Genomic DNA, 57,671 nt, shown 5'->3' with positions numbered 1-57,671 from the left:
CAGCCTGGCCGAGATCCAGGAACTCCTGGACCTCTACGACCCGGCCGACGGCCAGGTCGAGCAGATCCGCCAATTGAACATGAAGGCCGCCGACCGCATCTCCGAACTGGAGCGCCAGGCCGCCGAAATCGAGAGCATGCTGCGCGAGCTGCGGCTGGCGCGCGCCGCGATCACGGAGTTCCTGCAGGTGCGGGATGCCGGTACGCAGATCAGCTGGCGCGACTATGTCGGGCAGCGGGAGGCGGAGCGCGCCGCCTGCGCCACCGCCGGCGCGCCGCTGACGCCGAGCGGCCGTACCTGGGATCCGGACCGGCCGTTTTCCGCCTTCGACCAGGACGGCCCGGTCGCGGGCGACTGAGACATGCATCCGCCCGGGCCGGCAGTGTCGGCGGGGCGCAGGTTCAAGCTGCCCGGCGAACCGGGCGGCCGCTTTGGAGGATAGCGGTATGAAGAATGTCGTGATTGCCGGGTACAAACGGTCCCCCTTCACCCTCGCGCGCAAGGGCGCGCTGGCGAAGGTGCGGCCCGACGACATGCTGGCGCAGGTGATCGCCGCCCTGGTGAAGGACACCGGCGTGCCGGTCGAGGACCTGGAGGACGTGATCGTCGGCTGCGCCTTCCCGGAGGGCGAGCAGGGCCTGAACGTCGCCCGCATGGCGGTGTTCCTGTCGGGCCTGCCGCAGTCGGTCGCCGGCACCACCGTCAACCGCTTCTGCGGCTCCTCCATGCAGGCGATCCACCAGGCCGCCGGGGCGATCCAGATGAACGCGGGCGAGGCCTTCGTCTGCGCCGGGATCGAGAGCATGACCCGGGTGCCGATGGGCGGCTTCAACGTGATGCCGAACCCGAAGCTGGTGGAGAGCCTGCCGCAGGCCTATGTCTCCATGGGCATCACCGCGGAAAACCTCGCGAAGAAGTACAAGATCGACCGCAGGGCGCAGCAGGAGATGGCGGTGGAGAGCCACCGCAAGGCCGCCGCCGCGCAGGCCGAAGGCCGGTTCAAGGACGAGATCGTCGCCATCACCGACGGCAATCTGCGGGTGGAGGAGGATGGTTGCATCCGTGCCGATACCACGCAGGAAGGGCTGGACGGCCTGGCGCCGGCCTTCGACGCCGAGGGCAGCGTGACCGCCGGCACCTCCTCGCCGCTGACCGACGGCGCCTCCGCGGTGCTGGTCTGTTCCGAGGATTACGCCAAGGCGCATGGCATGGACGTGCTGGCGCGGATCCGTTCGGTCGCCGTGGCGGGCTGCGCGCCGGAGATCATGGGCATCGGCCCGGTGCCGGCGACCGAGAAGGCGCTGAAGCGGGCCGGCGTGGCGCTCTCCGACATCGACCTGATCGAGATCAACGAGGCCTTCGCCGCCCAGGCCATCGCCTGCCTGCAGGAAAGCGGCATGCCGAACGAGAAGATCAACCTGGACGGCGGCGCCATCGCGCTGGGCCACCCGATGGGGGCGACCGGCGCCCGCATCACCGGCAAGGCGGCCAGCCTGCTGAAGCGGGAAGGCAAGGGCCTGGCGCTCGCCACCCAGTGCATCGGCGGCGGCCAGGGCATCGCCACCGTGCTGGAGGCGGCCTGATCTCATGACCCGCAAGATCGAGAAGGTCGCCGTCATCGGCGCCGGCGTCATGGGCGCGGCGATCGCCGCCCATGTCGCCAATGCCGGCCATACCTGCCTGCTGCTGGACATCGTTCCCAAGGATGCAAATGGCGGGGACGCGGGCAACGACAGCGCATCCCGCAGCCGGCTCGCCACGCAGGCCGTCCAGCGGATGCTGAAGGACAGGCCCGCGCCGTTCATGCACCCCTCCTTCGCCAAGCGTGTGATCCCGGGCAACCTGGAGGACGATCTCGACAAGCTGGCCGATGTGGACTGGATCTGCGAGGCGATCATCGAGAACCCGAAGATCAAGCAGGACCTCTATGGCCGGCTCGACAAGGTGCGGAAGGCGGGGTCCATCGTCTCCTCCAACACCTCGACGATTCCGCTGCACCGGCTGACCGAGGGACTGCCGGACGGCTTCCGCCGCGACTTCGCCATCACCCATTTCTTCAACCCGCCGCGCTACATGCGGCTGCTGGAGGTGGTGGGCGGTGCTGACACCGACCCTGCGGCGATTGCCGCGCTGTCGGACTTCGGCGACCGCGCCCTGGGCAAGGAGGTGGTGCCGGCAAAGGACACGCCGGGCTTCATCGCCAACCGGATCGGCATCTACTGGTCCTACCTGGCGATGCAGGCGGCCTTCGACCTGGGCCTCAGCGTCGAGGAGGCGGACGCGATCTGCGGCCGGCCGATGGGCATTCCCAAGACCGGCATCTTCGGCCTGGGCGACCTGACCGGCCTGGACCTGGCGCCGCATGTGAACGAAAGCATGCTGGCCCTGCTGCCCGACAGCGACCCGTTCGTGCAGATGTACCGCGCCGACGGCCCTCTGGTGGCCACGGTCTCGAAGATGATCGAGGAGGGCTATACCGGGCGGAAGGGCAAAGGCGGCTTCTACCGCGCCCGCGGCAAGGAGGTGCGCGACCTGGCGACCGGCGAATACCGGCCGAAGCAAAGGCCCGACCTGGACTCGATCAAGGCGGCGCGGAAGGGCCTGCAGGCCCTCGTCGAGCATGACGATCGCGGCGGCCGCTATGCCTGGGAGGTGCTGGCCGGCACCCTGTCCTACGCCGCCAGCCTGGTGCCGGAGATCGCCGACGACATCGTGGCGGTCGATCGCGCCATGCGCACCGGCTATGCCTGGAAATGGGGCCCGTTCGAGCTGATCGACCGGCTGGGCAGCGGCTGGTTCGCCGAAAAGCTGGAAGCCGACGGGCGCGCGGTGCCGGCGATCCTGAAGGCCGCCGACGGCCGCCCCTTCTACAAGGAGGAGGGCGAGACCGCCTATGCCCTGACCCCGGGTGGCGATTATGCGGCCATACCGGTGGCGGACGATGCCTGGATGCTGGCCGACCTGAAGCGCGGGCGGGCGCCGATCGCGTCGAACAAGGGCGCCAGCCTCTGGGACGTGGGCGACGGGGTTGCCTGCCTGGAACTGCACACCAAGATGAACGCCATCGACGCCGACATCATGGCGATGGTGGTGCAGGCGTCGAAGCTGCATTCGAAGGGCTACAAGGCGCTGATCATCGGCCATGACGGCGACAACTTTTCCGTCGGTGCGAATGTGGGGCTGGGCCTGTTCCAGGCCAACATCGCCATGTGGCCGATGCTGGAGCAGGGCATCAGCGAGGGCCAGCGCGCCTACAAGGCGTTGAAGTACGCGCCCTTCCCGGTGGTCGCGGCGCCGGCCGGCATGGCCCTGGGCGGCGGCTGCGAGATCTGCCTGCATGCCGACGCGATCCAGGCCCATGCCGAAAGCTATATGGGCCTGGTGGAGGTCGGCGTGGGCCTGCTGCCGGCCTGGGGCGGCTGCAAGGAACTGCTGACCCGCGCCACTCTGAACAAGCGCCGGCCCGGCGGGCCGATGCCGCCGATCGCCGAGGTGTTCGAGGCGATCGCCCAGGCCAAGGTGGCGACCTCCGCCGCCGAGGCGCGGGACATGCACATCCTGCGGAAAGGCGACGGCATCACCATGAACCGCCGCCGCCTGCTGGCCGATGCCAAGGCGAAGGCGCTGAGCCTGGTGGAGGGCTATCAGCCGCCGGAGCCGGCAGTGCTGAACCTGCCGGGGCCGTCCGCCCGCGCCGCGCTGAACATGGCGGTGGAGGGCTTCGTCACCCAGGGCAAGGCGACCGCCTACGATGCCGTGGTGGCGGCGGAGGTGGCCCGCGTGCTGTCCGGCGGCGATACCGACATCACCGAGGAGGTGACCGAGGACAAGCTGTTGGCGCTGGAGCGGGAGGGCGAGATGCGGCTGTTCCGCAACGAGGCCACCCTGGCCCGCATCTCCCACATGCTGGAAACCGGCAAGCCCCTCAGGAACTGAACAGGAAGCGACGGCCGGCGGCGGGTATGGCCGCGGGCCGACGTCTCAAGGAGAACCCCGATGCCGACCTATACCGCCCCCGTGAAGGATCTCCGCTTCGTCCTGACCGACGTGCTGGCAATCCAGAACTACGACAACCTGCCCGGTTTCGCGGACGTGTCCGAGGACATCGTGAACGCGGTGCTGGAGGAAAGCGGCAAGTTCATGCAGGAGGTCGTGCAGCCGCTGAACCAGGTCGGCGATCGGGAGGGCTGCACTTGGACAGATGGCGCGGTGAAGACGCCGACCGGCTTCAAGGCGGCCTACCAGCAGTATTGCGAGGCGGGCTGGGGAAGCCTGACCGCCGACCCGGACTATGGCGGGCAGGGCCTGCCGCACGTGCTGGGCTTTGCCCTGGCGGAGATGATGAATGCGGCCAACATCGCCTTCGCGATGTATCCGGGGTTGAGCCACGGGGCCTACGAGGCCATCCACAAGCACGGCACGGACGAACAGAAGCAGCTTTATCTGCCCAAGCTGGTCAGCGGCGATTGGACGGGCACGATGAACCTGACCGAGCCGCATTGCGGCACCGACCTGGGCCTGATGCGCACCAAGGCGGAGCCGCAGGAGGATGGGACCTACCGGATCACCGGCACCAAGATCTTCATCTCCGCCGGCGAACACGACATGTCGGAGAACATCATCCACCTGGTGCTGGCGAAGATCCCCGGCGGGCCGGAGGGCATCAAGGGCGTCAGCCTGTTCATCGTGCCGAAGTTCCTGGTCAATGCCGATGGCAGCCTGGGCGAACGGAATGCCCTGGGCTGCGGCTCCATCGAGGAGAAGATGGGGATCCACGGCAACTCCACCTGCGTGATGAACTACGACGGTGCCACCGGCTACCTGATCGGGGATGCGCATCGGGGCATGCGGGCGATGTTCACGATGATGAACGCCGCCCGGCTCGGCGTCGGCATCCAGGGCCTGGGGGTGGCGGAGGCCGCCTACCAGAACGCCGTCACCTACGCCAAGGACCGGCTGCAGGGTCGCGCTCTGAAGGGCGCCGAGGCGCCGGAGAAGCCGGCCGATCCGATCATCGTGCACCCGGACGTGCGGCGCATGCTGATGAACATCCGCTGCTTCACCGAGGGCGCGCGCGCCCTGGCGTTGTGGACCGGCCTGCTGATCGACTTCGCGGCCGGCCATCCCGACCCGGAGGAGCGCCAGGCCGCGGAGGACCTGGTGGCCCTCCTGACCCCGATGATCAAGTCCTACCTGACCGATACCGGCTACGAGGCGGCGACCACCGCGCAGCAATGCTATGGCGGCCATGGCTATGTCCGCGAATGGGGCATGGAACAGTTCGTCCGCGATGCCCGGATCACCATGATCTACGAGGGCGCGAACGGCATTCAGGCGCTGGATCTGGTCGGGCGCAAGCTGCCGACCGGCATGGGACGGCTGCTGCGCCGCTTCTTCCACCCGGTCAGCCAGTTCATCGAGGACAATATGGCCGACCCGGTGATCGGCAAGACCTGCGTGATGCCGCTGGCGAAGGCCTTCGCCCGCTTCCAGGCCACCACGGCACAGGTGGCCGAGGCGGGGCTGAAGGACCCGAACGAGGCCGGCGCGGCCTCCTCCGACTATCTGCGCATGTTCGCCCTGGTGGCGATGGCCTATGTCTGGGCCCGGATGGCGAAGGTGGCGGCGGAGCGGCTGGCCGACGGCGGTGACGGGAACGGCGACGGCATCGACCGCGCCTTCCTGGAGAACAAGCTGAAGACGGCGCAGTACTTCATGGACCGGGTCCTGCCGGACACCGCGGCGCTGGGTCAGAAGATCCAGGCCGGTGCGGCAAGTATGATGGCGTTGGACGAAGCGGCGTTCTGAGAAACGCGCAGAATTCTGCCGTTTTCTTCACGCAGACCAAAGAGAGTCACACCAAATCGCCGGATCCGGGATGGCCGGATCGGCACGATCATCACCAGGAACGACCGGCAAGTACGACCGGCCAGGAGGAGGGAGCATGACCGAGAGGGAAATCTTCGCCGAGGAGCATGGCATTTTCCGCGACGCGGTGAAGAAGTTCTTCGCCAAGGAATGCGTGCCGCATGCCGAGGAATGGGACAAGGCCGGGGTCGTCAGCCGGGAGGCCTGGAAGAAGGCCGGCGCGGCAGGCCTGTTGTGCATGACGACGCCGGAAGAGTATGGCGGGGCAGGGGCGGACCGGTACTACTCCGCCATCCTGATCGAGGAACAGGCCTATGCCGGCCTGTCCGGCCCGGGCTTCTCCCTGCATTCCGACATCGTCGCGCCGTACATCTACAGCTATGGCAGCGAGGAGCAGAAGAAGAAGTGGCTGCCCCGCATGGCCAGCGGCGAAGTGATCACCGCCATTGCGATGACCGAGCCCGGCACCGGGTCCGACCTGCAGGGGGTGAAGACGACGGCGGTGCGCGACGGCAACGAGCTGGTGGTCAACGGTCAGAAGACCTTCATCACCAACGGCCAGAACGCCGACCTGGTGATCGTGGTGGCGAAGACCGATCCCAGCCAGGGCGCCAAGGGCATCTCCCTGGTGCTGGTGGAGGCGGAGCGCGAGGGCTTCACCAAGGGCCGCAACCTGGAGAAGCTGGGCCTGAAGGGCCAGGACACCTCCGAACTGTTCTTCCAGGACGTCCGCGTCCCGCCGGAGAACATCCTGGGCGAGGAGGGCAAGGGCTTCTACTACCTGATGAAGGAGCTGGCCTGGGAGCGGCTCCAGATCGCCATCACCGCGGTGGCGGCCTGCGAGAGCGCGGTGGAGCAGACGGTAGCCTATACCAAGGAGCGCAAGGCGTTCGGCAAGCCGATCCTCGACTTCCAGAACACCCGCTTCAAGCTCGCCGAGTGCAAGACCCAGACCCGCATCGCCCGGGTGTTCGTCGACGACTGCATCCGCAAGGTGGCGGCGGGCCAGCTGGACGCGGAGACCGGCGCGATGGCGAAGTACTGGTGCTCCGACCTGCAGAACCGGGTGATCGACGAGTGCCTGCAGCTGCATGGCGGCTACGGCTTCATGTGGGAATACCCGATCGCCCGCGCCTATGCCGATGCCCGCGTTCAGCGGATCTACGGCGGCACCAACGAGATCATGAAGGAGATCATCGGCCGCGCGCTCTGAGCGCGTCGACCGGTAGGGCCCGGCGCCGCAGCAGAGATGCGTGGCGGTGCCGGGCGAGCGAAAGGGAGCCAAGCCATGGCCGACGCATTCATCTATGACACGGTGCGCACGCCGCGCGGCAAGGGCCGCGCCTCCGGCAGCCTGCACGAGGTGACGCCGATCCGCCTGGCCGTCACCGCCCTGCAGGCGGTGCGCGACCGCAACGACCTGGATACCGAAGCGGTCGAGGACATCGTCCTCGGCGTCGTCTCGCCGCATGGCGAGCAGGGCTCCGACATCGCCCGGGTCGCCGCCATCGACGCCGGCTATGCGGAAACCGCCGCCGGCGTGCAGATCAACCGCTTCTGCGCCTCCGGCCTGGAGGCGACCAACATGGCCGCCGCACAGGTGATGTCCGGGCAGGCGCAGATGACCATCGGCGGCGGCGTGGAAAGCATGAGCCGGGTGCCGATGGGCTCCGACGGCGGCGCCTGGGCGATGGACCCGCAGGTCGCCTATCACAGCTATTTCGTCCCCCAGGGCATCAGCGCCGACCTGATCGCGACCAAGTACGGCTTCAGCCGCGACGATGTCGACGCCTATGCCGTGGAGAGCCAGAAGCGGGCGAAGAAAGCCTGGGATGAGGGGCGTTTCGCGAAGTCGGTGGTGCCGGTGAAGGATATCAACGGCCTGACCATCCTGGACCGCGACGAGCATCTGCGGCCCGACACCACGATGCAGAGCCTGGCCGCGCTGGACCCTTCGTTCACGTCCATAGGCGAACAGTTCGGCTTCGATTCCGTGGCGCTGCAGCGCTACCCGGAGGTGGAGCGCATCACCCATGTCCATCATGCCGGCAATTCCTCCGGTATCGTCGACGGCGCCGCCGCCGTCCTGCTGGGCAGCCGGGAAGCCGGCGAGCGGCTGGGCCTGAAGCCGCGGGCGCGGATCCGCGCCTTCGCCTCGATCGGCTCGGAGCCGACGATCATGCTGACCGGCCCGACCCCGGCGGCGGAGAAGGCGCTGAAGATCGCCGGCATGAGCCCCGGCGACATCGACCTCTACGAGCTGAACGAGGCCTTCGCCTCCGTCGTGCTGCGCTTCATGCAGGCGCTCGACATCGACCATGGCAAGATGAATGTGAACGGCGGTGCCATCGCCATGGGCCATCCGCTGGGCGCAACCGGCGCGATGATCCTGGGCACCGTGCTGGACGAGCTGGAGCGGACCGGCAAGGGCACCGCGCTGGCGACCCTCTGCGTCGGCGCCGGCATGGGCACCGCCACCATCATCGAGCGGATCTGAGGGGTAGGGCCATGATCGACTACGAGGTCGACGGCGACGGGATCGCCGTCATCACCTGGAACATGGCGAAGAAGCCGATGAACGTCCTCAACGAGGAGTCCATCGGCGCCTTCTTCGCGGCGGTGGAGAAGGCTGTCGCCGACGATGCCGTGAAGGGGGTCGTCGTGGCCTCCGCCAAGAAGGACTTCGTCGCCGGCGCGGACCTGGACAGCATCTTCGCCGTGACCGACCCGGCGGCACTGTTCCCCCGCCATATGGAGATGCAGAACCGCTTCCGCGGCATCGAGAAGGCGGGCAAGCCCTTCGTCGCCGCGATCAACGGCACGGCGCTGGGCGGCGGGCTGGAGATCGCGCTGGCCTGCCACCACCGCATCGCGGCCGACAATCCGAAGGCGCAGATCGGCCTGCCGGAGGTCACCCTGGGCCTGCTGCCCGGCGCCGGCGGCACCCAGCGCCTGCCGCGCATGATCGGCGTGCAGGCCGCCCTGCCGCTGCTGCTGGAGGGCAAGCGCCTGTCGCCGAAGGAAGCGCATGGCTTCGGCATCGTGGAGAAGCTGGTGGCGCCCGGCGACCTGCTGGCGGAGGCGAAGGCCTGGCTGAAACAGGCGAAGCCCGACGACGCGGTGAAGCCCTGGGACAGGAAGGGCTTCAAGATCCCCGGCGGCAAGCCCACCGAGGGGCGCAACCGCGACGCCTTCACCGCCGGCAACGCGATGCTGCGCGCACGCACCTACGGCAACTACCCGGCCGCGGTGAACATCATGTCCTGCGTCTACGAGGGCTGCACGATCGACATCGACGGCGGCCTGCGGGTGGAGAGCCGCTACTTCATCAACTGCCTGCAGACGGCGGAGGCGCACAACATGGTGCGCTTCTTCCATTCGATGACGAAGGCGAAGAACCTGGCCGCCCGGCCGAAGGCCGTGGACCCGTCGACCTATACCAGGGTCGGCATCCTGGGCGCCGGGATGATGGGGGCGGGCATCGCCTATGCGACCGCCATGTCCGGCATCGAGGTGGTCCTGCTCGACACCGACCAGGCCCATGCCGAAAAGGGCAAGGCCTATTCGGCGGGCCTGCTGGACAAGCGGGTCGGCCGCGGAAAGATGTCGGCGGCGGAGCGCGACGCGGTGCTCGACCGCATCACCGCGACCACGTCCTATGATGCCCTTGCCGGCTGCGAGATGGTGATCGAGGCGGTGTTCGAGGACCGCAAGATCAAGGCCGACGTGACCGCGAAGGCGGAAGCCGTGATCGGCACCGCCGCGATCTTCGCCTCCAACACCTCCACCCTGCCGATCACCGGCCTGGCGGAGGCGAGCAAGCGGCCCGAGAGCTTCATCGGCCTGCACTTCTTCTCCCCCGTCGACAAAATGCCGCTGGTGGAGATCATCATGGGCAAGGCGACCTCGCAGACCGCGCTCGCCCGGGCGATGGACTATGTGAAGGCGATCCGCAAGACGCCGATCGTGGTCAACGATTCCCGCGGCTTCTACACCTCTCGCGTGTTTGGCACCTATGTGAACGAGGGGCTCGCCCTGCTGGCCGAAGGGGTGGCGCCGGCCTTGATCGAGAATGCCGGGCGGATGGCCGGCATGCCGGTCGGCCCGCTGGCGGTCGCCGACGAGGTCTCCCTGGAGCTGGTGTCGAAGATCCGCAAGCAGACCAGGGCCGACCTGGGCGATGCCTATCGCGGCCATCCCGGCGATGCCGTGGTGGACAGGATGGTCGACGAGCTGCAGCGGCTGGGCAAGAAGGCCGGCAAAGGCTTCTACGACTACCCGGAGGGCGACAGGAAGCGGCTCTGGCCGGACCTGGCGCAGCACTTCCCGCCGGCGGCGACGCAGCCGGACGTGGAGGAGGTGAAGAAGCGCCTGATGTTCGTGCAGTCGGTGGAAACCGCCCGCTGCATGGAGGAGGAGGTCGTCACCGACCCCCGCCATGCCGATGTCGGCGCGGTATTCGGCTGGGGCTTCTCGCCCTCGCGCGGCGGCACGATCAGCCAGATCCAGTCGGTCGGGCTGCCGGCCTTCGTCAGCGAATGCGACCGCCTGGCCCAGGCCTATGGGCCGCGCTTCACGCCGCCGAAGCTGCTGCGCGACATGGCATCGTCGGGCGAGAGCTTCTACGCCGCCTGACCGGGCGGAAACCTGTACGGCGACGGGCGGCGGGGCTTGCGGCTTGCAAGTCCCGCCGTCTGCGCGTCAAACTGGCAGCAATATCCCAATCATGAACGCGGCCCCGGATCCGATGCGACCCGGTGGCGCGGATCGAAGGAGGAATGGCATGTCCCAGGCAGCCCTGGTGGAAACCCCCACCGTTCGCGAACAGGTCAGCCCCGAGGAATGGAAGATGCGGGTGGACCTCGCCGCCTGCTACCGCCTCGTCGCCTATCACGGCTGGGACGACCTGATTTTCACCCATATCTCCGCGCGGGTGCCGGGGCCGGAGCATCACTTCCTGATCAATCCCTACGGCATGATGTTCGAAGAGATCACCGCGTCTTCGCTGGTGAAGGTCGACATGGATGCCAACATCGTCATGGACACGCCCTACGGCATGAACCCGGCGGGCTTCACCATCCATTCCGCCGTGCACGGTGCCCGGCCGGAGGTGAACTGCGTCCTGCACCTGCATACCGACGACGGGGTCGCCGTCTCCTGCCAGGAAGACGGGCTGCTGCCGCTCAACCAGACCTCGCTCGCCGTCCGCCACGACATCGCCTACCACGACTATGAGGGCATCGCGCTGGACTGGGACGAGCGCGAGCGCCTGGTCGCCGACCTTGGCACCAAGAACATGATGATCCTGCGCAGCCACGGCACCCTGTCCTGCGGCGAGTCGGTGGCGGAGGCGTTCCTGCGCATCTTCTTCCTGGAGCGCGCCTGCGCCATGCAGATCAAGGCTCTGTCGGGCGGCCGCAAGCTGGTGATGCCGGAGGACACCGTGCGGGACGTGGTGACCCGGCAGTCCGCCGGCATCTGCAAGCTCGCCGACCTCAGCTGGACCGCGCTGCTGCGGATGCTGGACCGGAAGAACCCCGGCTACGCCGACTGAGGGCAGGGCCGCCCTACCAGTGCCGTCGCCCTCGGACTCGACCCGAGGGCCCATTCCGCAATCGGCAAGACGTATGAAACGCAGGCGGAATGGATCCTCGGGTCAAGCCCGAGGATGACGCCGGAGTAGGGCGACCCTACACCGACAGCGGGACCGCCATGCCTGCGCTCAGTCCGTTCTCTTGCGCTCCCGCGCCCAGGCCGTCGACCCTTCCGCCATGCCCTTGAATTTCGGGATCTCTGCCAGCGGTGCGACCAGCAGCGCCGTATCGTCGGGCAGTTGCCATTTGATCCGGTGGTAGAGTTTCGACCGGCTCAGCTCCGTCTCCACCAGGAACAGCCGCGGGTTGAGGGCGCAGATCTCGCCCTCCAGGTCCAGGCTGTCCCGGTCGACCCCGATCCAGGCAAGGAACAGGCTCATCGGCGTTCCTTTCGCTACCGCCCTACTCCGCCAGCAGGACCAGGATCACCGCGCTGAGGGTGATCACCGCCGCGAAGGTGGAGATCAGGATCGCGCTGGACGAGCGGCGGACATAGACCTCGTAGCCCTGCGCCATGATGAAGACGTTGGCGGCGATCGGCATCGCCGCCTGCATCACCGCAATCCCCATCAGGAAGGGCGGCAGGCCCAGCAGCAGCGCGATCCCCAGGGTGATCGCCGGATGCACCAGCAGCTTCAATGTGCTGACCGTGGCCACCTCCGGCTTTCCCTCCCCCAGCTTGCGTCCCGCCAGGGTGGCGCCCAGGGCGAACAGGGCGCAGGGCGCGGCGGCGTCGGCCAGCAGGTTGCCGAAGGTGGAGACCGGCACCGGCAGGGCCAGGCCGGACAGGCCGAAGGCCAGGCCGCAGAAGGTGGCGATCACCAGCGGGTTGCGGACGATGCCGCGGCCGACGTTCAGGAAGGTGCGGCCCAGGGCGGCGCGGTCGCCGCGGCCGGCCTGGATCAGGCCGCTGGTCAGCGGGATGAAGATCATCTGGTCGGCGGTCACCGCCAGCACCGCGGCCAGCAGCGCCTCGTCGCCGAAGGCGAGCGCGACCATCGGCAGGCCCATGAAGCCGACATTGCCGAAGGCGGAGCCCATGGCGAAGACCGCCGACTGGTCCAGCGCCAGCCGGAACAGCCGCAGCGCGACCAGGAAGCCGATGCCGTAGACGATGATCCCGGCGCCGGAATAGCTGGCCAGGAAGCGCCAGTCGAACGCCTCCCGGAACGGCGCCTCGGCGATCTTCATGAACAGCATCGCCGGCAGGGCGAACCAGAACACGAACTCCACAAGGCCGCGCACCGCCTCCGGCTTCAGCAGGGGGGTATGGCCGAAGCCGTAGCCGGCGAAGATCAGGCCGAAGAACGGCAGGACGATGTTCAGGAGCTCTTGCAAGCGATGCTTCCGGGCGCGGTGGCGGCGGGTGGGTGGGCGCCGCAGCGCGTACACCGCAATCGTCGCCGCTGCAACATCACCGCAACCGGCACAGCAGTTCGAAACGGTGTGCGGCGATGGTGGTGGCGATGAGGGCAAACCCGCCATAGCTGGCCAGGCTGGCTACAGCTACACCCTTGGCCCCCATCGGCGGGATCAGCGCCAGGTTGCCGAGGGCATTGGCCGACAGGGCCGCCAGCGACAGCCACAGCACCAGCCGCTGCCCCCCGGCATATTGCAGCAGCACCGCGCCCAGGCCGAAGCTGCCGATCACGAACTCCAGCACGCCGAGCAGCATCAGGATGTCGGCCGCTTCCGCATAGCCGCTGCCGAGCAGGGACAGGATCTGTGCCGGGAACAGCAGCAGGCCGGCCAGCAGCAGCCCATTGGCCGGGACCAGGACCGTGCTGGTCCAGAGGAACAGCCGGCGCCGGTCCATAGTCTCGGACGCGGTGCCGGCAATATGGCCGAGCAGCGGGGTCAGCAGGATCAGCATCGCCGCCAGCGGCAGGCCCATCGGCCGGATCACCCGCATCGCCCCGGCGAAATGACCGACCTCCGTCTCGTCCGGGGACAGGATTTCCAGCATCACAAGGTCGAGCTGGAACATGGCGCCGGCGATGATCGCGGTCACCATCATCGGCAGCGACAGGGCGATCCAGGTACGGACGTCGTACTGCCCGCGCTGCCCGACCCGGCGGCGGAAATGGCCCGGCACCAGCAGGAGATGCAGCACCAGCACCAGCAGGTAGCTCAGCGCCATGGCCAGGAAGATGTCGATCTCCGTCAGCTGCAGGTCGAGCGCATGGGCGGCGAGCAGGAACAGCAGAAGGAGTATCGGCGCGCCGATCTGCAGCGGCGCCACGGCGAACAGGTAGAGCTGGAAGCCGCGCAGCAGCCGCGCCGTGATCCGGGCGAGGGCCAGCAGCGGCACGATCCACAGCGCCACGATATAGGGATGCGAGCGCGCCTCCTCCGGCCCCAGGACCATGCCCACCACGCCGGTGTCGTGCAGCGCCTCCGCGATCAGGGCCGCGGTGATCGCCACCGCCAGGATCAGCGGCAGGAAGAACTTCAGGTAGCCGATGGCCGAGGCCGTGTCGCCCTGGCGCAGATATTCGGGCAGGAAGCGGGTGATCGACCGCTCCGAGCCGAGGAGGGCGATGTTCACGCCAAAGGCGAGCGCGGCCATGCCGACGACCATGTCGCCATAGTCCGCCGGCGCCAGCATGTTGGCGGTACTGACGGTGAGGCCGAACTGGATGCCGGCATTGGCGATGGTGAGCGCCAGGATGCCGGCGCACTTGTGCAGCAGGGCGCGCAGCGGCGGCAGACCGCCGGCCGCGCGCGCACCCTTGCCGGCGGGCTCAGTCGATCCGGATTCCATCTGTCCGGCTGCGCACCCAGTCCGGTGGCGGCACCGCCCGGCGCGCCTTCGCGTCGATGAAGACGCCGACCACATCGGTGCGGGCGATCGGGGCGCCGGTGGCGGCGTCTTCCATCACATGAACGAAGCGCCAGGTCTTGCGCCCCTCGGCCGCGGTCATGCCGGTGAACATGACGAAGGCGTCGCCGGCGCGCATCCGCCGGTCGTAGATCACCCTGTATTCCAGGGCGGCGCTGGACAGGCCCGCCTCCAGCAGCACCTTCGGGTCCAGCTGCAGACCCGTCATCAGGGCCAGGCCAGCATCGCTGAAGGCGTTGAAGTAGCGCTTCGTGGTGGCGGTGCCGTGCTGGTCGCAGTCCCAGGTGTTGACCACCCCGCGCAGGCTCTCCCGCATGCCGGGGAGCCGCCCGGCCGGCAGCTCCACCGGCCAGGGGGCGAGCAGGTCGGCGGCGTCCCCCAGGCTGTCCGCTGCGGCAAGGCCCGACAGGTCCTCCGGCCAGTCGCGCAGCGCCAGGGTTCCGGCATCGTGCAGGGCCATCTCCATCACGCAGTCGGTCGCCGGCGCGCCGCTGATCGCCTCCCGCATGCGGGCCAGCACCGTCGGTCCCCCGGTTCTGGCGGTCGTCGCAGCATCGGTCACCGCCACCTCGCCCAGGCGGAATTCCTTGCGGTACCAGACCCGCTGCCGGCGCGGGAACGGCGTGGCCGACATCTCTGCCAGGCGCGACGGCCCCAGGCCGCAGCGATGCAGCGCGTGGGCCGCCGCCTCGGCGAACCAGAGGGCGTAGTTCTGGACGTTCAGATGGCCCCACTGATCGCAATGCCAGGGATAGACATTGCCGGTCTGAGCGCGCTGGAGGGGCGCGGCCGGCGGATGGATCTGCATCGCCCCGGCGATCATGCGGCCGCCTCCGCCACCAGGTAGGGCTGCGCCAGGGCGACCACGTCGTCCGGCAGGTCCGTCGACCGGCGGGCGGCCAGGTCCATGCAGATGCACAGCACGCGGGCCTCGAACGCCAGCTCGCCGCTCTCGCCGTTCAGCAGGCGATGGTGCAGGCGAAGCTTCTTGCCGCCGATCCCGGCGATGCCGCTCTGCACGACGATCAGGGCGCCGGCCCGCAGCTCGCGGCGGAAATCATTCTCCTGGTGGACGGCCACCAGCCCCAGGTTGCGGCGCTCGATGGCCGGGCCGGCCATGTCGATCAGCCCCATCAGGGTGCCGAAGGCGTCCGAAATCCGGCCGATATAGAACTGCACGTTGAGGTGGCCGTAATGGTCGCACTCCCAGCCATGCACGCAGCCGCGGTAGGTCTCCACGTACCCTGTCACGTAGCCGTCCTGTCCTGATGATGTCACGTCGGAGGGAGGCGGATTGTTGCAGAGCGGGTGCGCCCAGTCGACCGCCCAGTCGACCGCACTGGCGACCGCACTGGCGACCGCAATGGCGACGGCCGCGGCGGCGCCACCGAACCGCTTTCACGGCCCGGCTCAATGGACTAACGTGCCGGCCATTCCATGCCGGCCCGCCAGGGGCCGCGGCCATTCGGGGAGACAGGACCGATGACACTCGACGAGATCACCGAGAAGATGCGCGAGCGCGTGGGCGCCGATTCCGGCCTGGGCGCGACGGTGAAATTCGATTTCGGCGAGGATGGGGTGATCTATGTCGACGGTGCCTCGACACCGAACACGGTGACCAACGAGGACAAGGATGCCGAGTGCACGATCAGGATCTCGAAGGAGAACTTTCTGAAACTGACCCAGGGCGAACTCGACCCGACCACCGCCTTCATGATGGGCAAGCTGAAGGTCGAGGGAAACATGGGCATCGCCATGAAGCTCCAGAGCGTCTTCAGCTGAGCGTCTTCAGCTGAGCGTCCTGGGCTGGGCCTCTCCGCCTGGGCCGCTTTGACAGCGGCGGGTCCTCAGGCGGCGGTGGCGACCCGGTCGCGGCCGCCTTCCTTCGCACGGTAGAGCGCCTGGTCGGCGGCCTCGATCAGTGCCGTCGGCGTGCCGTTCGGGGTCGGCCGCACCGTGGCGCAGCCCAGGCTGATGCTGACCGTGGCGCCTTCCTGCGGCGCGCAATGCGGGATCGCCAGCGCCTTCACCGCCTGGCGGACCCGCTCCGCCATGCCGAAGGCGCCGTCGGCGGGCGTGTTCGGCAGGACGATGGCGAACTCTTCGCCGCCATAGCGTGCCGCGAGGTCGGTGGCGCGGCCGCAGGACGCCTTCAGCACCTTCGCGATCTCCCGCAGCACGTTGTCGCCCGCGACATGGCCATAGCGGTCGTTGTAGCGCTTGAAGAAGTCGACATCGAGCATCAGCAGCGAGAGGTCCTGGTGGTTGCGATGCGCGCGCCGCCATTCGATCTCCAGGTACTCGTCGAAATGGCGCCGGTTGGCCAGCCCGGTCAGGCCGTCCGACTTCATCATCCGCTCCAGTTCCAGGTTGGCGGCCAGCAGCTGCCGCTGGCTGTCGCGCAGCGCGCGGAACGCCTCGTCGCGCTGCTGCAGCGCGACGTAGGAGCGGGAGTGATAGCGGATCCGGGCGACCAGCTCGATCGCGTCGGGGATCTTCACCAGGTAATCGTTGGCGCCGGCCTCGAACGCGGCGCTCTTCACCTTGGGATCCTCCTTCGTCGACAGGACCAGGATCGGCACGTCGCGCAGCACCGGGCTGGTGCGGTATCTCGGCAGCAGGGTCAGGCCGTCGATGCCCGGCATGATCAGGTCCTGCAGCAGGACCGTCGGCTTCAGTTCTTCCGCGACGTCCAGCGCCCGGCCGGCGTCGGTGCAGTAGTGCAAGCAGATATCGGGCTCTGCTGCCAGCGCACGCCGGATCGCCTCGCAGATCATCACCTGGTCGTCGATCAGGAGCACCATCGCCGACTTGTCGGCCGGCTCCACGATGCGATCGGTCCCGTCGGTGAGTTCCATCCTGTTCCTCGCGCAGCCGGTGTCTCGCCAGGCAGACTGAAGGCCGGTCCCAGGATCAGGCCAGCGCCTCGATCAGGCGCGGGGCGATCCCGGACAGCGGCAGAATCTCGAGCGCCGCACCCAGTTCGGCGGCCGCCTTCGGCATACCATAGACCGCACTGGTGGCCCGATCCTGCGCAATGGTCAAGGCGCCCCAGTCGCGGAGTTTCTTCAGTCCGCGGGCGCCATCCTGCCCCATGCCGGTTAACAGAACGCCAATGGCATCGCCGGGCCAGTTGGCGACGATGGCGTCGAAGAACACGTCGATCGACGGCTTATAGAAATGCTCCGCCGGCTCCGCGACGTAGGCCAGGCGCCCCGCCACGTCCATGGCCAGATGGTCGCTGGTGCCGGCCAGCAGGACGGTGCCCGGCAGCGGCACCTCCCCGGTCCGCGCCAGGCGGACCGGAATGGCGGAGGTCAGCGACAGCCAGTCGGCCATGTCGGCGGCGAAGACGGGATCCACGTGCTGCACCAGGACGATGCCCGCGGGAAAATCGGCGGGCAGGGACCGCAGGATGCGCTCCAGGCTGACCGGCCCGCCTGCCGACGCGCCGATCGCGACCAGATGCTGCCGGCCATGCCGCCGGGGCGGGACCGGGGACGGGGCCGCCCGCTTCGGCCGGCCGTTGCCGGTCAGCCAGGAGATGTTGTCGATCTTGCGCAGCAGGGCGGCGGCATCGGCGGCATGGCGGCTGCCCATGGTCGGGGTCATCACCACGTCGACGGCCCCGTGCCCCATCGCCCTGAACACCAGGCTCATGTTGCGGTCGACATCGGAGGTGACGATCAGGATCGGGCAGGGGGTCGCGGCCATGATCCGTCGGACCGCCTCCACGCCGTCGACCTCCGGCATCAGGAGGTCCATGAGGATGAGGTCGGGCAGCTCCTGCCGGCAGAGCGCGACCGCCTCGGCACCGTTCGTCGCGGTCCAGACGACGCTGTGCGCTCCATTCTGCGCCAGGGCCCTGCGGATCGCCTGGACGGCAAGGGGCATGTCATTGGCGATGCCGATTTTCATCGACGGCCCCGTGTCGCCGCCCGGGCGCCGGTCATTCGCGCGCCGCGCCGATCAAGCTCTGCACCGCATCGAGGAGTGTTTCGTCATGGAAGCCTGCCTTGGCGAGGTAGCGGTCGGCGCCGGCCTCGAGGCCGCGGCGGCGATCTTCCTCCCGATCCTTGTACGATACCACCATGACGGGCATCGATTGAAGCCGGTTATTGGCCCGCAGGCGGGTCACCAGCTCGATCCCGTCCATCCGCGGCATGTCGATGTCGGTGACCAGCAGGTCGAAGGGTTCGGACTGAAGCATGTTCCAGCCGTCCACGCCATCCACCGCCACCGACACGTCGTAGCCGCGACCGGCCAGAAGCTTGCGCTCCAATTCCCGGACCGTGAGGGAGTCATCTACAACCAGGACGCGCTTTCGGGCCGCCTCCGCCGGCAGGCCGCTGCCGAGCCGCACCAGGCTGCCGCCGGCGAGCACCTTGCCGATGCTGCCCAGCAGGTCGTCGACATCCAGGATCAGGACCGGGCGGCCGTCATCCAGCATGGCGCCGGCCGCCACGTCGCGGATCTTGCCCAGACGCGGATCGATCGGGACCACGACCAGGCTGCGCTCGCCCAGGAAACGGTCGACCGCGATGCCATGCAGGCCGTCGCCCTCGCCCAGCAGCACCACCGGCAGGCCGGCCGGGTCGACCTCGCCTGCAGGGCGCTGCAGCAGCTGGCCGGCGGACAGCAGCCCGACCTGCCGGTCGCCCTGCCAGAACTGCTGCCGGCCTTCCAGATACACGATCTCCGCCGGCTGCAGCCGGAGCATGCGTTCGATCCGCGACAGCGGGAAGGCATAGGCCTCGCCGGCGACCTCCACCACCAGGCTGCGGATCACGGACAGGGTCAGCGGCACCTGCAGGTGGAACCTGCAGCCGGCGCCCCGGGTCTGCGCGATCCGCAGGCTGCCGCGCAGCTGGCGCAGGTCGTGTTGCGCCGCGTCCAGGCCCACCCCGCGCCCGGACACGGCCGTCACCTCGCCGCGCAGGCTGAAGCCGGGCAGCGACAGGAAGGCCAGCAGTTCCTCCTCCGACATCTGCGCCGCCGCTTCCTCCGGCGCAAAGCCATGGGCTGTTACCGCGCCCCGCAGCCGGTCGAGGTCGATGCCGGCGCCATCGTCGCTGATCTCCACCACCAGGTCGCCGGCATGATGGCGCGCCTCCACCCGGATCAGGCCGGCTGCGGGCTTGCCGCGCGCCGTACGCAGCTCCGGCGCCTCGATGCCATGGTCGACCGCGTTGCGCAGCAGGTGGACGATGGGGGCGTCGAGGCGTTCCAGGACATCGCGGTCGACCGGGGTGGCGGCGCCCAGCAGTTCCAGCCGCACCTGCTTGCCCAGGTCCCGGGCGATGTCGCGCAGCATCCGTTCCCAGCCGGTCGATATGTCGGCGAAGGGACGCATGCGGGAGGCCAGCGCCGCGTCGTAGATCTCGCGGCTGCGCCGGCCGCCGGTCCAGGAGAAGTCCTCGAACGCCTCCAGATGCCCCTGCAGGATCTCCCGGCTTTCCGCCATCGCATCCCGCGTCTCCGCCAGCAGGGCCAGGGCGTCCTGCGTCCGCGCCGCCGCGGGCAGGGCCTCGCGCACGGCATCGAGCAGCCGCACGGCGCCGGCCTGGCTCTGCTTCAGGCGGTCCAGGGTGGCGCGCAGGCTGCCGACCTTCTGGAACTCCACCAGCGACTTGGCGGAAATGTCGAGCATGGCGTCCAGATGCGCGGCGGAGACCCGAAGCGCGCGGGCTGGCACCGGTCCCGCCTGGACTGCCTCAGGCTGCGCTTCGGCCGCCGGCGCCGGGTCGGGCGCGGGGGTCTCGGTCGGTGCGGTCGGCGATGCCGTGACTTCCGTGCCCGGGTCTGCGGTGCTCCCTGCCGGCAGCGTTTCCAGGCGCTGGACCAGGGCGTCGATCGCGTCGCCGCCGCCGCTGCCGGCATCGGCGATGTGCAGCAGGGCGTCGGTCCCCTGCAGCAGCGCGTCGATATGCGCCGCGCCCAGCAACAGCCGGCCCTCCTGTGCGGCGACCATGACATCCTCCATCGCATGGGCCAGCCGCACACCGGCTGCCAGATCGACGATGCGGGCCGCCCCCTTCAGGGAATGCGCGGCGCGCATGCAGGCCTCCAGCTGCGCCGGATCGGTCGGGCTGCGCTCCAGCGCCAGCAGGCCGGCATTGAGGACGCCGGCCTGCGCTTCGGCCTCCATGCGGAAGAGGTCCAGCATCGAGGCGTTCTGGAGGTCCTCCGGGTCGGTCATGCCAGGCTTCCTGCCAGGGCCCGCAGGAAGGCCGCATCGTCCAGCAGGGTGATGCTGCGTCCCTGCCGGCGCAGCACGCCGGCGGCGTAGCGACCGATGGGGCGGGCACCTTTGGCAGCCGGCAGGAGCGCCGCCACCGACACCGCCTGGATGCCGTCCACCTCGTCGACCGGGGCGGCGATGGCGCCGTCCTCGGCTGCCAGGATCAGGGTCCGCGGCACGATCCGCCGGTCGTCGTGCCGCAGCTCCGCCTCCGTCTCCGCAGTATCCAGGAAGCGGGCCAGGGAGATACAGGGGATCAGGGTGCCGCGCCGGTTGGCGACGCCCAGGATGGCGGCATTGCGCTGGTGCGGCAGGCTGTGGATGGCCGCTGCAGGGGCGATTTCCAGCAGGCTGCGCGGCGCCAGGCCGAGCCATTCCGCACCCACCCGAAAGACCAGCAGCCGGCGCTGCGCGCCGGGTTCCGCACCGGCGGTCCGGGTTGGGCTATCGTCCTGCGCCGCCTGTTCCGGCAGGCCGGCCGCGAAGCGGTCGAGCAGGGCGATGGCCGCCGCCGACTGGACCGGGCAGTTCCGGCAATGGATATGGTCGGCAAGCAGCGGGCAGCTCCGGTCGCCGGCGATGCCGATCCGGTTCCAGCAATCGTCGATCCTGGCCGATGCACCATCCGCCTGCATCACCCCTGCCTCCCGCGGTCGCGGCGGCCGCGATGCGCGGTCATCTGGGCGCCGGCCTCCGGATGGTCGGGCTGCAGGTAGAGCGCCTTGCGGTAGTAGCTGCGCGCCGTGTCCGCGTCATCCTGCGCGTCGTGCAGCAGGCCGAGCCAGTAGTACAGGTCGGCATCCGGTCCGCGACGGGCCAGGCTGGCGCTGCACAGCGACAGCGCCTCGCCGGTCCGGCCGGCATCGGCCAGGCTGGCGATGGCGGCAAGCTCTGCGTCCCGATCCTCCGCCGCCGACGGCGGCGCGGCCGGTCCCGCGCTCGCTGCATTGCCCGCGAAAGGTGGCGGGGCGGAGACGGGCCGCGATGCCGGCGCCGCAGGCACCGTCCTGCGGGCAGCGGGCGGGGGCGGCGTGGCCGCCGGTGCGGGGTGGCGGAAGGCGAAGCTGTTGGGCACCCCGACCGCGGCCATGCCGCAGAGGCTCAGCGACGCTGCCTCCGCCGGGCCGGCGAACAGCACGCCGTCGCGATGCAGCATGCGCCGCAGCATGCGCACCGCGCGCTGCTGGGTCGGCCGGTCGAAATAGATCAGCAGGTTGCGGCAGAACAGGAAATCGCAGGGCAGCTCACCGCCCATCAGGGTCGGGTCCAGCAGGCTGCCGCGGCGGAACCGGACCCGGTCGCGGACATGACCGGCGATCCGCCAGGCCTTGCCGTCGCGGATGAAATGCCGGCGCAGCACGGCCTGGGGCAGGTCGTCGCGGAAGGCGTTGCTGCCGTAGATGCCGGTCCCCGCGGCTGCCAGCGCCTGTGTGCTGACGTCGATCGCCTCGATCCGGAAGGCGTCCGCGAGGAGGCCGGCCTCCAGCAGCGCGATGGCCATCGAGTAGGGCTCCTCGCCGGTCGAGCAGGGCAGGCTGAGCAGGCGCAGCGGCGCCGAGCCGGGATGATCGTCGCGCCGCTCCCGCGCCAGCCGCTGCAGCAGGGCAAAGGAATCGGGATAGCGGTAGAACCACGTCTCCGGTACGACCACGGCCTCCACCAGGGCCTGGCGTTCCACCGCCGATGCCGCCAGCAGCGGCCAGTAGGCGGCCTCGCCGGCACAGCCGCGGGCTTCGCAGCGCTGCCGGATCGCGCTGTCGATCACCGAGGGGCCGATGCTGGCCGCGTCCAGGCCGATCGCGTCCTGCAGCAGGGCTTCGATCCTGTCGCTCATGCCGCCCTCGCCGGCCCGATCATCCCGCGTCCGCGTCCGGCGGGAACAGGATGTCGCGGACATCCGCCGGCAGCAGCCCGGCCACCTCGATCCGCTGCACCATGCGCGGCGGGGCGGCGCCCGGTTCGGCGCCGACCGCGCCCAGATAGCCGGCCGGGCCGGTCGTCAGGCCGGACGGGCCGAACCCGGCCTCGTCCAGCCGGCGGGTCTCGGTCGCCTGTTCCAGCACCAGCCCCAGCTGACGGCGCGGCGCACCCGGCTGCGGCTCATAGTCGACGATCGCCAGCCGGGTGCTGGCCCGGCGGGCGGCCGGCGGCCCGCCTTGCCGGACGGCCAGGTCGATCACCGGCACCGCCCGTCCGCCGCGGGTCAGCAGCCCGGCGATCCAGGGCGGCGCCTCCGGGACCCGCTTCAGCGGGCGCAGGGCGAGCACCTCCACGATTACCGAGGCCGGCAGGGCATAGCGGTCCCCGCCCAGGGTGAACAGCAGGTGCAGCCGGCCGCCAGGGCCGGTACCCCGGGTCGCAGCCGCGACCATACCCGCCTCACACCTTGAAGCGGGTGACGCCGGCACGCAGGTCGGTCGCCACCTGGTTCAGTTCCTCCATCGCGCGGCCCGCCTGGCGGATCGCCTCCGCGGTCTGGCCGCTGGCCTCGCCCAGCTGGGTCAGCGCCTCGTTGATCTGTTCCGCACCGGAGGCCTGCGCCTGCATGCCCTCGTTCACCGTCTGGATGCGCGGCGCCAGGGCTTGCACCTGCTGGATGATCTCCGACAGCTGGCCGCCGACCTGGGCCATCTCCGACAGGCCGCGGCGCACCTCCTCGGAGAACCTGTCCATGCCCATCACGCCGGCAGAGACGGCGGACTGGATCTCCCGCACCATCTGCTCGATGTCATAGCTGGCCACCGCGGTCTGGTCCGCCAGGCGCCGCACTTCCGACGCCACGACGGCGAAGCCGCGGCCGTACTCGCCGGCCTTCTCCGCCTCGATCGCGGCGTTCAGGGACAGAAGGTTGGTCTGGTCGGAGACCTTCACGATGGTGGTCACCATCTGGGTGATGTTGCCGGCCTTCTCGTTGAGGACGGCCAGCTTGCCGTTGACGGTCTCGGCCGCGGTGGTGACCTGGCGCATCACCTCCTCCATTCGCGCCAGGCCGTGCTGGCCGGAACCCGCCAGGACCGAGGTCTGCTCCGCGGTGCCGGACACCTCGCCCATGGTCTGCACCAGCTCGCGCGAGGTGGCGGCGATCTCGCGCGAGGTGGCGCCGATCTCCTTCGCCGTCGCCGCCGTTTCCGATGCCGTGCTCTGCTGCTGCTTGGCGGAGGCGGCGATCTCCGTCACCGAAGTCGTCATCTGGACCGCGGAGCGCTGCGCCTGCGCCACCAGGACGTTCAGCTCCTCCGCCATCTGATTGAAGCCCTGCTCGATCGCGCCGAACTCGTCCCTGCGCTGCAGGTCCAGGCGCACGGAGAGATCGCCGCCGCCCAACTGCTTCAGGGAGCGGACGATCGCGCCGATCGGCCGGGTCATCGCGCGCAGCAGCAGCAGCCCGCTGGCGATCGCCGCCAGAAGGGCCAGCACGGCCGAGACCAGAAGCGCGCCCTCGGTGTTGGTGATCGAGCGGTTGATGTCGTGGGTGGCGGCGTCGCCGACCGCCTCATTAAGCCTCAGCAGCTCGTTGAGCGTGGTGCGGCCGGTTGCCCAGCTTGGCCGCAGCCGTTCCGTGATGAAGCGCTCCGCGGCCGCCACCTGGTTTGCCCGCATCAGTGCCAGCCATTCGTCGTGCAGCGCCAGGTAGCGGTCCCGTGCGCCCTTGAATCCCTCGAGAAGGCGCCTGTCCTCGGCGGACAGGACTGTCGCCTCGTAGGCGCTGGTGGCGGCATCGAGCTGCTGCGCGAGGTTCAGGAAGATCTCCTGGTCGCTGCCGCTGCGCATCCGCTCCTCGCGATCGGCGAGGTCGACCATCAGAGACTGGGTCTCCAGCATATGGTCGACCCAGGCGGAGCGGATCGTCGCGGCCTGCAGCAGGCCCGGCAGCGAGACATTCTCGATCCGGTTCGCGTCCCGTTCGATCGCCGACAGGCCGAGATAGACGATCACGTTGGCCAGCAGCAGGATCGCCACGATGACGGCGAAGCTGGCGATGATCCTGACCCGGACGGTCACGTTCGACATGGCATTCCCCGCAGGCATGATGCGCCGCTCTGGGGGCAGAATGCGGGCTATATCCTTTGGGGACAATCCTGCGAAGGGCGGTCGGCCGGATCCGGTCGGCCGCCGCCGCGATCCGTCAGGCCACCAGAAGCGGCTCCGCCGCCGCCAGGGGCACAGGATCGCCGCCCAGCAGAAGGCTGGTGGCCTCATCCTCCCAGGCCAGGGCGGAGAGGCTGAGCGGGCGGGAGGCCTGCATGCGATGCTCCAGCACGAAGCGCGACAGCAGGAGGCGGCTTGCATCGCCCTGCGCCGCCGCCAATCGCAGCCCTTCCACTGCCAGCAGGGCGGCCGTGGTGGCGTGGTAGAGCTGCCCCGCGGCCAGGCGGCAGAACCGCTCGTTCTCCGGTGCGGCCGCTACCTCCTCGGCAAAGCGCACCGCCTCCGCGATGCCGTTGCCCAGCCGGGTGCGGAACTGCCCGGGCAGCCCCTGGGCGGCGTCCAACCGCTCCACCAGGTCGTCCCGCAGCGCCCGGTGCGCGCCGACCTTGCCGACCGCCCGCTGCACCGCATCCAGCGCGTTGATATTGCTGGTCCCTTCCCAGATCAGGCCCAGATGGGCATCCCGCACCAGGCGGGCATTGGGGAAATCCTCGATATAGCCGTTGCCGCCGCGGGCCTCCATCGCGCCGGTGGCGACGGTGACATTGTCACGGCAGGCGCGGTACTTCGCGATCGGCGTCAGCATCCGCAGAACGGCCTCGACGCCGGCATCCCCCTCCGGTTCGCCGGACAGGGCGGCGGCGTACATCAGGATCGACAGTGCCTGCTCCGTCGGCACCATCAGCTTCATCAACTGCCGGCGCTGCAGCGGATGCTCGATCACCGCGCGGCCGAAGGCATTGCGGTGGCGGCTGGCGGTCATCGCCTCGTTCAGGCAGCGGCGCATCATGCCGGCGGCACGGGTCAGGTGGGAGATGCGGCTGGAATTGACCATCACCAGCATCTGCTTCATGCCGCGGTCCAGTTCGCCCAGCTGGTAGGCGACAGCACCGTCGAACAGGATCTCGCCGCTGGGCATCGACCTGCTGCCCAGCTTGTCCTTCAGGCGCACGACGCGATAGGCGTTGCGGCTGCCGTCTTCCAGGAACTTCGGCATCAGGAAAAGGCCCAGCCCCTTGCCGCCGGGGCCGGCCCCTTCCGGCCGTGCCAGCAGCACCGCCACCTCCGCGTCGACATTGGAGCAGAACCATTTCTCGCCCCACAGCCGCCAGGCATCGCCGTCGCGGGTGGCCAGCAGCTCCGCGGCGCCGGCGTCGGAGCCGCCGACCTTCTCGGTCATGAACTGCGCCGCGCGCAGCAGCTCGTCGCGGTTCTGGGTCCACATCCCCGGCAGGTAGCGGTCGCGGATCTCCGCGCTGCCGAAACGGTCGACCAGCTCCGACGAGCTGTCGGTCAGGTTGATCGGGCAGAGCAGGCCGAACTCCGCCTGCGCGAACAGGTAGTGGAAGGCGTATTTCGCGATCGGCGGCATCGGCGCGGGCCAGTCCAGCACCCCGGCGCGGTGGCACATGGCATGGATGCCGAAGCGGCCGAAGCCGATCTCCTCCATCTCGCGATAGGCGGGATGCGCCTCGATCCATTCCTCGTCGCGGCCGAAGGCGTCGCGCGGATGCAGCACGGGGGTGTGGCGGTCGGCGATCGCCGCCAGTTCGTCCAGCCGGCCGCCGGCCAGCCCGCCCAGGTCCTGCAGGTGCGGCGCCAGATGCGTCCGCAGCGCCGGCTCCATGTACAGGTCCAGCAGTCCCTGCAGGCCGCGGTCGATGTCGTAGAAGTTCTGTCCCCGGCAGGTCGGCGCCAGATAGGCGGAGCGAGAGGCGGCGGCGCGGCGGCCCGCCAAAGTAGCTGCCTGGGCGCCCTGCTGCCCGCCGGTCAGCGCCTCGGCTGCGAATTGCTGGTTCATTGCATCTCCTCCTGCATCCGGCGCGCGCCTCTGGTGCCGCCTTTTGCCTGAGAGTAGGCTTGCATTCCAGGCCCGACAAACGACTTGTTCGGCCGCGGTATTGATCTAGACTCAAACCATGGCCTGGCGGAAGCTGCCCTCCCTTCATGGCGTTCGCGCGTTCGAGGCGGCGGCGCGCCACCTCTCCATCACCCATGCGGCCGACGAGCTGGCGGTGACCCCCGGCGCGGTCAGCCGTCATGTCCGCGGCCTGGAGGCGGAACTGGGCGAGCGGCTGTTCGTCCGCCATGCCGCGGGGCTGACCCTCACGGCTGCCGGCGCCGCGCTGGCGGAGGCGGCGCGCGACGGCCTGGATCGGATCTCGGACGCCGCCAGCGGCGTGCGCCTGCGGCGCTTCCGCCGGCTGTCGATCGGTGTCTACGGCTTCTTCGCCTCGCGCCTGCTGCTGCCGCTCTGGCCGGACCTGGCACGGCGGCATCCCGATCTGGCGGTCGACCTGCACACCAGCCTGAACCCGCTGGACCTGCTGCCCGGGCGCTACGATGCGGTGATCGCGGTGTCGGATGCCGTGCCGCGCCCCGGGCTGGTCAGCCGGCGGCTGGTGCCGATATCCGCCGTGCCTGTCTGTGCGCCCGGCTGGCTGGAGCAGGGCCCGCCGGACTTCGCGGCGGTGCCGCTGCTGCACTCCCGGGCGCGGCCGGAGGACTGGCCGCGCTGGCTGTCCCATGCCGGTTTCCGCAATGTCGACGTGCAGGGTGGCAGCAGCTTCGAAAGCATCGGCATGGCCATGGATGCCGCCGCCGCCGGCCTGGGCTTCGCCATCGCGATCGAGGCCCTGCTGGCGCCGGACCTTGCCGGCGGGCAGGTGGTGGTGGCGCATCCGGTGGCGCGTCCCACCCGGCGCCATTTCGTGCTGCAGCACGAGGCACGGCTGACCGGCGACCCGGCCCTGGCCACGTTTTCCGCCTGGCTGCAGGACCGGATCGCGGAAGGGCCGGGATCCTACCGGCTCGACCAGGCGCGGGCGGCCGGCTGACGCGGCGCCGCCAGAACATTTGCCGCCAAGTCATTTGTTGGTGCGCGCCGTCAGGGTTGCCGTCATTCTGGCCCGTCCCTCGGTATTCAGACAGGAAGCGATGCCACCACAGAAGACAACCGGACCGCAGGACAGTGAATCGCGGCCTGGGCAGTCCCCGGCCCGGACGGCCGCTCGGAAAGCGATCTGGCGGCTTGCCGGCCGGATCGGGCGGCTGGCGTCCGGTCCGCGGGACGGCGGTGGGCTCGACTATCGCCAGCTGGTCGAGCAGGCGGTGGACGGCATGTTCGTCGCCACCGCGGAAGGCCGCATCGTGGAGGTGAATCCCGCAGGCTCCGCCCTGTTGGGCATGACCCGCCAGCAGGTGCTGGCCAGCGGCTTCGCCGACCTCGTCGCGATGGCGGAACTGGAGCGCGTCGCGCCGCTGCTGACCGACCTGGCGCGCGGCCAGGTGCATCGCGCCGAATGGCAGTTCCTGCGCAAGGACGGCTCGAGCTTTGTCGGCGAGCTGGCCGGACGGCGTCTCTCCGAGGGGCAGGTCCATTTCATCCTGCGCGACATCTCCGAACGCAAGGAAATGGAGGCGGCGCTGCTGGAGGGGGAGCGGCGCTTCCGCACCCTGGCGGACAACATCTCCCAGTTCGCCTGGATGGCCGACCCGCAGGGCTGGATCTTCTGGTACAACCGGCGCTGGTACGACTATACCGGTACAACCCTGGAGGATATGGAGGGCTGGGGCTGGCGGAAGGTCCACCACCCGGACCATGTCGACCGGGTGGTCGCCCGCATCCAGCATTCCTGGGACACCGGCGAGCCGTGGGAGGACACCTTCCCGCTGCGCGGCGCAGATGGCCGCTATCGCTGGTTCCTGTCCCGTGCCCTGCCGATCCGCGACGGCGGCGGCCGCATCGTGCGCTGGTTCGGCACCAATACCGACGTCACCGAGCAGCGCGAGCGCGAGGAGCAGGTCCGCCTGCTGCTGCGCGAGGTCAACCACCGCTCAAAGAACCTGCTGGCCGTGGTGCAGGCGGTCGCACGGCAGACCGCGGCGGCCGGCGGCACCGACTTCATCCACCGCTTCGAGCAGCGCATCCAGGGCCTGTCCGCCAGCCAGGACCTGCTGGTGCGCCAGGAATGGCGCGGCGTGCTGCTGGAGGACCTCATCCGCGCCCAGCTCGCCGCCTTTGCCGACCTGATCGGTCCGCGCATCCGGCTGTCGGGGCCAGCGGTCCTGCTGACCGCGACCGCCGCGCAGGCCTTGGGCATGGCCTTGCATGAACTGGCCACCAACGCCGGCAAGTACGGCGCCCTGTCGAACCAGGCGGGGACGGTCGAGGTGGGCTGGGACCTGCTGCCGGCGACCGAAGAGGCCGAGGATCGCAGTGGGGCGGATCGCAGTGGGGCGGATCGCAGTGGAGCGGATCGCAGGGGGGCGGCCCGCGACGGGACGGACGGGGCGGGGGCTGGCCCTCGCCTGTCGGTGCGATGGCAGGAGCGGGGCGGGCCAGCCGTGACGCCACCCAGCCGGCGCGGCTTCGGCTCGATCGTCCTGGACCGCATCGCCAGGCAGATGCTGGGCGCGGATGTGGCCCTGGATTTCGCGGCCGACGGTTTCGCGTGGCGCATGACCTGCACCGACGGGCGCGCCCTCGCGGCGCATGCCGGACTGCAGGCAGATGCCGGCGGCGTCATGCCCGCCGCTGCCGCACCGCCCGGGCGCCGGGTCCTGGTGGTCGAGGACGAGGCCCTGGTCGCCTTCGAACTGGCCGGCGCGCTGGAACAGGCCGGCTTTGCCGTGGTCGGCCCGGTCGCCCGCGTCGACCAGGCGCTGGCCCTGATCGAGACACCGGGCTGCGACTGCGCGGTGCTGGACATCAACCTGGGCAGCGAGATGGCGGACCCGGTGGCGGCGCGGCTGACCGCCTGTGGCCTGCCCTTCGTCACCGTCTCCGGCTATGCGCCGTCGCAGCAGCCGGCCGCCTTCCGCGGCGCCCCGTTCCTGCCGAAGCCGGTCCAGCTGCCGGCCCTGACCGCGGAACTGGAGCGTCTTCTGGCAGGCCAGCCGGGCCGCGCCGGGGTCTGATATCCCCAGCCGCCGCCCCGCTGGTGCGCGGCGTGGATACATATAATAAAACGCTACACCTTATATTGAAATTGCCCGGCGGGGCGGCTATGACGTCGGGGAAGACGAGGGCAGGAGCGTCCGACGTGGCACAGGACACCACCGTATTGCAGACCGTCAGCCGGGCCGTGGCGGTGCTGCGCTGTTTCGAGGGCGGCGCCGTCGACCTGTCCCTGGCGGAGCTTGCCGCCCGGATGAAGCTCAACAAGGTCACCGTCCTGCGCCTGGCCCGCACCCTGGCGAAGGAAGGGCTGTTGATCCACGATTCCCGCACAGGCCTGTACCGCCTGTCGTTCGGCTGCATCGGGCTGGCCCGCAAGCTGCTGGATCGCGACGGCCTGTTCGAATGCGCGCAGCCTTTCATGGAAGAGGCGCGCAGCCGCACTCGCGAGACGGTCTGCCTGATCGTCCGCGAGGAACTGGACCGGGTGACCACCCACAGCCTGCCCTCGATGCAGCCGGTGCGCTTCGTCCTGGAGGTCGGCGACCGCCGCCCGGTCCATCTGGGCGCCGCGGGGCAGTGCCTGCTGTCCGCCCTGCCTGACGACCAGCTGGACGTGATCCTGCGGCGCATCGACGAACGGCCCGCGGCGGAGCGCGAGACGGCCGGCGGCCGCACCGTGTCCGGCGCGGAGGTCCGCGAGCGGATCGACCGGGTGCGACGGCAGGGCTGGGCGATCGGGCGCCAGGAATGGTCGTCGGAGGCGGCGGGCGCGGCCGCGCCGGTCGTGTCGCCGGATGGCTCGGTGAACGGCGCCATCAGCATCGTCATGCCGATCTCGCGCGCCACGGACGCCTACATGGAGCAATGCGCCGCCGCCGCACGGGAGGCGGCGGAGAAGACCTCTGCCGAGCTTCGGCGGCAGCACCAGTAGGGCCGTGGGTCGAGGCGGAACGGGCAGGCGGCGGATGAGCGAGCGCGACGGCGACGACGGCGAAAGGGCGGGTGCACGCCAGCCGCTGCATGGCCTGCGGATCCTCGACATTTCCACGATGATCGCGGCCCCCGTTGCCAGCACCCTGCTTGCCGATTTCGGTGCCGAGGTGGTCAAGGTCGAGCTGCCCGGGGTCGGCGACACGATGCGCCAGCTGCCGCCGCACAAGGACGGCGTGCCCCTGTGGTGGAAGGTGACCAACCGCAACAAGAAGGGCATCACCCTCGACCTGCGACAGGCAGAGGGCCAGGAGGTGTTCCGCCGGCTGCTGCCGCAGTTCGACGTGCTGACGGAAAATTTCCGCCCCGGCACCCTGGACCGTTACGGCTTCCCGCGCGAGGTGCTGCGGGCGCTGAACCCGAAGCTGGTGATCCTCCGCCTCACCGGCTACGGCCAGGACGGGCCGCTTGCGAGCCGGCCGGGATTCGCCCGCATCGCGGAGGCCTATTCCGGCTTCACCGCCCTGTGCGGCGACCCGGACCGGCCGCCGCTGCATCTTGGCTATCCCGTTGCCGACGGCGTGGCCGGCCTGTTCGGCGCAATCGGCATCCTGATCGCCTGCTACCGCCAGAAGGCCGATCCGCAGGCGGCGGGCGAGGAGATCGACCTGTCCCTGGTCGACGCGATGATCCGGATGCTGGAATTCTCGGTGATCGAGGTCGATCAGCTCGGCACCGCGCGGCGGCGCTCCGGCAACCGCAGCCAGTATGCCGGGCCCAGCAACATCTACCGGACCCTGGACGGGCGCTGGTTCTCGATGAGCGCCTCCGCCCAGCCGGTGTTCGAGCGGCTCGCCCGGGCCATCGGCCGGCCCGAGCTGATCGGCCATCCCGACTTCCGGGACAACCCCGCCCGGGTACGCAATGCGGAAGCGCTCGACCTGATCGTCGGCGGCTGGATCGCGGCCCGTGACGAGGCGGAGGTCCTTGCCGTCTTCGAGCGCGAGGGCGTCTCCGGCGGGCCGGTCAACGATGCCGCCGACGTCTGCCGGTCGGAGCATCTGCGGCAGCGGCAGTCCTTCGTCGAAGTGGAGGATGCCGAACTGGGCCGGGTCACGATGCAGAACGTGGTGCCGAAGATGCGCCATGCGCCCGGCCGGGTCGCCTGCACCGGGCCGGGCCTGGGACAGCATACCGACGAGGTGCTTTCCGCCATGGCCGGCCTGACCGGCGAGGAGATCGCGCGGCTCCGTCGAAAGCGGGTCATCTAGCGCGTCGAGTGCCCTCCGGCCGCGTCCCGAACCGGACTCCCCTGCCTGCCATTGCCGTCCCGCGCCACGGATCGCGTCTCGTCCCGACCTCCGTCCGGCAGTGCCGTCGGCCGGCTCCTTGACAGCCGGGAAGGTCGAATCTTAGACTTACACATAATGTATCGATTAAACATATAATGAAACGCCAATCGGGAAAGCGGCAGGCCGGCTACGGCCCGCCGGGGCGCTCCGGTCGGAAGATGCTGCTGTGGGGGAGGGGTTGCGGGTGAAGCAGGTGCTGATGCGCGTTCCGGAAGCGACGGCGGCGCTCGCCGTCTCCGGCATCGCGATCTACACCGCCGCGTTCGGCGTGCTGGACGAAGCCCTGCTGCGCGGCGGAACCATCGCCCTGGGGCTTTTCGTCGTCGTCTTCGCTTCCCTGGTCCGGGAGCCGGGGCAGCCGCGTCCGTCGCTGCCGCGGATCCTGGCCGATGTCGCCCTGCTCGCCGGCACCTGCCTGGCGATCGGCAACTTCTTCGTCCTGTACGAGGACCTTCAGACCGGGCTCTTCGTCCTGTCGGACTTCGACCTTGCCAGCGCCTGGATCGGCCTGGCCGTCATCCTGGAAGCCACCCGCCGGCTGTTCGGCCTGCCTTTGTTCCTGGTGGCGGCGGCGGCGCTCGCCTACTGCATCCTGGGAAACCACCTGCCCTGGGTGCTGCAGCATGCCGGCTTCTCGGTCGAACAGACCCTGTCAACGATCTGGTTCAGCTTCGACGGCGTGTTCGGCCGCGCCATCGCCGTCGTCACCGGCTTCATCCTGATCTTCATCGTCTTCGGCGCCGTGCTGGAGGGCATCGGCGCCGGCGAGAGCGTGCTGAAGATCGTCTTCCGCCTGACCGACAGGCTGCGCGGCGGCCCCGCCTATGCCGCCGTGGTGTCGAGCGCGGTGTTCGGCACCCTGTCCGGCAGCGTCGCCGCGAATGTCGTCGGCACCGGCACCTTCACCATCCCGATGATCAAGGCACGCGGCTTCTCCGCCCGCTTCGCCGGCGGGATCGAGGCGGCGGCCTCTTCCGGCGGACAGATCATGCCGCCGGTGATGGGCGCGGTGGCGTTCATCATGGCGGATGTCACCGGTATTCCCTACCTGACGATCTGCCTCGCCGCCCTGGTGCCGGCCCTGTTCTACTACGGCAGCCTGTTCCTCGCGGTCGGCATCCAGGCGGCGAAGCTGGGCATCGAACCGACCGGCGGTCAGGGCCGGGCGCCGATCACGCCTCTGGACTGGCGTCTGTCCGGCGCGCTGGTTCTGGCGCTGGCGGCCGTCGTCTATCTCCTCGTCGCCGGCTACAGCCCGGCCCTGGCGGGGCTGGCCGCCGTCGCCATCGCCTTCGCCGCAGGTCTTGTGCTGAACGGCACACTGCGGCGGCAGCCGATGCGCCTGCTGCACATCCTGGTCGCGGCCGGCCGCAGCTGCGCGGTGATCATCATCGCGGTGGCGGCGATCGGGATCGTGATCGGCGCCATGAACATGACCGGCCTGGGCCTGCGCTTCGCCAGCGCGATCCTCGCCGTGTCGCAGAACGACATCCTGCTGGCGCTGGTGCTGATGATGGCCGGCTGCCTGGTGCTGGGCATGGGCATGCCCACGGTGCCGGCCTATCTGATCATCGTCCTGGTGATGGGGCCGGTGATCGAGGAGATGGGCTTCTCCACCCTCACCGTGCACCTGTTCGTGGTCTATTTCGGCGTGCTTTCGTCGGTCACCCCGCCGGTGGCGATCGCCGCCTTCGCGGCGGCGCCGATCAGCGGCTCGAAGCCGATGGAGACGGCCGTGTCGGCGCTCCGCCTGGCGATGGCCGGCTTCGTCATCCCCTATTTCTTCATCTTCAACCCGTCGATCACCCTGGTCGACGGCTACAGCCTGCCGCTGTTCGCCTGGGCGGCGGCGCGCCTGGCCTTCGCGCTCTGGCTGCTCGCCACCGGCCTGCTGGGCCATGAGGGCGGCCCGCTGCCTTTGTGGCAGCGCGTACTGCGCCTGGCCGCCGCTCTCGCCCTGATCTCGCCGCTGGCGGAGTTCGCCGGTGCCGGGCTGCTGGCCGGCGCTGCCTGCATGGCGGTGCAGCGATGGCTGCGACCAGGCCGGACCCCGTCGCGGCAGACGCGGCTCGGCGACCATCCCTGACCGGGCAGGACAAGCAGACGCAAGCAGACAAACCAGGAGGAAAAACCGATGAGATACGTCCCGAGACTGAGGTCCACCGCCGCGGCGCCCGTGGCCGTCATGCTCGCCGTCGCGCTTTTCGCCGGCCTGTCGCAGGCCGCGTCGGCGAAGGAGTTCCTGCGGATGGCGACCCTGGGGCCGGGCACCACGCCCTACATGCTGTCGACGATGTTCGCCACCGAGGTGAACCGCCGGATGGACGGCAAGGAGATCCAGGTCAACGCCACGGGCAAGGGGACCCAGCACGCGATCGAGGCGGCGAAGGGCGATCTCGATATCTTCGTCACCGCGGCGATCGTGCAGCGCCTGATGTCGTCCGGCAGCGCCATGTACGCGAAGGTCGACGGCGCGCCGGAAATGGCAAAGAAGCTGCGGCTGATGTTCATGTTCCCCGCCGGCATGTACCATTTCGCCGTCTATGAGGATTCCGGCATCAAGACGATGAAGGACCTCAAGGGAAAGAAGGTGTTCGTCGGTCCGAAGGGGTCAGCCATCAACAACGTGGTGAAGGCGATCATCAAGGCGACGACCGGCTACGAGGCCGGCACCGACTACGATGCGGTGGAAGTCAGCTTCGATGCCGGCGGCGCCGCCTTCCAGGACCGCAGGGTGGACGTCTATGCCAATGTCACCAACCCGCCGAGCCCGGTGCTGTCGCAGGTGGCCCTGTCCAACGAGATCCGGCTGCTCGACCTGGGCGACATCTCCGGCAACGAGGAGATGAAGAAGCTCTATGCCAACCGCCCGGGCCGCTATATCGACAGCATCCCGGCCGGCATCTACGGCAAGAACCAGGTCAACGAGCAGGACGTGCCGACCCTGGGCGCCTATATGGGCATCGCGACCCGGGAGGGCCTCTCCGACGAGGATGTCTACCGCATGTTGCAGATCTTCTGGGATGCGGTGGAGGCATCGAAGAGCCAGGCGCCCTGGCTGGCGGAGATCACCATGGACAAGGCCTTTGCCAGCGCCAACATGCCGCTGCATCCGGGGGCCGTGCGGTTCTACCGCGAGAAGGGCCTGGAGATCCCGGCCGCGCTGCTGCCGGCGCAGTAGGCCCCGCCGGAATGACCGCGTCCGAAGCCGCCGTCTGCAGGGCAGGGTTTCCCGCCCTGCAGGGGCTGCTGTCCGGCTATGTCGCCGACGGACGGCTGGCGGGCGCGGTCGCCGCGGTGATCGATCGCACCGGCCTGCGCTGGCAGGCCGTTGCCGGTGTGCAGGACGTGGACAGTGCGGTGCCGATGGCCTGGGATTCGGTCTTCCGCATCTATTCGATGACCAAGCCGGTCACCAGCATCGCGGCGATGATCCTGTGGGAGGAGGGGCGCTTCGCCCTCGACGATCCGGTGGCCGACTGGCTGTCGGCCTTCGCCGCGCCGCAGGTGCTGCTGCCCGACGGCAGCACCCGGCCCGCTGCCGGTCCGGTCACCGTCCGGCACCTGCTCAGCCATACCGCCGGCATGACCCTGCCGGCCTTTGCCGAGGATGCCCTGGTGCCGCTCTATCTGGCCAACGGCCTGGACGGTATCCGCAGCACCCCGCCGCTCGCGGCGGCCGTCGACCGGCTGGGGCGGATGCCCCTGCTGTTCGATCCGGGCACGAGGTGGCGCTACAGCATGGCGACCGACGTGGTCGGCCACCTGGTCGAACTGTGGAGCGGCCTGCCGTTCGAGGATTTCATCGACCGTCGGATCCTGGCGCCGCTGGGGATGTCGGAGACCGGCTTCCGGGTGCCGGCCGGTGCGGCCGGCCGCCTGGTCACCACCTATGCGGTGGCGGAAGGCCGGCTGGGGCCGGCCATCGACCGGGGCGCCGACAGCGCCTTCCGCGCTCCGCCCGCCTATATCTGCCCGGCCGGCGGGCTGGTTTCCACCGCGCCCGACTATCTGCGGCTGATGGCGATGCTGCTGCATGGCGGCAGCCTGGACGGTGTGCGGATCCTGCGGCCGGAGACGGTCGCGCTGATGCACCGCAACCAGCTGCCCGGCGACATGGCGGCGATGGGGGCGGGGGATTTCAACGGCGCCAGCTGGACCGGCATCGGCTTCGGCCTGGGCTTCAGCACCGTGCTCGACCCGGTGCGGGCCGGCCTGCCGCCCGGCGCCGTCGACTATGGCTGGACCGGTGCGGCGGGCACCGCCTTCCTGGTCAATTCGGAGGCCGGCATCGCCGCCCTGCTGCTGGCGCAGTACATGCCGTCGCGCGCCTATCCGCTGCGGGCGGAGTTCCGGCAGGCGCTCTACAGCGACCTGGCGGAGGGCGCCGCCTGACCGGCCCTACCCGACCTGCCGCTCCTGGTTCGCCCAGTAGCGGGCGCGCAGCGCCTTCTTGTCGGGCTTGCCCAGCGCGGTGACCGGGATCTCGGTGGCGAACTCCACTTCCTTCGGGGCGTAGACGCCGCCCTTGCGGTCGCGGACGAAGCGGATCACCTCCTCCTCCGACAGGTCGGAGCCGGGACGGGGCACGACGATGGCCTTCACCATCTCCCCCCATTTCTCGTGCGGTACGCCGATGATCGCGGCCATCGAGACGGCGGGGTGGGTGGTCAGCACATCCTCGATCTCGCGCGGATAGACGTTGAAGCCGCCGGAGATGATCATGTCCTTGGCGCGGTCGACGATATAGAGATAGCCGTCTTCGTCGGCGCGGGCCATGTCGCCGGTATGCAGCCAGCCATGGGCCAGGGTCTTCTCGTTCTCTTCCGGCCGCTTCCAGTACTCGTCCATCACCAGGGGCCCGCGGGCGCAGATCTCGCCGACCTCGCCCTGCGGCACCTCCCGGCCCGCCTCGTCCAGGAGGGCCACCTGAACGCCGATCACCGGCATGCCGCAGGAGGCGAACAGGTGCGGCCGCGCCGGATCGTGGTCCGCCTTGCGCAGGGCGGTGATGCAGTTCGGCACCTCGGTCTGGCCGTAGAGCTGCATGAAGACCGGGCCGAACACCTTCATCGCCTCCACCAGGCGGGTCGGTGACATCGGCGCCGCGCCGTAGATCATCAGCTCCATGCTGGACAGGTCTGTGTCGGCGATCTTCGGATGGTCCAGCAGGACGTAGATCATCGTCGGCACCAGGAAGGCGACGGAGATCCGCTTCCTCTCCAGGCAGTCCAGGAAGCCCGCCGGATCGAAGCCCGGCTCGATCACGAAGGTGCCGCCCTGGTACAGGGTCGGCAGCCAGAGCACGCCGGAGGCATGGCTGATCGGGGTGGCCGCCAGGGTGCGGATCTCGGCCGGCCACTCCCATTCGGCGATCATGATCATCACCGCCGCGACGAAGGACCGGTGGCGATGCACCACCCCCTTCGGCCGGCCGGTGGTGCCGCCGGTATAGGCGATCCAGACCACATCGTCGGGTTCGCCCTCCACCGTGACCGGGCCGGCGGCGAAGCCGTCGGACGCGGGCCAGAGGGCGGTGCCGAACGGGTCCTTCGCGTCCGGGTCGGCATCATAGGTGAACAGATGCTTCAGCCCCGGCACCCGGGCGGCCAGGGCGCGGCCCTTCTCGGTGAACTTGCGCTCGTCGACGATCAGGCCGGCGACTTCGGAATCCTCGAGGATGAAGGCATGGTCGTCCTCCGACCCCAGCGGGTGCAGATAGGTGATCCGCATCCCCATGATCGCCGCGGCGGTGGTCAGGATCATCGCTTCCGGCCGGTTGGCGGTGAGCTGCGCCAGCCCGTCGCCGCGCTTCAGCCCCGCCGCCTTCAGCGCCTGGATCACCTGGCTGACCCGCTGCTCGACCTCCCGGTAGGTCCACTGCCGGTCCAGATAGTCCAGCGCGACCCGGTCCGGATAGCGCCGCAGCGCCCGCAGCGCCAGGTCGCCGAAACGGCAGTACTGATAGACCTCGGCAGGGCCCATGGTGCGAACTCCTCGATGCGGGCCCTACCGCGGGGTGGGTGGGCCTGAAACGGATGGCGGTGTTGATCGGGACACGCTCCCCGGTGCCGTCGCCCTCGGACCTGACCCTACGGCATTCACACATCTCGTCAGGGAGCCAAATCAGCCCTGCGGTCCTCCCTTTTTGCCGTCATCCTCGGCCCCCGAGCCGAGGATCGTGGCAAGGCGGCGAAGCTGCGCGGCCTCCCTGTCCCGTCAGGCCCCTCGGGTCAAGCCCGAGGGCGACGGCAGCAGGGAGGCGTGTCGAAGAGAAGAGATATGTGAATCCCGTAGGGCCTGTCCCGAGGGCCGCGACGGATCCTTGCCGTTGCTGATCGGCGTCGTGGCGCCGCCGGCGCTGGGGCCCTCGGGTCAGGCCCGAGGGCGACGGCAGATGGGGTGAAGCGGCACGTGTGAAAAGGAGGCCGGACGCCTCAGTCGCTGCCGGCGGCCTGCTTCTTGGCGGCGTCGTACTTCGCCTGCTCCTCGGCCACCAGTTCCTTCTTGGACAGCTTGCCGATCGGTGTCTTCGGCAGCTCCGGCCGGATCTCCAGCGCGGTCGGCATCTCGTGCCGGCCGAGCTTGTCCTTCAGGAAGGCCTGCAGCTCCTCCAGGGTGAAGGGGGAGGAGCCGTCGCGCAGCTTCACGAAGGCCTTGGCCGACTGGCCGCGATAATCGTCGGGGATGCCGATAACGGTGCATTCCGCCACGTCGGGATGCTCGTAGATCGCCTCCTCGATGTTGCGCGGATAGACGTTGAAGCCGCCGGACAGGATCATGTCCTTCATCCGGTCGACGATGAAGATGTAGCCGTCCTCGTCCATGTAGCCGACATCGCCGGTGTGGAAGCGGCCGCCCTTGAACGCCTCCTCCGTCGCCTCGGGCTTGTTCCAGTAGCCCTTCATGATGTTCGGCCCGGTGATGCAGATCTCGCCGCGCTCGCCCTGCGGCAGCACCTTCAGCGGATCCTCAAGGTCGGTGATCTCGATCGTGATGCCGGGCAGCGGCAGGCCGCAGGAGCCGGCCTTGCCGGCCTTGGTCAGCGGCTGCGAGGTGCCGACCGGCGAGGTCTCGGTCATGCCCCAGCCCTCGCTGAGCACGCCGCCGGTCAGCTTCTCGAACTTGAACTTGGTCTCCACCGGCAGCGGTGCGCCGCCGGAGCCGCAGAATTTCAGGGTTGAGAGGTCGTACTTGCCGGAATCCAGCGCGCCGTTGATCGCGGCGAACATGGTCGGCACGCCGGGCAGGACGGTGATCTTCTTCTTCTCGACGTCCTTCAGCACCGCCTCCAGCTCGAAGCGGGGATGCAGCACCATCAGGGAGCCGGAGCCGAAGGCACGCAGCATCACCGCGCTGAGGCCGTAGATGTGGAACATCGGCAGAACCACCAGGGTGCGTTCTTCGCCCTCCTTCAGGAAGGGCTCGTCGCCGGCACCGGTCCACAGTTCGAGGATCTGCACCGCCACGGTGATGTTGGCATGGGTCAGCATCGCACCCTTGGGCAGGCCCGTGGTGCCGCCGGTGTATTGCAGCAGCGCCACCTCGTCGACCGGGTCGTGCACCGGGTGCGGGGTAAAGCGGCCGTCATTGTCCAGCAGGTCGGAGAACCAGATGTGATGCTCGTCCACCGGCACCTTGGCGATGTCCTTCGCCTTTGCCAGCGGAAAGAGCAGGTTCTTCGGGAAGGGCAGCACGTCCTGCATCTTGCCGACGATGATCTTGCGCAGCCGGGTCTTGCCCAGCATCGCACCCATCCGTGGATAGAGCAGCTGCAGGTGCAGGGTCACCATGATGTCGGTGCGGCTGTCCTCGATCTTGTGGATCAGCTCGCGCTCGGCATCCAGCGGCGAGTAGTTCACCACACGGCCGCCGGCCTTCAGGATGCCGAAAAAGGCGATGATGTATTGCGGGCAGTTCGGCAGGAACAGGCCGACATGGACGCCGGGGCCCACGCCGAGCTCCTGGAAGCCGCGTGCCGCCTTCGCCACCAGCTCGCCCACCTGGCGATAGCTGTAGACCTTGTCCATGAAGTCGATGCAGGGCTTGTCGCCCCAGCGCGCGACCGTCGCGTCGAAATACTCCGGCAGTCCGGTGGGATGGAACTCCTGCTCCCAGGTGACGCCTTCCGGATAGTCCTTTTCCCACAGCTTCATCGGGGCTCCTCCCATGTCCGCTCCTCCGGCGGCAGGCCGGGGGCAGGCAACGATTCGTTGCCGCCATTATGCCGCGGTTATGTGCGGAATGCCCGCAAAAGCGTCAACCGGACGCGGCGTCAATTGCCCTGCCCGGAAATCGGCACAGGGTCGGGGGAGGGGAGGATCAGGGCGCCAGCAGGTTGGCGCCGCGATGCGGCAGGGCGACGTCGCCCGCGACCTTGCCCAGGATCTGGCCGGGCCGGACCAGGCCGTCGCGCAGGCGGGAGAAGAAGCAGCCGTCGGCCAGGCTGTAGATCCGCACCCGGCTGCCGGTGGGATCGGCGGCGGTCGGATCGACGACCTCCGCCAGAAGGTCGCCGGTGCGCACCATCTCCCCCACCTCGCAATGGTAGACGACGATGCCCGGCGCCGGCGTGCGTACCAGGTCGACACCCTCCAGAGGGGTCGGGTGGCAGCCGACCGGCGGCGACGGGCCGATCTCGTCGCGCACCACACCGCGATGCACCAGGAAGCGGTAGATCGCCTCGGCATCCTCCGCCGCCACGTCGTCGTCCAGCGCCTCGCCGCCGCCGAGATTGACCGTGGCCGCACAGCAGCCGTCGGCCGGCACCGGGATCTCCGGCGCGAACTGGTCGTGCAGGTGGCGCCAGGGCAGGGACAGCGCGTCGGTGAACGGCATGCCGCCGCTATCCTCGCTCAGCAGAACAGCGCTGGCGCCGATCTCCGCCGCCAGGTCGCGCAGGCTCGGCCAGAGATGGGCGCCGATCCCCAGATGCGGCGCCTCGACCCCGTCGCCGTGCAGGTCCAGGACCAGGTCGGCGGTAACCGCCTGGCGCATCAGGACCAGCCGCAGGTTGGCGATCTCGTCGACGGCACGGTTCTCCGACAGGGTTCGCATCAGCGCGGTGCGGATCTCGGTGACGTTGTCGCCCACATCCTCGCCCAGATGCTCGCCGACAAGGTCCATCACCCGCGCGCTAAGGGCGGGGAAGCGGCGGTTGAAGTTTTCGCCCGTGCCCAGGGCATAGCGGCCGATGGTGCGGCCCAGCAGGTTCTGGCTTGTGCTGAGCGGGTTGGCCATCGGCACCACGCGCACCTCGCCCTGGATGCGGCCCTCCGCATCGGCCGCCTCGAACATGCGGATCAGGTGATGCGCCACCAGCGGTCCGGCCGTCTCGTCGCCATGCAGGCCGGCCTGGATGTAGGTCAGCGGCCGCGCGCCGTCCTCGCCGAAGCGGTGGAGCGCGACATGCCGGGCCATGCCCGGCGCCGGGGCGAGGAGGGGGATCCGCTGAAAACCGTGCGCCATGCCATTCGGAATGGCAGCCGCCGGCTGGCCGGTCAAGCGGAACTTGGCGCCGGACTTCGCCCACCGACCGGTCGCTGAACCGAAGCGGTGCCGCAGGTGGTGAAGCGCCGCCGCCGAGCCGCTATCCTGCGCGCCCTGAACCGCCCGCGGGAGGCATGCATGGCGTACGAGACGATCGAGTTCACGGTGGCCGATGGGGTCGCGCATCTGCGGCTGAACCGGCCGGATGCGCTCAACACCCTGGTGATGGCGTTCTGGCAGGAGATGGTCGATATCTTCGCCGAGATCGAGGGCCGCGGCGATGTCCGCGCCGTGGTGATCTCCTCCACCGGCCGCCACTTCACCGCCGGGCTGGACCTGAACGCCTTCGCCGGCATCGCCGAGACGATGACCGGCGACGACGCCGCCCGCCTGGGCGAGCGGCTGCGCCGTACCGTGCTGGAGATGCAGGAGAGCTTCAACGTCATCGAGCGCTGCCGCCACCCGGTCCTGGCGGCGGTGCAGGGCGGCTGCATCGGCGGCGGGGTCGACATGATCTCCGCCTGCGACATGCGCTATGCCAGCGCGGACGCCTTCTTCACCATCCAGGAGATCAACATCGGCATGACCGCCGATGTCGGCACCCTGCAGCGCCTGCCCTACCTGATGCCGGAAGGGCTGGTGCGGGAACTGGCCTATACCGGCCGCCGCATGCCGGCGGAGGAGGCGCAGGCCTGCGGCCTGGTGAACGCGGTGTTCGCCGACCATGACGCGATGCTGGAGAAGGTGATGGAGATCGCGGCGGTGATCGCGTCGAAATCGCCGCTGGCGATCGCCGGCACGAAGGAGATGCTGAATTATACCCGCGACCACGACGTCGCGGATTCGCTGAACTACATGGCGACCTGGCAGGCCGGCATGTTCGTCGGTCCGGACCTGTTCGAGGCGGCCGCCGCGAACCGGGAGAAGCGGGCCCCCCGCTTCGCCGACCTGCTGCCGCCGCAGCGCCTGGTGCGCCGGCGATAACCACCTGGAAACACCTTTCCGGCAGGCTGCTCGCGGTATCGTGACGGCCAGCCGGCCCCTGCGCCGGCGCTTCACGTCCAGTTGAAGCCCGCGCGCGGGGACAAGCGGCCGCGGGATCCCGATATACCCAGGTCATGAGAAGGATTCCGGTGTTCGGCTCGCCGCGATACCACCGCCAGCTCGCCGGCTGCCGCGTCTGCCGCCTGGTGGCAGCGACCGTTTTTCTCGCCATCGTGGCGATCGAGGTCGCGATCCTCCTCCCCTCCTATGCCAACGAACGGGCCCGCATCCTCGACGAGATGGCGCAGCAGGCGCGCGCCTTCGCCGAGGGCGCGCGCCGCGGCGTCGGCCTTGCCATGGCACAGAACGCGCTGCCGGCCGGGGTCACCGGGATCCGCCTGCTGGACCCGCAGGGCCGGCCGCTCGCGGTCCTGGGACAGGTGGCCGAACCTTCCACGGGGGTTGCCGATGCGATCGCCGCGCCGCCGCAGATGTTGCCGGACGGCTGGACGGTGGAGAGCCGGATCGACGCGGAACTGGTCGCGGCGCGGATGCAGGCCTTCATCCTGCGCATCGCCGGGCTTGTGCTGCTGATCGCGGCGGTGACCACAACCGCCGCCATGCTGGTGATATGGCATACGGTACTGGCGCCGCTGCTGCTGATCGAGCAGGCGCTGGCCTCTGCCGCCCGCGCGCCCAGCCGCACCGCCTTCGAGCCGGTGGAACTGCCGCGCTATGGCGAGTTGCGCAGCATGGGCGCGACGGTGAACCAGCTGTTCGCCGAACTGGCGCATTTCAACCGCACCGAACAGCTGCGCAACAGCCTGACCGACCCGCTGACCGGCCTCTACAACCGGCCCGGTCTGTGGTCGAAACTTGCCGATCCCGACGGCGGCGGCGCAGCGCCTTCCGGCTGGACCCTGTTCCTGCTCGACATCGACGGATTCTCGAAGCTGAACGCACGGCATGGCCATGAGGGTGGCGACCGCATCCTGCGGACCGTGGGCGAGCGGCTGTTCGCCGCCGCGGCGGAAGGCGAGGTGGTCGCCCGCACCCTGGGCGACGAATTCGTGCTGGCGACCCGGGCGCAGATGGGGCCGTCGGAGGTGGCGGCCATGGCGTCCCGCCTGCTGTCGGAGCTCTCCGCGCCGATTGCGCTGGACGCGCGCGACCTGACCCTCTCGCTCAGCTGCGCGGTCAGCCTGGCCGGCCGCGAGCCGGCGGACGAGGCGCGGCTGCAGGCGCTGCGGCTGGTGGTACGCCGGGCGAAGGCCGATGGCGGTGGCCGGGTGCGGTTCCTGGACGCGCCGCTGGACGCGCTGGCGAAGCGCCGGCGCCGGCTGGAGCGCGCCCTGCGCGGCGCCTTCGAACGCGGCGAGATCCATGTCGTCTACCAGCCCAAGGTCTGCCTGCAGACCGGCGCGCTCTGCGGCGCGGAGGCGCTGGCCCGCTGGCGCCTGCGCGGGCAGGAGGAGGTGCCGCCGGCGGAGTTCGTGCCGATCTGCGAGGATATCGGCCTGATCGACGAGCTGGGCCGCCATGTCATGCGCCGGGTGCTGGCCGACATCTCCGCCTGGCGGGCGGAGGGGCTGGCGCCGCCGAAGGTCGCGGTGAACGTCTCCGCCCGGCAGTTCCAGGATCCCGGGCTGGTGAATTTCGTCGCCGACCTGCTCGCCGAGGCGGGCACCCCGGAGAAGGCGCTGGGCGGCGAGGCACTGGAGATCGAGATCACCGAGAGCGCCTTCATCGGCGATACCCGCCATGCCGTGGAGCAGCTGCGCCGGCTGGGCGAGATCGGCGTGACGGCGGCCATCGACGATTTCGGCACCGGCTATTCCGCGCTCTCCTACCTGCGCAACCTGCCGGTGGCGACCCTGAAGATCGACCGCGCCTTCGTCAGCGGCATCGATACCGACGAGGGCGCCCGCCGCATCGCCGACACCATCGTGGCGCTGGGCTCGCGCCTGGGATTCGAGACGGTGGCGGAAGGGGTGGAGACGGAGCGCCAGGCGGCGCTGCTTGCCGCCGCCGGCTGCCAGCTGGCGCAGGGCTACCTGTTCAGCCGGCCGCTGGCTCCGGAGGTCTTCCGCGCCAAGCTGCAGGCCGCCGCCGCGGGCGAGCCGCTGGCGCTGATCAGCGCCGCCTGACAGACGCGGTCGGAGCGCTCTCTCAGCGCTCGCCGATCACCTTCCAGACGCTGTCGGCGGTGAGGATCGGCGCGCCGTCCTTCTCCAGCATGCCGCGGATGAAGATCACGGCGCGGCCCTTGCGGGTCACCTCGGCATTGCCCTCGATCCAGTCGCCGGGCCGCGCGGCGGCCAGGAAGTCGCAGTTCATGCTGAGGGTGGCGCAGGGCCGGCGGCCGCAGGCATGCCAGGCCAGGGCACCCAGCACATGGTCGGCGAAATACATCAGCATGCCGCCGTGGATCACGCCGTTCGGGTTGGCATGCCGGTCCTCGGCGCGGAAGCCGAAGCGCACGCCGCCTGCCTCCTTGCGGAACCAGACTGGCCCGACCAGTTCGGAGAAGCCCTTCGCCTCGAGGCGGCGCCAGCCGGCCGGCGCCACGGATTCAGCCTGTGCGGTGTCTGCGGTCATGCCTGTCCCTGGTCGCGCCACCCGATGAAGTCGTCATCCTCGCCCGTGAGGCGAGGATCCATTCCGCCAGCTCTGCAGGGCCGCGAGGATTGCGGAATGGGTTCCAGGGTCGAGCCCTGGAACGACGCGGCATCATCAGGCAATGGCGGGAACGGGTCTAGGTGTGCACCGCCGCCTCGCCCAGGGCAAGGGGATAGCCGCCCGCCGGCGGCACCACGTTCAGCCGCGCCCGTGCCTCGTCGATCGGCAGGTCCACGTAGGGCCAGAAGTCCCAGTTGTCCGACAGGTCGGTATTGACCCGGCCGCCGCGCTCCAGCGCCTCGAAGAAGCGTTCCGCCAGGCCGGGGATCGCCAGGGTGGAATGCACGTCCGGCTGGTCCACCGGTGTCACGTTGATGCCGGCGCCGAAGCTGAACTGCACGAACAGCAGGAGAAAGGTGGCGTTGTGCCTGCGATAGCCGGAGGTGAAGGTGCCGACCAGGATCTCGCCCGCCGGCTTCGTGCCGTAGCCGGACAGGACATGGGTGAAGTCGTGGTAGATGCCGGCCTCCGGGAAGCCGCCCTTCTCCCCCGGGAAGGCGAAGCCATTGCCCTGGTAGTGCCGCCACAAGGCATGGCCCAGGGTCTCTTCCGGCAGCTTCTCCAGCGCATGGTAGCGCGCGGCGATCTTCGGGCTTTCCAGCAGGCCGGTGATGCCGCCGACCCCCCTGACCAGGCCGCCGACCCCATAGCGCTTCACCTGGTCGACGAACATGTCGCGAATGTGGATGCGCCGCAGCATGTCCAGGCGGAACATCATCATGTGATGCTCCGCATAGTGGCGGACCATCTGCAGTTCCCAGGCCTTGACCGCCATCGCCGCGGCGAACTCGCCGACCTTGTCGTAATAGCGTTCGTCCGGCGGACCGTCGGCGATGCCCAGCACGGTCAGGCCCTGGACGAACTGCATGCGGATCTCCGGCCGCTGCATCGCCAGGGCGAGCGCTTCCGGTGCGATCGGGTCCAGGCTGTCCAGGTCGAGGTCGGTGTGCAGCAGGAAGCCCTGCGCGGCGGCGACCATCTGGCGGGCCGCCGGGCCGGGCCCGCCGACCGTGTCGAGGCAGGTCCGGATCGCGCGGAGGCCGGCCAGCGCCTCGTCCTGCGTGGGCCTGTGAAGCTGCATCGGACGCCTCCCCGCGGATGTGCCATCGGGACGCGCGGGGGTGGGCTTCCTTGACCGTCGCCGCCGCGGGCCGAAGAATGGCGCAGGCCTCAACCAGTGACGGGCAGCATGGTCTCCTACGATCTTCCGATCAAGATCAGCCAGACCCGCGGCGGTTTCTCGATCGCCGTGGCACTCAACGACCAGGTCGTGGTCTCGCGGCAGATCTCGCGGGCGGACCTGGTGCAGCTCCAGGTGGTCCTGGCGGAGATCCTGAACGACCGCCAGGGCGCGCGCGGCGCGGGCGGCGACCGCGCGCCGGCGCCGCAGGGCCGGCCGGCCGACCAGAACGACGACTTCCTGTTCGACATCGACACCTGAGCGCCGCCTCATGTCCGCCCCGCTGCGCCAGGCCCAGACCGTGCTGCAGGTGGCGACCCGCGGGCATGGCATCCACGACCTGACCGCCACGATCGACGATTGGCTGGCGGACCAGGACATCGCCACCGGCCTGGCCACCCTGTTCCTGCAGCACACCTCCGCCAGCCTGACGGTGCAGGAGAATGCCGATCCGGACGTGCTGCGCGACCTGCAGGACTGGCTGGCGGCGCTGGCGCCGGAGGATCCGCGCCGCTACCGCCATGGCGCCGAGGGGCCGGACGACATGCCGGCGCATCTGCGCAGCGTGCTGACCCAGACCAGCCTGGCGATCCCGGTGTCCGGCGGCCGCATGGCCCTGGGCACCTGGCAGGCGGTCTACCTGCTGGAGCATCGCCGGCAGCCGCATCGCCGCCGCCTGGTGGTGCATCTGGCCGGGACGTGAGGTCGCGGCAGAACCCGTTAGACCCGCCGCCCGCCGCCGGGCAGAATGCCGCCAAACATCGCTGCCGCCCGGGAGGAACCAGATGGACATCGCATTCAGCGCCGAGGAAGAGGCGTTCCGCCAGGAGGTCCGCGACTTCCTGGCCGAGAATCTCAGCGACCACCTGAAGCGCGAGGCGCTGCACGGCTTCCACATGCAGAAGGAGGACCTGCGCGCCTGGCACAAGCTGCTGCACCGCCGTGGCTGGTCGGCGCCGAACTGGCCGCAGGAATATGGCGGCACCGGCTGGGACGCGGTGAAGCAGTACATCTTCGAGGAGGAGTGCATGGCCGCCGGCGCGCCGATGCTGCTGCCGTTCGGCATCAACATGGTCGGGCCGGTGATCCAGGCCTTCGGCAGCGATGCGCAGAAGGCCCGCTACCTGCCGAAGATCGTCTCCGGCGACGAGTTCTGGTGCCAGGGCTATTCCGAGCCCGGCTCCGGCTCCGACCTCGCCTCCCTGAAGACCAGGGCGGTGCGCGATGGCGACCATTACGTCGTCAACGGCCAGAAGATCTGGACCACCCAGGCGCATATGGCCGACATGATGTTCTGCCTGGTGCGCACCGATCCGAACGTGAAGGCGCAGGAGGGGATCTCCTTCCTGCTGATCGACATGACCACGCCGGGCATCACGGTGCGGCCGATCATCAGCATCGACGAGGATCACAGCCTGAACGAGGTGTTCTTCGAGGATGTGCGTGTGCCGGCCGCCAACCTGATCGGGCAGGAGAACAAGGGCTGGACCTATGCCAAGTTCCTGCTGGGGCATGAGCGCACCTCCATCGCCGAGGTCGGCCTGTCGAAGCAGCGCATCCGCCGGCTGAAGGAGATCGCGAAGGCGGAGGCCTGCGACGGCGGCAGCCTGCTCGACGATGACGGCTTCCGGCGCAAGATCGCGGAGGTCGAGGTCACCCTGATGGGGCTGGAGATGACCAACCTCCGCGTGCTGTCGTCCCTGGCGCAGGGCAGTTCGCCGGGGGCGGAGGCCAGCATGCTGAAGATCCGCGGCAGCGAGGTGAAGCAGCGCATCGCGGAACTGACCTGCGAGGCACTGGGCTATTACGTGAACCCCTACGAGGACCTGCTGGAGGGCTCCAACGCGCCGCATCCGGGCCCCGACTACGCGGAGATGGTGGCCTCGGAGATGCTGATCGGCCGCGCCGCCTCGATCTACGGCGGCTCCAACGAGATCCAGCGCAACGTGATTGCCAAAATGGTTCTCGGGTTGTAGGGACGGATGACCGTCGCGCAAGCGGCGGTCCATCCTTTTCGGGCGGCGTCCGCCGCCCATGTCATAAAACATCCGCCATCGATGGGGCGGTCCCCGACCGGCCGGGCAGGTCGTTGGGGAAGGGCCGCGGCGGATCGGGACGCGCGCGGTTTTGGGAGGCGCCGGTATGGACTTTTCCTTGAGCGACGAACAGAAGCTGCTGACCGACAGCGTGCAGCGCTTCGTGCGGCAGCAGTACGAGTTCGAGAAGTGGCGGGCCCTGGCCAAGTCCGAGGAGGGCTTCAGCCGCGAGAACTGGGCCCAGATGGCGGAGCTCGGCTGGTTCGGCATCTCCTTCCCGGAAGAGGTCGGCGGCCTGGGCGGCAGCCCGGTGGACACCATGCTGATGCTGGAGGAGATGGGGAAGGGCAATGTCCTGGAGCCCTTCGTCTCCACCGTCGCGGTCTGCGGCACCCTGCTGGCGAAGGCCGGCAGCGACGCGCAGAAGGAAGAGGTGCTGGCCGGCATCATCGAGGGGCGGCATATCGTGGCGCTCGCCCATGCCGAGGCGCAGGCCCGCTACAACCTGGCCGACGTGACGACGGAGGCGAAGGCCGATGGCGACGGCTTTTCGATCAGCGGCAAGAAGATCGTCGTGTTCGACGCGCCGGCGGCCGACAAGCTGGTCGTGCTGGCGCGCACCGCCGGCGGCCAGCGCGACGAGGACGGGCTCAGCCTGTTCCTGATCGACCGCGACATGGACGGGGTGGAGCGGCGCGACTATCGCACCATCGACAACCGCCGCGCCTCCGAGATCACCTTCTCCGGCGCCAAGGTCGGCAAGGACGCCCTGGTCGGCCCGAAGGACGGCGCGCTGCCGTTCCTGGAGGAGGCGGTGGACCATGGCATCGCCGCGATCTGCGCCGAAGCGGTGGGCGCGATGCAGCACCTGCAGCAGCAGACCGTGGAATATGCCAAGACCCGCAAGCAGTTCGGCGTGCCGATCGGCTCCTTCCAGGTGCTGCAGCACCGCATGGTCGACATGATGATCCATGCCGAGGAGACGAAGTCGCTGGCGATGCTCGCCACCCTGAAGCTGGACGCGGATGCGCAGGAGCGTGGCCGCGCCGCCTCCGCCGCCAAGGCGCAGCTCAGCAAGGCCGGCCGCTATGTCGGCCAGCAGGCGGTGCAGATCCATGGCGGCATGGGCATGACCGACGAACTCGACATCGGCCATTACTTCAAGCACCTGATGGCGCTGGAGACCCGCTTCGGCGACGGCGACCACCACCTCAAGCGCTTCGGCGCGCTGAGCTGAGGACAGGTTCCCGCCAACCGCCAAATCCTGAAATCGTCACTCCCGGGCTTGACCCGGGAGTCCATTCCGCGAGCTCTGCGGCACCGCGCGGCTTGCGGAATGGCTCCTCGCCTCTAGGGCGAGGATGACAGACCTGAATGCCCCCTTCACCCCCGCGGGCGCAGGCCGTCGAGGGCGAAGTGCAGGAAGATCTCGGCGAGCTGTTCCGCCGACTGCCCCAGCTCCGGCCGGTACCAGCGGGGCAGCCAGTTGATCGCCCCCATCAGGAAATACTCGGTGATGCGGGGCTCGGCGCAGGCGATGCTGCCGTCGGCGATGCCGTCCTCGATGAAGCCGCGCACCAGCCCGTCGACCCGGCGCGATCGGTGGCGCACATCCTCCCGCTGCTCGGGGCGCAGCAGCGAGATGTCGCCCAGCACCCAGGCGGCGCCCTCCTTGCGGACCAGCGCGTCGAACTGCGTGCGGATATAGGTCTCCAGCTTCTGCAGCCCGCTGCCGCCGCCGGCGGCGGCGGCTTCCGCCAGCGCCTCGCCGTTTTCCACCGACTGCAGGTGGCAATGGTAGAGAAGGTCGGTCTTGTCGGCGAAGTAGTAATAGAGCGCGGCCTTCGAGACGCCGAGTTCGGCGACGATCTCGCCGATCGAGGTGGCGTGGAAGCCGGACCGGTTGAACAGGTAGGCGGCGGTCTGCACCATCGCCTGGCGGCGGCGCTGGTAATCCTCCGACCGGTCGAAGGCGGGATGCGGCTGCCTGCGGGTGCTCACGGCGGTGCGGCCCGTTCGCGCTCGCGCAGTTCGCGCCGGATCACCTTGCCGTTGCTGGTCAGCGGCAGGCTGTCGACGAAGGCGATCTGCCGCGGCACCTCGTGGCGGGCGAGCCGGCTGCCCACGAAGCTGCGGATCTCCTCCGCCAGCGCATCGGACGGTGCCGTCCCTTCCCGCAGGATGACGAAGGCCTTGATCGCCTCGCCGCGCACCGGGTCCGGCACGCCGATCGCGGCCGCCATCACCGCGGCGGGATGGGCGATGATGGCATCCTCGATCTCGCCGGGGCCGATGCGGTAGCCGGCGCTGGAGATCACGTCGTCGGCGCGGCCGTGGAAGAAGACATAGCCCTCCGCATCCATCCGCCCGAGGTCGCCGCTGATCAGCCAGTCGCCGGCGAACTTCTGCGCCGTTGCCTGCGGCTTGCGCCAGTATTCCAGCAGCATCACCGGGTCCGGCCGGCGGAAGGCGATGTTGCCCAGGGTCTCCGGCGGCAGTGGATGGCCGTCATCGTCGACGATCGCCGCCTCGTGGCCCGGCACCGCGCGACCGAGGGAGCCCGGCTTCACCGGCATGATCCGCCCGCAATTGCCCAGCACCAGGTTGCACTCGGTCTGGCCATAGCCTTCGTTGACCTGGGCGTTCAGCGCCGCTTGCGCCCAGTCCAGCAGCTCCGCGCCGACCGACTCGCCGCCGCTGAGCACGGTGCGCAACCGGGTGCCGCTGCGCGCCGGCCCGTCGGGGACCTGCCGCATCAGTTTCAGCATGGTCGGGGTCAGCAGCGCGTTGCGCACCCCGTGCCGCCCCATCAGCGCATAGGCCTGTTCCGGGTCGAACTTGCGCGCCCGGAAGGCGACCACCGGCAGGCCGAAATACCAGGCCGGCATCAGCACATCCATCAGCCCGGCCAGCCAGGACCAGTCCGCCGGCGACCAGAGGCAGTCGCCCGGATGCGGCCCCGGCATGAAGTCGTAGCCGAACTGCGCGCCGGGGACGTGGCCCAGCATCGCGCGATGGGCATGCAGGGCGCCCTTCGGCCAGCCCGTGGTGCCGGAGGTGTAGTTCAGGAAGGCGGGTTCCTCCGCCAGGGTATCCAGGGTCGCGAAGCCGTCGGAGGCCCGCTCCAGCGCCGCCGGCAGGGAAGCCGCGCCGCTGCCGTCCGTCAGGAAGACCGCCCGCAGGCCTTCGCCCCCCGCCTGTGGCACGGCCTGCGCCCGAGCTTCCTCCAGGCGCGGCATGTTCTCCCGGTCGGTGATTGCCAGCACCGCGCCTGAGTCGGCCAGCCGGTAGGCGATGGCGTCGGTGCCGAACAGGATCGAGGTGGGCAGGGAGACCAGGCCCGCCTTCCAGCAGGCGATATGGGCGATGGCGGCGTAGGGGTCCTGGCCCAGCAGGATCATCACCCGGTCGCCGCGGCGCGCGCCATGGGCGAGGAACAGGTTGGCCATCCGGTTCGCCAGGCGCTGCACCTGCCCGAAGCCGAAGCGGGTCACCCGGCCGTCGGGCTCCTCCATCACCAGCGCCGTCGCATCGCCGGCGGCATGCCGGTCGCAGACATCGGCGGCGATGTTGTAGCGCTGCGGGACCCGCCAGCGGAAGGCGGCGCGCAGCCCCTCGTAGCTGTCGGCCGCCGGCAGCAGGGTCACGGCTGCGCCGCCATCGACGGGCCGGCATCGTCGCCGGCGCGCTTCATGATCTCCCGCGCCAGGACGTGGCGATGCACTTCCGACGGGCCGTCATAGATGCGGAAGCAGCGGATGTCGCGATAGGTGCGTTCCACCACCGTGTCGCCGGTGATGCCCAGCCCGCCCATCACCTGCATCGACCGGTCGACGACCCGGCCCAGCGCCTCGGAACAGAACACCTTGGCGCGGCTGGTCTCGCTGCGGGCCTTGTCGCCGCGGTCCAGCTTCCAGGCGCAGTGCAGGATCGCCAGCCGGCTCATATGCAGGTCGATCTCGTTGTCGGCCAGCTGGAAGCCGACCCCCTGATGCTCGCCGATCGGGCGGCCGAAGGCCTGCCGCCGGCCGGCATAGGCGGTGGCGATGTCGTGGCAGCGCCGTGCCTGGCCCAGCCAGCGCATGCAATGGGTCAGCCGTGCCGGCGCCAGCCGCACCTGGGCATTGCGGAAGCCGCGGCCGACCTCCCCCAGCACGTCCTCGGCGCCGACCTCCAGGTCCTCCAGCACCACCACGGCATGGCCGCCGGGGGAGTTGCTGTCGATGGTGTCCAGCAGCCGCTCCTGGCGGATGCCGGGCGCGCCGGTCGGCGCCAGGAACATGGTGGCGCCGAGGTCGGTACCGTCCTCGTCCAGGGTGCGGGCCAGGATGATGCTCAGGCCGGAGCCGGGATAGCCGGTGATCAGCCACTTCCGGCCGTTGATCACGAAGCGGTCGCCCTTCTTCTGCGCCACCGTCGCCAGCAGCGAGGGGTCGGAGCCGGCGCCGCCGTCGGGCTCGGTCATCATGAAGACGGTGCGCAGCTCGCCGGCGACGAGGGGTTTCAGCCAGCGCGTCTTCTGGGCCGGCGTGGCCACCACGTTCAGCAGGTTGGTATTGCCCTCGTCCGGTGCCTGGATGTTCAGCGCCAGCGCGCCCAGCGGCGAATAGCCGGCGCGGTCGAAGGCCACCGCCATGCCGACATGGTCCAGCCCCAGCCCGCCCCATTCCGCCGGCCCGTGCGGCGACAGCAGGCCCGCCTGGCGCGCCCGGTCGACCAGTTCCAGGCGCAGCACCTCCTCCGGGCCGTGCGGGCCCTGGCGCGGGTCGGCTTCCAGCGGCATGACCTGGTCGCGGATGAACAGGTCGATCCGGTCCGACAGCTGCAGCAGGTCCTCGGGCAGTTCGAAGTCGATCATGCGTTTTCCTCTGACAGTATGGCTCTGTGGCCTTCAGCGTGCGGGCGCCGCGCAGAGCTCCAGGCCACGTTCGAACATCACCTCGATGCTGGGTGCGAAGCGCTCCCAGATCGGATCCTCGCGCCGGCCGGTACGGTGCAGGCGCACGTTCAGGCAGGAGATCGACCCCAGCCGGTAGCAGGCCAGCGCCTGGAACCAGCCCAGGTCGCGCATCCGCGTGCCGCCGGCGGCGACATATTCCTCCAGCAGCTCCTCCGGCCCCAGGGTGGAATGGGGCTGCCAGCCGTCATGCCAGCAGCGCCGGTCCGCCATCATCGACAGCCAGCCGAGGTCAAGCGCCTGGGCGCCGATCCCCGACAGCTCCCAGTCGATCACGCCGGTGACGGCCAGCCCGTCGGGTGTCGCGTCGTACATCACGTTGCCGGGCTGGTAGTCGCCATGGAACAGGCCCACCGGGCCCGTGTCGGGCGGATGACGGGCCAGGGCCTCGCCCAGCCGGCTGCCCAGCCGCAGCCATTTCGCCTCCTGCGCCTTGGCCAGGATCGGCGGCCAATAGGCCAGCTCGTCGGCGAGCGGCCGCGGCGCCTCCCAGTCGGGCAGGGCGGTGCGCCAGTCGAAGCCGTGCAGGCGCGCCAGGACCGCCGCCGCGCTGCGCCAGATGCGCTCAACATTGGCTGGCGCCAGGTCGAAGCCGTCCTGCGGCTCCCACACCAGGAAGCTGCGCCCGGGCAGGCATTCCATCACGATATAGGGGGTGCCGAGCTCGTCCTCCGTGGCGGAGGCGAAGGGCACGTCGGGCACCGGCAGGCCGGCGCCATGGAGGGCGCGCAGCAGCGGCGTCTGGCGGTAGACGTCGGTATTGCCGCGCCGGGTGACGCCGGGCGGGGCCAGTTTCAGCACGTAGCGCTGGTCCTGGCCGCCGGCCGCGGGACGGACCGTGAAGCCGAAGGTCAGGCCGGCATGCCCGTCCCCCAGCACGGCGAAATCCCCCAGCGTCGCGGCGCCGTCGCTGTCATGCGCGATCTTCCGCTGCAGCCGGGCCGCAATCATCGCTTCGTCCATCGGCGCCTCCCCCTGCGGGCCAGCATGCCGGCGCAGGTCAGGAACGTCAATTCAATGAACTGAATTTCAATTCAGTAAGGTTGTAGAGACAGAGGCGCTCTGAAACGCAACGGGCGGCCAACCTCCCGTCAGGGAGGGGCCGCCCGAAATCGGCTCGAATGTCAGGTAGGGCGGATCAGGCCGCGTTCTGCTTGCGTGGGGCGATATCCTCGCTGGTCCAGCTGGTATAGGCGACCGAGCAATGGTCGTCGCAGTAGGGCCGGCCGGGCAGGGCCGACTTGCCGCAGAAGCGGAACTCCGAGGTCTTCGGATCGCCGATCGGCCACTGGCAGCGCTGGGCGCCGGTATGCAGCACCGGCTGCGGCAGCGGCGCCGGGATCGGGGCCGCCGGGCGCGGGCGCCGGACGATCGGGGAGGTGCGTTTCTCCAGGCCGATACGGTGCGCCTTGCCGACGACCGCATTGCGCGTCATGCCGAGCTGCTTGCCGATCTGGGTGATCGACAGGCCCTGCGACCAGAGAACCTTCAACTGTTCAACGGTATCCGGCGTCCATGCCATATCTCGGCTCCCGCCCTGTGTACATCACTAGATGCAGTATGTAGCGAGGGGCTCCTGCGGTCAAGATTTGGATTCGCCGAATCAGCTTTTCGCTGGCCCTACCGGTACGATCTGCAGGATGGCGGGAGGCTTTCGGCGCCGACCGGACCTGGCGGCCGACCGGTCCAGCCGATCGGGCAGAGGCCCATGGACAACTTCGGCCAAGCCTGCCTTCTGCCAGACCCTCATTCCGCCGGCCAGGTTCAGCCGGGCCGGAAATCGGTCAGTTCCGGATCAGCCGAGGATGGGTGCCGTGTCGCTTCGGCTGCGGCCCAGGCCGCGCAGGAAGCTGTCGCCGCCGGGCAGGTCGGCGTGCAGGATCGTATCCCGCTTCAGCAGGTCCTTGGCACTGCCGGCCAGCGCCTTGCGGGGCGGCTTCGCGGCGGGCTTGCCCGCAGTGTCGGCCGCTGCCCTGTCCGTCGATACGACCGCGCCGGCGGCAAGCGCGCTGGGCAGGCCGCCGGTCGGCAGGATCGCCGGCTTCAGGCTCGGCGGCGGGGCATCGTCCTGGCGCAGCAGTTCCACCACCCGGCGCATCCGTTCCGAGGGTTCGCCGGCGCCGCGGCGGCCGCGGCGGATCGACCGCTGCAGGATCGGGTCGTGCCGCAGCACATGCTCCATCTCGCCCTTCAGGTAGATGGTGTCGCGGCTGACCTCCCAGTCGTCGACCAGGGCGACGATCTCGTGCCGCACCGATCCGGGCATGCGCGACAGGTTCTGCAGCAGCAGCAGCTTCACGATCGGGCGGATGTTCTTCGACCGCATCAGGGTCATCGCCATCGAGCGGTAGACGTCCGGCTTCACCCGGCTCTGCTCGCTCAGCTCGAAGAAGGCCTGCACGAAGGCCACCGCCTTCAGCTCGCCGTCCAGAAGCTGGCGCAGGATCTGTTTCAGCTGGCGGAAGCAGTCGGCGCGCACGTCGTGGATCTGCGCCTTGACCGCGTCGGTCAGCGCCGCGACCGACTTGGAGGAATAGCCCTTCTCCTCCGCATAGTCGATGCAGTGCCGCACCTCGCTGTGGCGGGACTCGGCCGCGATCTCGTGCATGATCTGCTGCACCAGATCGCGGCTGCCCGCCCGCGGCGCCATGCGCGCGGCGGCGGCCAGCGACATGATGTTGGCAGGGTCGCGGGCGGCCATCACCGCCAGCACCATGGAATCCTCGAAATTGCCGAAGCGCTGGTCCAGGTTCAGGAAGCGCTCCGGGTCGATCATCCAGCTCTCGTAGTCCGGCACGCCGAGGGTCTTGCCGGAGCGGTAGTTTTCCCGCAGGTCCAGCGCGAAGCGCAGGCCGGGATCGCTTAAGGAATCGCTGGTGTCGATGGCGGCGCCGAAATAGGCGCGCACGAGCTCCCTCGGCTGGCTCTCGATCTGGACCGAGAGCTGCGATCGCAGATAGGCGACCCAGTCATGGTCAAGTCCGTCTAGCGTGCCGCTGCTCATCCAGGTTCCTCGAACCTCTCGTGGCGATGCCGGCCGGGGCCCATATTGGCCATCCGGAAACACACCACCGTATCCTGGAAGGGATACAGGGAACGGGCTCCGATGCCAATCCCCGGGCCCGGTTCCGGGCCGTTTTGTGACGCAATGGTGACTTCATGACACAGGCGCAACCGCGGACAGAGCGGCCCTTGCGGGCGCAGGCGAGAGGCGTCGACCGGCTGCTGCCGCTGGCCTGGGCGGTCACTTTGGCCCTGTTCGTCGCCGGCTGTGCCCTGCCGGCGATCTCCATCGAAGCCTGGTTCATCCAGACCGAAGAGGTCTCTGTAACCCGTGCAGTGCTGTCCCTGTTCCGCGAAGGCCATCTGGGGCTCGCGCTGGTGATCGCCATCTTCGCCGGGTTGGTGCCGCTGGCGAAGATGGCGGCGCTGGCCGTGCTCTGGCGCCATCCGCGGCCGGCGGCGCGCGGCTTCGGCCGCGCGCTGGAGCTGACCGGCCGGCTCGGCAAATGGGCGATGCTGGACGTCTTCGTCCTGGCCCTGGTGGTGTTCGCGGTGCAGAGCCAGGGGCTGGCCAGCGCGCTGGTGCTGCCCGGCGCCTATTGCTTCGCGGGCGCGGCTTTGCTCTCCATGGTGGTGACCTACCGGCTGCAGGCGCTGGCGCGCCCGGCCGGGGATTCCGCAGCCGGGGAGGTGACAGGGCCGTGAGTTGGGACGAGGCGATCGAGGAGATCCGGCAGCGCAAGGTGCTGGCGCGCGGCCAGGGCGGGGCGGAGGCCGTCGCCCGCCAGCACGAGAAGGGCCGACTGACGATCCGCGAGCGGATCGACGGACTGCTGGACGCGGGCAGCTTCCACGAACTCGGCCCGGCAGCCGGCGCGCCGGAGCGCGACGCGGACGGCCGGCTGACCGGCTACAGCCCGGCCAACTTCATCCTCGGCATCGGCGAGGTCGGCGGCCGGCCGGTGGCGGTCGGCGGCGAGGACTTCACCCTGCGCGGCGGCTCGCCCAACGTCTCCGGTCTGCGCAAGAGCGTCTATGCCGAGGAACTGGCCCTGCAGTACCGCATCCCCCTGGTGCGGCTGCACGAGGGCGGCGGCGGCTCGGTGACGGGCTCGCAGGGCAAGCAGTCGGCGGGGCCCACGACCGACCCGGTCTTCGCCACCCCGCGCTTCCAGTCGGTGGCGCGGGTGCTGGGCACGGTGCCGGTGGCCGCTGCGGCGATGGGGCCGGTGGCCGGCCTGCCGGCCTCCCGCCTGGTCGCCTCCCACTTCTCGGTGATGGTGCGCGGCACGGCGCAGGTGATGACCGCCGGCCCGGCCGTGGTGGGCCGCGCCCTGGGGCAGGAGGTCGACAAGGAGGCGCTGGGCGGCGCCGCGCTGCACGAGAAGAGCGGCGTGGTGGACAATTTCGCCGCCGACGAGGCCGACGCCCTGGCACAGATCCGGCGCTTCCTGTCCTACCTGC

General features: G+C 69.6%; 48 protein-coding genes (1 of these 48 only partly in view). 24 read left to right on the top strand and 24 right to left on the bottom strand.

Annotation, left to right across the window (positions count from 1 at the left end; genetic code table 11):
• From ACFOGJ_RS28170 to ACFOGJ_RS28135, 8 genes are all read left to right on the top strand, one after another.
• Positions 1–358, top strand: partial view of a MerR family transcriptional regulator gene (locus ACFOGJ_RS28170; protein WP_379906621.1) — the 3' portion only. 179 nt of this gene lie to the left of the window's left edge; only the last 358 of its 537 coding nucleotides appear in the window; the start codon falls outside the window, past its left edge; it ends in the stop codon at positions 356–358.
• 88 nt (positions 359–446) lie between these two features.
• A complete protein-coding gene (locus ACFOGJ_RS28165; protein WP_379906620.1) occupies positions 447–1,583 on the top strand; it encodes a thiolase family protein in 1,137 nt (378 codons plus the stop codon).
• A gap of 4 nt (positions 1,584–1,587) precedes the next feature.
• Positions 1,588–3,936 (top strand): 3-hydroxyacyl-CoA dehydrogenase/enoyl-CoA hydratase family protein, encoded by a 2,349-nt coding sequence (locus ACFOGJ_RS28160; RefSeq protein WP_379906619.1) that lies wholly within the window; start codon positions 1,588–1,590, stop codon positions 3,934–3,936.
• Between the two features lie 60 nt (positions 3,937–3,996).
• Complete coding sequence (locus ACFOGJ_RS28155) at positions 3,997–5,808, top strand: acyl-CoA dehydrogenase C-terminal domain-containing protein (RefSeq protein WP_379906618.1); 1,812 nt, start codon at positions 3,997–3,999, stop codon at positions 5,806–5,808.
• 136 nt (positions 5,809–5,944) lie between these two features.
• Positions 5,945–7,081 carry an acyl-CoA dehydrogenase family protein gene (locus ACFOGJ_RS28150; protein WP_379906617.1) on the top strand — a complete coding sequence of 379 codons (1,137 nt, stop codon included), beginning with the start codon at positions 5,945–5,947 and terminating at the stop codon, positions 7,079–7,081.
• 75 nt (positions 7,082–7,156) lie between these two features.
• On the top strand, positions 7,157–8,365 hold the full coding sequence (locus tag ACFOGJ_RS28145) for an acetyl-CoA C-acetyltransferase (RefSeq protein ID WP_379906616.1): 1,209 nt from the start codon (positions 7,157–7,159) through the stop codon (positions 8,363–8,365).
• A gap of 11 nt (positions 8,366–8,376) precedes the next feature.
• On the top strand, positions 8,377–10,503 hold the full coding sequence (locus ACFOGJ_RS28140; protein ID WP_379906615.1) for a 3-hydroxyacyl-CoA dehydrogenase NAD-binding domain-containing protein: 2,127 nt from the start codon (positions 8,377–8,379) through the stop codon (positions 10,501–10,503).
• Between the two features lie 148 nt (positions 10,504–10,651).
• On the top strand, positions 10,652–11,422 hold the full coding sequence (locus tag ACFOGJ_RS28135) for a class II aldolase/adducin family protein (protein ID WP_379906614.1): 771 nt from the start codon (positions 10,652–10,654) through the stop codon (positions 11,420–11,422).
• 168 nt (positions 11,423–11,590) lie between these two features.
• Here the strand turns inward: ACFOGJ_RS28135 and ACFOGJ_RS28130 are convergent, their stop codons facing one another.
• From ACFOGJ_RS28130 to ACFOGJ_RS28110, 5 genes are all read right to left on the bottom strand, one after another.
• Positions 11,591–11,842 (bottom strand): hypothetical protein, encoded by a 252-nt coding sequence (locus ACFOGJ_RS28130; protein ID WP_379906613.1) that lies wholly within the window; start codon positions 11,840–11,842, stop codon positions 11,591–11,593.
• A 22-nt stretch (positions 11,843–11,864) separates the two neighbouring features.
• Positions 11,865–12,800 (bottom strand): AEC family transporter, encoded by a 936-nt coding sequence (locus ACFOGJ_RS28125; protein ID WP_379906612.1) that lies wholly within the window; start codon positions 12,798–12,800, stop codon positions 11,865–11,867.
• Between the two features lie 76 nt (positions 12,801–12,876).
• Positions 12,877–14,226 (bottom strand): oligosaccharide flippase family protein, encoded by a 1,350-nt coding sequence (locus ACFOGJ_RS28120; RefSeq protein WP_379906611.1) that lies wholly within the window; start codon positions 14,224–14,226, stop codon positions 12,877–12,879.
• Entirely contained in the window at positions 14,207–15,127 is a 921-nt protein-coding gene (locus ACFOGJ_RS28115; RefSeq protein ID WP_379906610.1) for an acyl-CoA thioesterase, read from the bottom strand. The genes ACFOGJ_RS28120 and ACFOGJ_RS28115 overlap by 20 nt, the downstream gene beginning before the upstream one ends.
• Positions 15,124–15,555 carry an acyl-CoA thioesterase gene (locus tag ACFOGJ_RS28110; protein WP_379906609.1) on the bottom strand — a complete coding sequence of 144 codons (432 nt, stop codon included), beginning with the start codon at positions 15,553–15,555 and terminating at the stop codon, positions 15,124–15,126. The genes ACFOGJ_RS28115 and ACFOGJ_RS28110 overlap by 4 nt, the downstream gene beginning before the upstream one ends.
• 231 nt (positions 15,556–15,786) lie before the next feature.
• Between ACFOGJ_RS28110 and ACFOGJ_RS28105 the strand changes: the two genes are divergently transcribed.
• Positions 15,787–16,086 (top strand): SCP2 sterol-binding domain-containing protein, encoded by a 300-nt coding sequence (locus ACFOGJ_RS28105; protein ID WP_379906608.1) that lies wholly within the window; start codon positions 15,787–15,789, stop codon positions 16,084–16,086.
• A 65-nt stretch (positions 16,087–16,151) separates the two neighbouring features.
• Here the strand turns inward: ACFOGJ_RS28105 and ACFOGJ_RS28100 are convergent, their stop codons facing one another.
• The 8 genes from ACFOGJ_RS28100 to ACFOGJ_RS28065 all read right to left on the bottom strand — a co-directional run bounded on the left by ACFOGJ_RS28100 (position 16,152) and on the right by ACFOGJ_RS28065 (position 26,495).
• Complete coding sequence (locus ACFOGJ_RS28100; protein WP_379906607.1) at positions 16,152–17,162, bottom strand: diguanylate cyclase domain-containing protein; 1,011 nt, start codon at positions 17,160–17,162, stop codon at positions 16,152–16,154.
• A gap of 55 nt (positions 17,163–17,217) precedes the next feature.
• Positions 17,218–18,222, bottom strand: a complete 1,005-nt coding sequence (cheB, locus tag ACFOGJ_RS28095) for a chemotaxis response regulator protein-glutamate methylesterase (protein ID WP_379906606.1) — start codon at positions 18,220–18,222, stop codon at positions 17,218–17,220.
• Between the two features lie 31 nt (positions 18,223–18,253).
• A complete protein-coding gene (locus ACFOGJ_RS28090; RefSeq protein ID WP_379906605.1) occupies positions 18,254–20,503 on the bottom strand; it encodes a hybrid sensor histidine kinase/response regulator in 2,250 nt (749 codons plus the stop codon).
• Complete coding sequence (locus ACFOGJ_RS28085; RefSeq protein ID WP_379907080.1) at positions 20,500–21,180, bottom strand: chemotaxis protein CheW; 681 nt, start codon at positions 21,178–21,180, stop codon at positions 20,500–20,502. Before ACFOGJ_RS28085 ends, ACFOGJ_RS28090 begins: the two co-directional genes overlap by 4 nt.
• The gene (locus ACFOGJ_RS28080) at positions 21,180–22,379 is read right to left on the bottom strand and encodes a CheR family methyltransferase (RefSeq protein WP_379906604.1); all 1,200 of its coding nucleotides are present in this window, start codon (positions 22,377–22,379) and stop codon (positions 21,180–21,182) included. Before ACFOGJ_RS28080 ends, ACFOGJ_RS28085 begins: the two co-directional genes overlap by 1 nt.
• 19 nt (positions 22,380–22,398) lie before the next feature.
• On the bottom strand, positions 22,399–22,917 hold the full coding sequence (locus tag ACFOGJ_RS28075; protein ID WP_379906603.1) for a chemotaxis protein CheW: 519 nt from the start codon (positions 22,915–22,917) through the stop codon (positions 22,399–22,401).
• Positions 22,918–22,924: 7 nt separating this feature from the next.
• Complete coding sequence (locus ACFOGJ_RS28070; protein WP_379906602.1) at positions 22,925–24,556, bottom strand: methyl-accepting chemotaxis protein; 1,632 nt, start codon at positions 24,554–24,556, stop codon at positions 22,925–22,927.
• A gap of 115 nt (positions 24,557–24,671) precedes the next feature.
• Entirely contained in the window at positions 24,672–26,495 is a 1,824-nt protein-coding gene (locus ACFOGJ_RS28065; protein ID WP_379906601.1) for an acyl-CoA dehydrogenase family protein, read from the bottom strand.
• 118 nt (positions 26,496–26,613) lie between these two features.
• On the opposite strand from ACFOGJ_RS28065, the gene ACFOGJ_RS28060 reads away from it, so the two are divergent.
• The 7 genes from ACFOGJ_RS28060 to ACFOGJ_RS28030 all read left to right on the top strand — a co-directional run bounded on the left by ACFOGJ_RS28060 (position 26,614) and on the right by ACFOGJ_RS28030 (position 36,274).
• Complete coding sequence (locus ACFOGJ_RS28060; protein WP_379906600.1) at positions 26,614–27,531, top strand: LysR substrate-binding domain-containing protein; 918 nt, start codon at positions 26,614–26,616, stop codon at positions 27,529–27,531.
• A gap of 100 nt (positions 27,532–27,631) precedes the next feature.
• Entirely contained in the window at positions 27,632–29,614 is a 1,983-nt protein-coding gene (locus ACFOGJ_RS28055) for a PAS domain S-box protein (protein ID WP_379906599.1), read from the top strand.
• A gap of 125 nt (positions 29,615–29,739) precedes the next feature.
• Complete coding sequence (locus tag ACFOGJ_RS28050; RefSeq protein ID WP_379906598.1) at positions 29,740–30,528, top strand: IclR family transcriptional regulator; 789 nt, start codon at positions 29,740–29,742, stop codon at positions 30,526–30,528.
• Positions 30,529–30,562: 34 nt separating this feature from the next.
• A complete protein-coding gene (locus ACFOGJ_RS28045; protein WP_379906597.1) occupies positions 30,563–31,798 on the top strand; it encodes a CaiB/BaiF CoA transferase family protein in 1,236 nt (411 codons plus the stop codon).
• A 265-nt stretch (positions 31,799–32,063) separates the two neighbouring features.
• The gene (locus tag ACFOGJ_RS28040; RefSeq protein WP_379906596.1) at positions 32,064–33,965 is read left to right on the top strand and encodes a TRAP transporter permease; all 1,902 of its coding nucleotides are present in this window, start codon (positions 32,064–32,066) and stop codon (positions 33,963–33,965) included.
• A gap of 48 nt (positions 33,966–34,013) precedes the next feature.
• Positions 34,014–35,060: a TAXI family TRAP transporter solute-binding subunit gene (locus ACFOGJ_RS28035; RefSeq protein ID WP_379906595.1), complete on the top strand. Its 1,047-nt coding sequence runs from the start codon at positions 34,014–34,016 to the stop codon at positions 35,058–35,060.
• Positions 35,061–35,071: 11 nt separating this feature from the next.
• On the top strand, positions 35,072–36,274 hold the full coding sequence (locus ACFOGJ_RS28030; RefSeq protein ID WP_379906594.1) for a serine hydrolase domain-containing protein: 1,203 nt from the start codon (positions 35,072–35,074) through the stop codon (positions 36,272–36,274).
• Positions 36,275–36,280: 6 nt separating this feature from the next.
• Here ACFOGJ_RS28030 and ACFOGJ_RS28025 read toward each other — a convergent pair whose 3' ends face one another.
• The 3 genes from ACFOGJ_RS28025 to ACFOGJ_RS28015 form a co-directional block, all read right to left on the bottom strand.
• Positions 36,281–37,864, bottom strand: coding sequence for an AMP-binding protein (locus ACFOGJ_RS28025; RefSeq protein WP_379906593.1), 1,584 nt, complete (start codon positions 37,862–37,864; stop codon positions 36,281–36,283).
• 452 nt (positions 37,865–38,316) lie between these two features.
• Entirely contained in the window at positions 38,317–40,035 is a 1,719-nt protein-coding gene (locus ACFOGJ_RS28020) for a long-chain-fatty-acid--CoA ligase (RefSeq protein ID WP_379906592.1), read from the bottom strand.
• 166 nt (positions 40,036–40,201) lie between these two features.
• On the bottom strand, positions 40,202–41,299 hold the full coding sequence (locus tag ACFOGJ_RS28015) for a succinylglutamate desuccinylase/aspartoacylase family protein (protein ID WP_379906591.1): 1,098 nt from the start codon (positions 41,297–41,299) through the stop codon (positions 40,202–40,204).
• 207 nt (positions 41,300–41,506) lie between these two features.
• On the opposite strand from ACFOGJ_RS28015, the gene ACFOGJ_RS28010 reads away from it, so the two are divergent.
• Both ACFOGJ_RS28010 and ACFOGJ_RS28005 read left to right on the top strand, forming a co-directional pair.
• Entirely contained in the window at positions 41,507–42,352 is an 846-nt protein-coding gene (locus ACFOGJ_RS28010) for a crotonase/enoyl-CoA hydratase family protein (protein ID WP_379906590.1), read from the top strand.
• Positions 42,353–42,486: 134 nt separating this feature from the next.
• Positions 42,487–44,499, top strand: coding sequence for a putative bifunctional diguanylate cyclase/phosphodiesterase (locus tag ACFOGJ_RS28005; RefSeq protein ID WP_379906589.1), 2,013 nt, complete (start codon positions 42,487–42,489; stop codon positions 44,497–44,499).
• A 22-nt stretch (positions 44,500–44,521) separates the two neighbouring features.
• On the opposite strand, the gene ACFOGJ_RS28000 is transcribed toward ACFOGJ_RS28005, so the two are convergent.
• Both ACFOGJ_RS28000 and ACFOGJ_RS27995 read right to left on the bottom strand, forming a co-directional pair.
• Positions 44,522–44,950, bottom strand: coding sequence for a PaaI family thioesterase (locus ACFOGJ_RS28000; RefSeq protein WP_379906588.1), 429 nt, complete (start codon positions 44,948–44,950; stop codon positions 44,522–44,524).
• 157 nt (positions 44,951–45,107) lie between these two features.
• Positions 45,108–46,112 (bottom strand): hypothetical protein, encoded by a 1,005-nt coding sequence (locus ACFOGJ_RS27995; RefSeq protein ID WP_379906587.1) that lies wholly within the window; start codon positions 46,110–46,112, stop codon positions 45,108–45,110.
• Positions 46,113–46,208: 96 nt separating this feature from the next.
• On the opposite strand from ACFOGJ_RS27995, the gene ACFOGJ_RS27990 reads away from it, so the two are divergent.
• From ACFOGJ_RS27990 to ACFOGJ_RS27975, 4 genes are all read left to right on the top strand, one after another.
• Entirely contained in the window at positions 46,209–46,472 is a 264-nt protein-coding gene (locus tag ACFOGJ_RS27990) for a hypothetical protein (RefSeq protein ID WP_379906586.1), read from the top strand.
• Between the two features lie 10 nt (positions 46,473–46,482).
• Positions 46,483–46,914, top strand: coding sequence for a secondary thiamine-phosphate synthase enzyme YjbQ (locus ACFOGJ_RS27985; protein WP_449288614.1), 432 nt, complete (start codon positions 46,483–46,485; stop codon positions 46,912–46,914).
• Between the two features lie 82 nt (positions 46,915–46,996).
• Positions 46,997–48,187 (top strand): acyl-CoA dehydrogenase family protein, encoded by a 1,191-nt coding sequence (locus tag ACFOGJ_RS27980; protein WP_379906585.1) that lies wholly within the window; start codon positions 46,997–46,999, stop codon positions 48,185–48,187.
• Positions 48,188–48,353: 166 nt separating this feature from the next.
• Positions 48,354–49,484 (top strand): acyl-CoA dehydrogenase family protein, encoded by a 1,131-nt coding sequence (locus ACFOGJ_RS27975; protein WP_379906584.1) that lies wholly within the window; start codon positions 48,354–48,356, stop codon positions 49,482–49,484.
• Between the two features lie 146 nt (positions 49,485–49,630).
• Here ACFOGJ_RS27975 and ACFOGJ_RS27970 read toward each other — a convergent pair whose 3' ends face one another.
• From ACFOGJ_RS27970 to ACFOGJ_RS27945, 6 genes are all read right to left on the bottom strand, one after another.
• The gene (locus ACFOGJ_RS27970; protein ID WP_379906583.1) at positions 49,631–50,248 is read right to left on the bottom strand and encodes a TetR/AcrR family transcriptional regulator; all 618 of its coding nucleotides are present in this window, start codon (positions 50,246–50,248) and stop codon (positions 49,631–49,633) included.
• Positions 50,245–51,888, bottom strand: a complete 1,644-nt coding sequence (locus ACFOGJ_RS27965) for an AMP-binding protein (protein ID WP_379907078.1) — start codon at positions 51,886–51,888, stop codon at positions 50,245–50,247. Before ACFOGJ_RS27965 ends, ACFOGJ_RS27970 begins: the two co-directional genes overlap by 4 nt.
• Positions 51,889–51,890: 2 nt before the next feature.
• Entirely contained in the window at positions 51,891–53,105 is a 1,215-nt protein-coding gene (locus tag ACFOGJ_RS27960) for an acyl-CoA dehydrogenase family protein (protein ID WP_379906582.1), read from the bottom strand.
• A 33-nt stretch (positions 53,106–53,138) separates the two neighbouring features.
• On the bottom strand, positions 53,139–54,167 hold the full coding sequence (locus ACFOGJ_RS27955) for a phosphotransferase family protein (protein ID WP_379906581.1): 1,029 nt from the start codon (positions 54,165–54,167) through the stop codon (positions 53,139–53,141).
• A gap of 175 nt (positions 54,168–54,342) precedes the next feature.
• Positions 54,343–54,726: a GcrA family cell cycle regulator gene (locus ACFOGJ_RS27950; protein WP_379906580.1), complete on the bottom strand. Its 384-nt coding sequence runs from the start codon at positions 54,724–54,726 to the stop codon at positions 54,343–54,345.
• 273 nt (positions 54,727–54,999) lie between these two features.
• Entirely contained in the window at positions 55,000–56,208 is a 1,209-nt protein-coding gene (locus ACFOGJ_RS27945; protein WP_379906579.1) for a hypothetical protein, read from the bottom strand.
• 155 nt (positions 56,209–56,363) lie between these two features.
• On the opposite strand from ACFOGJ_RS27945, the gene ACFOGJ_RS27940 reads away from it, so the two are divergent.
• Both ACFOGJ_RS27940 and ACFOGJ_RS27935 read left to right on the top strand, forming a co-directional pair.
• On the top strand, positions 56,364–56,912 hold the full coding sequence (locus tag ACFOGJ_RS27940) for a paraquat-inducible protein A (RefSeq protein WP_379906578.1): 549 nt from the start codon (positions 56,364–56,366) through the stop codon (positions 56,910–56,912).
• Positions 56,909–57,671 (top strand): carboxyl transferase domain-containing protein (locus ACFOGJ_RS27935; protein WP_379906577.1); only part of this gene is annotated, 763 nt, incomplete at its 3' end. The genes ACFOGJ_RS27940 and ACFOGJ_RS27935, both read left to right, overlap by 4 nt.

The sequence above is a fragment of the Marinibaculum pumilum genome, assembly GCF_042646425.1.
Lineage (GTDB): Bacteria > Pseudomonadota > Alphaproteobacteria > Ferrovibrionales > Ferrovibrionaceae > Marinibaculum > Marinibaculum pumilum.
This window is presented reverse-complemented; position numbering and strand designations above follow the sequence as displayed.

Coding starts and splice junctions, on each gene's coding strand:
- ACFOGJ_RS28165 (WP_379906620.1), top strand. CDS start 447: ATGAAGAATGTCGTGATTGCCGGGTACAAACGGTCCCCCTTCACCCTC.
- ACFOGJ_RS28160 (WP_379906619.1), top strand. CDS start 1,588: ATGACCCGCAAGATCGAGAAGGTCGCCGTCATCGGCGCCGGCGTCATG.
- ACFOGJ_RS28155 (WP_379906618.1), top strand. CDS start 3,997: ATGCCGACCTATACCGCCCCCGTGAAGGATCTCCGCTTCGTCCTGACC.
- ACFOGJ_RS28150 (WP_379906617.1), top strand. CDS start 5,945: ATGACCGAGAGGGAAATCTTCGCCGAGGAGCATGGCATTTTCCGCGAC.
- ACFOGJ_RS28145 (WP_379906616.1), top strand. CDS start 7,157: ATGGCCGACGCATTCATCTATGACACGGTGCGCACGCCGCGCGGCAAG.
- ACFOGJ_RS28140 (WP_379906615.1), top strand. CDS start 8,377: ATGATCGACTACGAGGTCGACGGCGACGGGATCGCCGTCATCACCTGG.
- ACFOGJ_RS28135 (WP_379906614.1), top strand. CDS start 10,652: ATGTCCCAGGCAGCCCTGGTGGAAACCCCCACCGTTCGCGAACAGGTC.
- ACFOGJ_RS28130 (WP_379906613.1), bottom strand. CDS start 11,842: ATGAGCCTGTTCCTTGCCTGGATCGGGGTCGACCGGGACAGCCTGGAC.
- ACFOGJ_RS28120 (WP_379906611.1), bottom strand. CDS start 14,226: ATGGAATCCGGATCGACTGAGCCCGCCGGCAAGGGTGCGCGCGCGGCC.
- ACFOGJ_RS28115 (WP_379906610.1), bottom strand. CDS start 15,127: ATGATCGCCGGGGCGATGCAGATCCATCCGCCGGCCGCGCCCCTCCAG.
- ACFOGJ_RS28105 (WP_379906608.1), top strand. CDS start 15,787: ATGACACTCGACGAGATCACCGAGAAGATGCGCGAGCGCGTGGGCGCC.
- ACFOGJ_RS28100 (WP_379906607.1), bottom strand. CDS start 17,162: ATGGAACTCACCGACGGGACCGATCGCATCGTGGAGCCGGCCGACAAG.
- cheB (WP_379906606.1), bottom strand. CDS start 18,222: ATGAAAATCGGCATCGCCAATGACATGCCCCTTGCCGTCCAGGCGATC.
- ACFOGJ_RS28090 (WP_379906605.1), bottom strand. CDS start 20,503: ATGACCGACCCGGAGGACCTCCAGAACGCCTCGATGCTGGACCTCTTC.
- ACFOGJ_RS28085 (WP_379907080.1), bottom strand. CDS start 21,180: ATGCAGGCGGATGGTGCATCGGCCAGGATCGACGATTGCTGGAACCGG.
- ACFOGJ_RS28080 (WP_379906604.1), bottom strand. CDS start 22,379: ATGAGCGACAGGATCGAAGCCCTGCTGCAGGACGCGATCGGCCTGGAC.
- ACFOGJ_RS28075 (WP_379906603.1), bottom strand. CDS start 22,917: ATGGTCGCGGCTGCGACCCGGGGTACCGGCCCTGGCGGCCGGCTGCAC.
- ACFOGJ_RS28070 (WP_379906602.1), bottom strand. CDS start 24,556: ATGTCGAACGTGACCGTCCGGGTCAGGATCATCGCCAGCTTCGCCGTC.
- ACFOGJ_RS28065 (WP_379906601.1), bottom strand. CDS start 26,495: ATGAACCAGCAATTCGCAGCCGAGGCGCTGACCGGCGGGCAGCAGGGC.
- ACFOGJ_RS28060 (WP_379906600.1), top strand. CDS start 26,614: ATGGCCTGGCGGAAGCTGCCCTCCCTTCATGGCGTTCGCGCGTTCGAG.
- ACFOGJ_RS28055 (WP_379906599.1), top strand. CDS start 27,632: ATGCCACCACAGAAGACAACCGGACCGCAGGACAGTGAATCGCGGCCT.
- ACFOGJ_RS28045 (WP_379906597.1), top strand. CDS start 30,563: ATGAGCGAGCGCGACGGCGACGACGGCGAAAGGGCGGGTGCACGCCAG.
- ACFOGJ_RS28035 (WP_379906595.1), top strand. CDS start 34,014: ATGAGATACGTCCCGAGACTGAGGTCCACCGCCGCGGCGCCCGTGGCC.
- ACFOGJ_RS28030 (WP_379906594.1), top strand. CDS start 35,072: ATGACCGCGTCCGAAGCCGCCGTCTGCAGGGCAGGGTTTCCCGCCCTG.
- ACFOGJ_RS28025 (WP_379906593.1), bottom strand. CDS start 37,864: ATGGGCCCTGCCGAGGTCTATCAGTACTGCCGTTTCGGCGACCTGGCG.
- ACFOGJ_RS28020 (WP_379906592.1), bottom strand. CDS start 40,035: ATGAAGCTGTGGGAAAAGGACTATCCGGAAGGCGTCACCTGGGAGCAG.
- ACFOGJ_RS28015 (WP_379906591.1), bottom strand. CDS start 41,299: ATGGCCCGGCATGTCGCGCTCCACCGCTTCGGCGAGGACGGCGCGCGG.
- ACFOGJ_RS28010 (WP_379906590.1), top strand. CDS start 41,507: ATGGCGTACGAGACGATCGAGTTCACGGTGGCCGATGGGGTCGCGCAT.
- ACFOGJ_RS28005 (WP_379906589.1), top strand. CDS start 42,487: ATGAGAAGGATTCCGGTGTTCGGCTCGCCGCGATACCACCGCCAGCTC.
- ACFOGJ_RS28000 (WP_379906588.1), bottom strand. CDS start 44,950: ATGACCGCAGACACCGCACAGGCTGAATCCGTGGCGCCGGCCGGCTGG.
- ACFOGJ_RS27995 (WP_379906587.1), bottom strand. CDS start 46,112: ATGCAGCTTCACAGGCCCACGCAGGACGAGGCGCTGGCCGGCCTCCGC.
- ACFOGJ_RS27985 (WP_449288614.1), top strand. CDS start 46,483: ATGTCCGCCCCGCTGCGCCAGGCCCAGACCGTGCTGCAGGTGGCGACC.
- ACFOGJ_RS27980 (WP_379906585.1), top strand. CDS start 46,997: ATGGACATCGCATTCAGCGCCGAGGAAGAGGCGTTCCGCCAGGAGGTC.
- ACFOGJ_RS27975 (WP_379906584.1), top strand. CDS start 48,354: ATGGACTTTTCCTTGAGCGACGAACAGAAGCTGCTGACCGACAGCGTG.
- ACFOGJ_RS27960 (WP_379906582.1), bottom strand. CDS start 53,105: ATGATCGACTTCGAACTGCCCGAGGACCTGCTGCAGCTGTCGGACCGG.
- ACFOGJ_RS27955 (WP_379906581.1), bottom strand. CDS start 54,167: ATGGACGAAGCGATGATTGCGGCCCGGCTGCAGCGGAAGATCGCGCAT.
- ACFOGJ_RS27950 (WP_379906580.1), bottom strand. CDS start 54,726: ATGGCATGGACGCCGGATACCGTTGAACAGTTGAAGGTTCTCTGGTCG.
- ACFOGJ_RS27945 (WP_379906579.1), bottom strand. CDS start 56,208: ATGAGCAGCGGCACGCTAGACGGACTTGACCATGACTGGGTCGCCTAT.
- ACFOGJ_RS27940 (WP_379906578.1), top strand. CDS start 56,364: ATGACACAGGCGCAACCGCGGACAGAGCGGCCCTTGCGGGCGCAGGCG.